The following is a 56,534-nucleotide window of genomic DNA, read 5'->3' as shown; positions in this document are numbered from 1 at the left end:
TTCAGAATGATTGCTCGGGCAGCTTCGCGAGCTTCGAGGAAGACCTCAACCGCTTCGCTCAATTCTCTGTCTGTTAGCAGGCGATAGTCTCCCCGATGCCAGACTTCAGCTCGCCTTTTGGTTTCTGCACCGTCGTCGGTCTTAGGAAAGAACAGAAACTCCGCCGGCGACTTTTGATAGTCGGTAAGCGAGAGAAATGCATCTTCGCAGATTGTTACCAACAGTCGGCGTTGGTGCTCGTTGAGTTTAACTTCGCTCCAACCACATACGAAAAGTGGAAGAAATTGTCCCCGCTCCCGAATTATAGAGAGTGGGGCAACTGGCACCGCGATATCCCGCGATATTCTGAACACTTCTCTCTCGAACTCCACCGCGTTGCGGGCGGCATATCCCCGAGCCTGATCGTGCTCGAAGAAGGACATGACAAGCTCTTCGTTCTGCTTTCGGCCCGCCGGTGGACCAACGCGCTGAACCGCCTTCAATGCAGTGCCCATCTCAATGCCGAGTTGGAGGCGGTCTTTAATGGCCGCGTAGCCGGGCGCATACGTGAAAGGCGGAGCACCTTTGACGAATGAGACGATAGATTTCGTTGTCCGAACAACGTCATCGTGAACAAACCGAACCCAATTTGGTCCAGAAGGCGGTCTATCGATTTTGGCGAGGAGTTTTGCGTAATCAACTGCCATTAGTGCTTAACCGCCTTTCCATACCAATCCTTTATCAATTCGTCGGATATTCGCATCGAGGCATTCGTCACCGTCTCATGGTTCCAAGTTTGATCCCAAGGACCACCTTGAACGTGAGATTGCGCGACTAACGCGCTTGGTGTCATGGATATGTACCGTTTAGTCAGTTGAGTTAAAAACGCTTCCTCTTCCCGGCTGAAGTTGTAGAGAGCTTTCCGCTTTTGCCCGCTTGCTGGATCGAGATAGCTTGCTCTGCCCGCAATTCCAGAACTACCGTACTCCTTAAATTCCCTGTAAAGCTCACGGAACACTGGTCCGTGTGTCCAAGCCTCAATTTTCGCGCTCACGAGGGGCCGCGAAAACGCGACGAGAAAATCGGCGTGCAGGAAGTACACGATCTTATTTATGTGCAGATTGGAGACCTCGCGGTGCTCTGCTTCCGCAATATCTAAAACGAAATTGGCGACTGCACGAACATCATACGACATCTAGGGCAAATACCATTTTCTCGTTTTGTTCGCAACGCGCCTCAGGCGTTATCCCCCAACAGCCGCATTGTCTGAGCCCGGAGCTTAATCTGTATAAGACGTTCTGCCTGAGTTGAAGCGATCATGTCATCCCAATATGGTGGCGGCAGCGATAGCCCGAACGGTCCAAGCAGGTGCCCCGGGGTTTTGTGACGCGGAACAGCCATGAGGACGCCCCGGTGGATGATGAGCTTGAAGTAGTATTCGGTTCCAGCGCGCAAGGTGAGCGCGAAACCCGCCTTCGAGAAGCGCTGGTCAACGCGGGATTACATGGGCACCTGTATTTCTCCTACCCTGTTTACGAGGCAGTGGATGACATCACTCGGTCCGACGCACTGTTGACGTGCCGAGAACACGGAGTGGTAATGTTTGACCTTACTGCACCGCCATATGATGCTCAGAATGTTGAGGAGTGGCTGGCGACCATCGCAGCGCGGCAGGATGAGCTGTATCGTAACCTTAGTGCAAAGATGCTTTCCAATAAGGACCTGATGGCGGGCCGTGCGCTAGGCTTTCCAATCAATGTCGTGACCTTTCTTCCTCAGGTTCCTGACATAGCGACGCCGGAGGAAGTCTATCTGGCGGACGGAGAAACCCTGATTGGCGTCCTAGAAACGTTCCCTGAACTACCGTTGAAGTTCGAGCGCCCAATCAATGCTACAATTCAGCGCGTTTCCACCATCAAACCAACGCGCAGGCGGGAAAACGTTACGTCGGCGCACTCATACGGCGGCAAGCTCCGAACCATTGAAGCAAATGTTGCAAATTTGGACGCATGGCAAAAGAAGGGGGCCATCGCTTACCCGGAAGGCCCACAGCGCATACGCGGGCTTGCCGGATCAGGCAAGACTATCGTTCTCGCCCTCAAGGCGGCTTACCTGCACGCGCTCCATCCCGAATGGGACATTGTCGTCACGTATTACAGCCGGTCACTTCGGCAGCAGTTTAAGGATCTTATCCGCAGGTTCATGTTTGAGCATAAGAAGGATGAACCAAACTGGGAAAAGTTAAAGATAATGCACTCCTGGGGCGGCAAGTCAGAGGAGGGCGTCTACAGCGAACTAGCCCGTGCAACTGGGATAGAGCCGGTCACTTGGGGCGAAGCAAATCGACGCTATGGTGACCTGTCATTCAAGGGTGTCTGCGATGAGGTTGAGAGCGCAATTACAGCAAGACAAGTTGATAGTCCGCTCTATGATGCCGTTCTGATAGATGAAGCACAGGATCTACCGGTTTCGTTCTTCCGTATCGTTTATGCGTTCACGCGTGCACCAAAACGGGTAATCTGGGCCTACGACGAACTCCAAAATCTCGGCGAATACAGCATGCCGAACGTGTCCGAATTGTTCGGTGTGGATGCTCACGGACACCCTCGTGTGCAACTGGAAAACGTTCCTAATCGACCACCACACGACATTATTTTGCCCGTGTGCTACCGAAACACGCCTTGGGCACTCAGCACAGCGCATGGGCTGGGTTTCGGAGTGTATCGACGCGTAAGCCCGAACGAACCAACACCACTTGTGCAGATGTTCGACGATCCGGCCCTCTGGAACGAGATCGGATACGAGGTCACGAATGGACATACTCAGCCCGGCGAACAAGTAACATTGAGGCGCCGGCCCGAGTGCTCACCCGACTTTTTTGCAGACCCCGCGAAGCGGCTCATAGAGCCAGAGGATGCTGTACAATTTTTGGTCTTCGACGACATTCCGCGTCAGGCTGAGTGGGTGGCCGCGGAGATAGCGCGGGATCTGGCAGAGCGAGAGCTGCAACACCGCGATATTCTGATTATTTTGCCGAACGCTTGGACGGCAAAGTCAAATGCGGGTGTTCTGACTTCCGCTCTGCGAGTGCACAACATCCCGGCTCATTTGGCGGGGGTGACGTCGAGCCAAGATGAAATGTTCGTAGATCGCAGTATCGCCATCACACATATTTTCCGAGCCAAAGGAAACGAAGCGGCGATGGTGTATGTCGTGAACTCTCACGAGTGCTATACCGGTTTTCAGCTGGCGAAGAAACGCAACACGCTTTTCACGGCGATGACCCGTTCTCGTGCGTGGGTTCGGGTTTGTGGTGTAGGCTCTGCGATGGTCGCTTTGCGTGAGGAGTTTCAAGCAGTCGTGGCCGCAAACTATGGCCTGTCCTTCCGCTATCCCACCGCCGAGCAAATTTCTAGACTTATGCGAATTCATCGTGATCGTTCCCCGAACGAACAAAAGAAACTTACTCAGGGCATTGATGGTTTTTCAGAGATCCTCGATATGATTGACCGCGGAGAGCTAGCTCCCGACCAACTTCCCCCTGACTTGTTAGACAAACTCAGGAATATTCTCGGACAGGGCCCTTCAAACGCATGAGCGCGGTAAATTTTCACAGAGAGCTTTCCGAGCTCGTGGAATTATTATCGGCGAACGATCTCGTCCTGGCCCCCAATTCTCACAAGATCGTGGACATGGCAGATGGGCTACGCTTGGTCACATGGAACTCAGTGCAGAGCGAGTGGTCGCCAGCGCGATATGGCGAGACGAGCCTGTCGGAGTATCTTGAAATCATTCGCGGCAGGGAATTTTCAGCCCTGCTCATCGATGGCGCCATTCTACAAGTTAGCTACGTCTTCCAAGGCGCTCATGTCCGGCGGCATCGTGCCACTTACATCCCCTGCCCAATTCATTTCGAAGCGGACGAGCTTCGAACCTCGGATGGCGACTTTCTTCCGGTTGAGGACTTTATAGACATCTTAGGTGAGACGGAATTGCGGACGAGGACGAGAACGCGGCCAACATTTCGCTTTGAGTATGACCCAGAGAATGCAGGCGAGAACCACCCATCAAGTCACCTACACATGGGGAAATCACGATGCCGTGTTCCTGTAAAGGCTCCGCTAAAGCTCGCGCAGTTCTCTCGGTTTGTTTTCAAGAATTTATATCCTGAGGAGTTCGCTTCGATAGCCGATTGGCAGGTGCCGCCGCCGGCAGCGTTTGAAGCAACAATCTCGGAGCTAGAACGAAGCGAGCTTCACATCGCCTTTTAACATCCCGCGCTGTCTTAGTAAGTATTGCCCCAGCGAGAACTCTGGCGGCTTGTTGGCCATTGTACTGTGATCTGGCACCTTTTGCACCGATCTACCATTCAGCTTCTAACGTTGCTGCAAAAGGCTCGTTACGTCACAATTCGCGGTCTACTCAAAAATCTTCGCAGCGCTCAACTGCTCCTTAACGATCTGCGCTGCTCTTGCCATCCATGCTGTATCGCCGAGTTTGTCGGCTACGCTGGACATGCTTGTAGCACTTTCGACCGCCAGTGCTAGCAGCGAGACCATGACAATATTTGAGATCACTTTTGACGTTTTGTCGGATGTTCGAGAAATCGTTTGATCCAAGAAGTTGCTGCCGTAGTCGAAGATCTTCGAAACGAGGTTCTCAATCGTTCGGATCAGAGCATAAGCGGCTCGCTTTGATGTGTTGCGCGGGTTTGAGACGAGGGCTTGCAGCATTGCAATGGTTCTTGGCACTTCCGGATCAACAGCTTCAGGCGAGGCGGAGAGATGTAGGATAATGTTTTCCGCTGTAGCAGACGCATTTCTAACGTCGTCCTCGTTCAACTCCACCAAGGCTGCATTCTCAGTAAACTGAGCCCATTCCGGAAACTGTGCTACATATAAGCTAATATTGGTGGAGTGTGCCTGGAGCATCCCTAATATAGCATCGGGGAGTTCATCGGAAAACTGATTAAAAACGGCTTCACAGCCAATATTCATAATTCCGAGTTGTATAATATCGTTTTGATCTGCCAATTTCGATTGCAACGCCTCCATGGTTTCGAGAAGGCGATGGTCGCAATTCGTGGCGCCAAGATGCTGAATAAGCTTTCTGCCACGTTCAATCATAATCTCTCGGGCTGAGTTTACATTATTCAGATCCCGTGCTCTGGATTGTGCATTTTGATGGGCGATTTGTAGGCGCCCGTCGGCCACTTCAAACTGCACGGGCGCTATCTTCTGGCGGGGAACGATGCTGCGAAGCTGCGCGGCCGCTTGCTTCACTTCCCCGCTCATTTTATCAACGAGATCGGGTTCGCTTGCCTCCACTATAATCCTGATGAAGGCTCGCAATGCATCAGATACAGTTGCGTCATCGTTGTCAGTAATTTCTGGAACATAGAGCGAAGGGCGTGCAGGCCCAGTAGGGACCATACGAAACTTTACTGAAGCAAGGTATTTCTGAAATTCAATGCTATCTTGCAATGCGACTGCTTCATGCATGAGGCGTTGCGCATATAAAGAGGAAAGTTCCGCCGACAGCCGTTGTCTTCTCGCCGGCAGACGGAACTGATTGAGGATATATCGGAGACCTTCAACGCGCATCGAAATGCTTTGCATTGCATCAAAATCGTCCGATTTCCGCACGTCTAGGCGCCGGTCTATCGTCTGCCTGATAGAAATGATTATATCAAGCAAATCGCGCCTAGTTTCCGAAAAATCGCCCGCCATCTCTTCTCCCCAAAAATGCACTCAGCGTCTTGTGAATGAAACAAGGGAAAATCGCAAGCCGCTGTGATCTTGCAACTCGCCTTTGTAGGAAACTTGAACCTGCGAAGTCGGGTTATTCTCGCCTGTAGGAATTGGTCTACTTAGTGTGTGCCGTAACTGCACCGCCTCAGCGCTGGTTCACTATTATCCTTTGACTATTCAAAATAAGCCGCCATTATGTGAACCACGTAAAGTGAACCATGGGGCAATTGATGCTTGTACGAGCCTACCTTCGCGCTTCAACGAACGAACAAGATGCCAGTCGCGCCCGTGCGCAGCTTGAGGCCTTCGCCGAAAAGCGAGGCTTGATCATCGCCGCGACCTATGTTGAGAACGAGAGCGGTGCGAAGCTGGCTCGACCTGAACTATTCCGCCTGCTTGCAGATGCTCGCCCCGGCGACATCCTCCTAATCGAGCAGGTTGACCGCCTTTCCCGTCTGACCGCTGAGGATTGGCAGAAATTGAGACGCGAGCTCGATGCTCGGCAAGTTCGTGTCGTGGCGCTGGATCTACCGACGTCTTGGATGCTCGCTTCCTCCACCGACGACTTCACGGCGAGGATGTTCAGCGCAGTTAATTCGATGATGCTCGACGTGCTCGCCGCCGTTGCCCGTAAGGACTACGAGGATCGCCGCCGCCGACAGGCGCAGGGTCAAGCTATAGCAAAGGCGGAAGGGCGTTATCGCGGCCGCGCCGAGGACGTGACGCGGAACGCTGGCATCGCCTCGATGCTAAAAGCCGGAATGTCGTGGTCGCAAATACAGCATGCTACCGGGGCGTCCCGTGCAACAGTTGCAAAAATCTCCAAGCGTCAAGCTGCTGCACAGCCTCACCCGTCTGAACACCGCTGATGCGACGGCAGTCTCCCGAACGAAGCTCTCGGGATAGCTGATTTGCGCTGTCTCGCAAATCTCGATGATACCTCTTCCCTACGTTTGTAAGCCTTTGACATCTTGGCGATCTCGCGTCAAATAGATGGTGGAGTGGTACGTGTCGCTCTCGGGGGTAGTAGCCCGTCACAACTAGGATCGGTGTCCTGAAAGACACGCGCGGCATCGCCCCCAGCATCGAATGGTTGGCGGCCAACATTCGTTCCTCGATGCCCGTCGTGTTCACGGCAGGGAACCATGAATACTATGGAGCCTCCGTGCAGGAGAGCATCCGCGACGCGCGCTTGCTGCGTGATCGCTATCCCAACGTCCACTGGCTCGAAAACGAGGCGGTGGATATCGGTGACGTCAGGTTTGTTGGGGCAGCCCTGTGGACCGACTTCCGCATCAACCGCGGCGATCCCGAACTTGCGATGGCGGCCGCCCAGAGCGGAATGAACGATTACCGGAAGATCAAGTTTTCCAGGCTGCCCTATCGGAAGTTCAAGCCGATCCATGCCTATCGAATGCATCATGAGTCTAGGGCGTTTCTCAAATCCGCACTGGCGGTGTCCTCGGCTGGGAAGACGGTGGTCCTAAGCCATCACGCTCCATCTACCCGGTCGATGTCACCCGAGTTCCACGGCGATCCGCTGTGCGCCTGCTATGCCTCCGATCTGGAAGAGGTCATCGTCGAAGGACGGCCGGCGTTGTGGGTGCATGGTCACGTCCATCAGAAGGTCGACTACCGGGTCGGTGAAAGCAGGATCGTCGCTAATCCGCGCGGATATCCGGGAGAGGGGACGGCCTTCGATCCGCGGCTCGTCATCGAAATCCAGGACGGCCCGCCCAACGATCGACCGCGGCTCCGCGCGACGGTGCATGAGCAGACCAAAGGTGTGGCTTGGCCAGAGGTTTGTAACTTTTCGGCTTTCCGTGCGTTCTGTCCGGCGACCACGACGACCGGAGGCATTCATGTCGAAGCGCGAACTCATCGATACCGGGACCGACAAGCGCTACGTGCGGCGCGACGAAAGCGGGAAGTTCAAAGAGTCGGTGGATGTCGGCCGCTCCCTGTCCTCAGACAAGAAACAGAAGGCGAAGCACGATGCCAAGCCCGGCCAGGGCGACATGGGCGATCGCAAGAAATAGGTCCGTGAAGATCGCCACCTACAACGTCAACGGGGTGAATGGCCGTCTGGATGTCCTGTTGCGGTGGCTGGAGGAGGCGTCGCCTGATGTCGTCTGCCTTCAGGAACTGAAGGCACCAGACCCGAAGTTCCCCGTCAAAGCTATCGAGGCTGCCGGATACGGAGCGATTTGGCACGGCCAGAAGAGTTGGAACGGCGTGGCGATCCTCGCCAGAGACAGGGAGCCGACGCTGACGCGCAAGGGCCTTCCCGGTGATCCGGACGATACCCACAGCCGCTATATAGAGGCAGCGATCGATGGCATGGTGATCGGCTGCCTCTATCTGCCCAACGGGAATCCCTATCCGGGACCGAAGTTCGAATACAAGCTGGCATGGTTCGAGAGGATGACGGCTTACGCGGCAAAGCTGCTGGAACTCCACGTGCCGGGGATCCTCGCTGGCGACTACAACGTCATGCCGACGGAACTCGACGTCTACAAACCGGAGCGTTGGGTGAACGACGCGCTGTTCCGCGTCGAGGTCAGAGACGCTTATCATCGCCTGCTTGAACAGGGCTGGACGGATGCCCTCCGCCAACTTCATCCTGGCGAGCGCATCTATACCTTTTGGGACTACTTCCGAAATGCTTTCGTCAGGGATGCCGGCCTTCGCATCGACCATTTCCTGCTCAGCCCGGATGTCGCCCAGAGGCTTTCGGATTCAGGAGTCGACAAGCATGTCCGCGGATGGGAGCACGCAAGCGATCACGCGCCGACTTGGATCGAACTTTCAGATGACCTACGGAGGACGACCGATGACGAAGGATGACTGGCGCGCCGACCTGCGCCTCGGGCTCGAAAAACTGGTCGACGCCGCCGTCGTTGTCGGCGCGCGCCAACCGGATGTCTTCACCGCCATTCTTGACGAGGTTGGACACCTTCGGACCGCCTACGAACGAGACCCTGATCCCGCCGAAGACGTCGGCGAACAAGTCATCGAAGAACCGTCCAACAATTGGCCCGCCGCCGACAAAGACTGAGTGAAATTCGAGAATGATCCAGCACGGACCCATACTGGGCGTCGCCGGTCAGAACGGGATTATAGAGCCGCGCCGGGCTGGAAACCGAAGAGGCAGATGGCGGCAGCGACGGCCAACTCGAAGGAGTTTGATGCTTCACGCCAGTGAGGGCGCGAGTGACTTCCTCGTCTTCGGCACGGTCCCCTGCGCATCGTTCTCCGCCGTGTCACTTCTTCACAGCTCGGTTTCCCGCCATCCAAGACACGGGCGTTCGGGATTTCGTGGTGGGCGTCTTCCACCGGGAGAACTGGACCGTCGGGGGAGCATCGGATGAACTTGATGGGTATGAGCCGCATGATCTCGTGGACTCCGGGCCGCGCTGCACACCGGGAGTGACGTCCTATGCCTTCACGAACGCATATCCGCTCCCGCGACGCTCCGCATACCCGATGCCTGGATACGCCCAGTGGTAGCCGAGCATCCGCAACTTCTCGGACGCAGCCCGATCCAAGAGCATTTGCCTGCTTTTGAGCGCGGTCTCCGCATCGCTGTCGAAGCCGAAATACCATGAAGGATGCTCGAAGAAGATGACATCATTGGTGCAGGCGTCCCCTGTGACTAGGAGGTTCCCGTCGCCGGCGAGTTCGATTGAGATGTGACCTGGCGTATGGCCTGGGGTGTCAACGACCAGCATGCCAGGTACGATCTCCTCGCCCGGTTTGACGAGTGTAAGTCGATCCCGCACGGCGAACAGGTCGCGCTGGGCCCCCTGCGCGAAACCGTGCAGGACTTGAGGCATCTTGGCTTCGAAGTTCTTGTCGGTCCAGAAATCCCATTCGGCCCGGCTGACGAAGTAATGGGCATTGGGATACAGAACCTTGGCGTCGGAGGTGGTCGTCGCGCCCGCGTGATCGGGATGGGCATGGGTGAAGACGACCTTCGTTATGTCCTCCGGTTCGATACCGAGGGTCTTGAGGTTGGCGGCCAGTTTCCCGGCGCTTGCCTGGAAGTTCGTTCCTGAGCCGTTGTCCACCAGCATCAGGTCGTCTCCGTGGCGGATGAGTGGAATGTTGGCCTGAACAGGCGCGCCTTGGTCGTCGCCGCCGAGCCTCGGCAGTATCACCTGCCGCTCCTCGGGCGTGGCGTCCGGCAGGAGTATTTCGGCCGGCAGTGTAATGAAACCGTCACTGACGACGGTGATGTCGAACGCGCCATGCTTGAACCGATGGAAATCGGAGGCGTACGCGGTTGGCGGAAGCATTGCGGCCGCGGCCGCCGCGGCGCTGGCTGAGAGTAGGTCGCGACGCGTCAGAAACACTGCTCTTGGTTCGCTCATCTCGTCTCTCCTCCCGGCCGATACCGCGCAGCCGCATGTTTCAGTGAGAGGTGCGGCCCGAGGTCTCGTCTTGTCCTTTCATGCTGCTCCCAGAGTTCGCTGTCGGCGAGCGAAGGGATCGTCACCAACTCCCCACGATCGAAGCCAGCTAGGGCCGCATCCACCATCTCGCCCGCATCCATCATCATGCCCGCGGGGATCGCGCTGATGTCGATGCCGGCTCTGTCGAATATTTCGGTGCGCGTGAAGCCGGGAAGCACGGCTTGCATTCGGACGCCGTGCGGCTCGAGTTCTGCGGAAATCGCCTGTGTGAGAGCAAGAACGAACGCCTTTGTCGCGACGTAGGTCGCGTTGAAACGCTCGGGCATCAGCGCCACAACGGAAGCTATGTTTACGATCGCTCCATTGCGGCGGCGCGCAAAGGTGTGCGCCGCCGTCGCGGTCAGGGAATGCAGGACGTCGACGTTGAGCTGGACCATTTTGCTGAGTCCGTTGGGGTCCGATCCCAGCAAAGCGCCGCTCGGGCCGATGCCGGCACAGTTCACCAGCAGGGAAATCCCGGCGTCCTCGCGAAGCTTCGCTAGGACCCGTTCCAGATCGGCCGCGCTGGTGAGGTCTGCCATCAGAGGAGTGACGACCACGCCGTGTTCGCCCGACAGACGGTTGGCTAGTGATTTCAGGCGGTCGAAGTCGCGGGCGACGAGAATGAGATCGTGACCCCGGCGAGCCAGACGTTCGGCGTAAACCGCGCCGATGCCCGATGAGGCTCCGGTGATAAGTGCTGTTCCTTGTGTCATTTTGCTTTCCTGTTCGCTTGAGTAGCGTTGAGAGCGGTCATGTCACAGCCGCCACGATGAGGAGAGCGCCGCCGATCGCCACGGCATCCTCGATCAGGGCTGCCGGAGTGTCGCGTTGGAACGCTTTGGCGAGTTTTCCTCGGGCGGCAGCGCCCCCAAGCGTCCCGGCAATCGCACCGAAGGTTCCGGCGAGTAAGCCGCCGGCGAGCGACCCTCCAGCCGCGCCCACGGTTGCCGCGGCGAGTGCCCCCATGAGAATGCGAGCGCCGAATTGCATCGGCACTTTGCGGGAGGGGGTGTTCGGGAGCTGGTCGGTGACGAGCTCGACGAGCGCCAGCGCCGTGAAAATCCAGGACGTCCACCTGTATCCCATGAAGGCGAGCGGCGTCCCGGAGAGATCGAACCAGCCGAGGTGGGCCGCCCAGGCGGCGGCCGCCGGGGCTGTCATTGCACGAAGGCCTGCGATGATGCCGATGAGCAGTGCGAGAACGGTTGTCACCCGTAGCCCCTTTCTCGATGCGTCTTTATTGCCTTATCAGCCAAACAGGATCGGAGCCGCATTGAAACGATGGTCGCGGTGCGGCTCTCCTCGCGAAGGCGGCGAGTCAGTCGCGGATGAAGTCCAGCAGGTCCGCGTTGATGATCTCGGGGTGGGTGGTGCACATGCCGTGAGGCAGGCCTTCGTAGGTCTTGAGGGTGCCGTTCTTCAGGAGCTTGACCGAAAGCGGAGCGGAGTCGGCATAGGGGACGATCTGGTCGTCGTCGCCGTGCATGACCAGCGTCGGCACCGTTATCCGCTCGAGGTCTGCGGTGAAGTCCGTCTCCGAGAAGGCCTTGATGCAGTCGTAATGGGCCTTCGCGCCACCCATCATGCCCTGACGCCACCAGTTGTCGATGACGCCCTGGCTGACTTTCGCGCCGGGACGGTTGAAGCCGTAGAACGGCCCGGCAGGAACGTCGAGGAAGAACTGGGCGCGGTTGGCGACGAGCGCGGCGCGGAAACCGTCGAAAACCTCGATCGGCAGGCCGCCGGGGTTCTTGTCCGACTTCACCATGACCGGCGGAACCGCGCCGATCAGCACGGCTTTCGCCACGCGTCCGGGCTTCGACCTGGCGACATAATGCGCGACCTCGCCGCCGCCCGTCGAGTGGCCGACATGGACCGCATCCCTGAGATCAAGCGCATCCGTCAGCGTCGCGACATCGGCCGCGTAGGTGTCCATCTCGTTACCGGACCACGTCTGCGTGGAACGGCCGTGGCCGCGGCGGTCATGCGCGATGACACGATAACCCTTGTCCAGGAAGAACATCATCTGCGCGTCCCAATCGTCGGCGCTCAACGGCCACCCGTGATGGAAGACGATTGGCTGGGCGTCACGGCGTCCCCAGTCCTTGTAGAAGATTTCCGTTCCGTCCGCGGTCCTGATAAACGACATGTCCTCACTCCTCTTCTCGGTTGAAGTCGCTGGAGGGGCGGCCGACGTTTCGCCGGGCAATACCATTGCGGCGAGGGCGAAACCTCCCGCAAGCAGCACGTTCCGCCGTGTGGCCTCCGCCGTGAATGCGGCTGATTGTTCATCCATTTGCATCTTCCTTGCGGTCCCTGCTTGAACGACTACAACCTTCTCCAGAAAGGGCGTTTTCGCGAGTTAAGCGTCGTAAATCCGTGCAAATAGCCGATGAGGTAGGGGCTACGCTGATGTGGGACGATGAGGGCGGCCCTGCGACACGCTCTGCCTGCGAAGTTCGATCACGTTGAGGAGTGCATGTGCCGCAAGCGCCGCAGACTGCCCACTGTCACCGACGACCAGCAAGCCGCTCCCCGCGCCTTCGGCAGCGATGTCGAGGCCTCGGCCGGGGATAATCGCCACGGGTTTCATGTCTCCGAGGAAGGCCCGGACCATGGGCGCGACGCCCAGGCCGTCCGCCCCCCAGATCGAGCCTGAAAATCCGAAGCAGAACGCTGCGTCGAAATCGTCAATGACGATCTGATCGAGGCTCAGAGTATCGGCAAAGTCATCTCTCGCGTCGCGATCCGAGAGGAAGCGTTGAACGCATGGCTCCTCGCTTGGGAACTGGCGCAGATCGGGGGCAAGCGCGGCATACCCGCCCGTCGGCGTGGCGAGAACGACGTCCGCCTCAACGTCCTTGAACATGTAGTAGACGGGTGCAATTCGCTCGATGCGTATTTCATCGTTCGAGGACTCTCCGACCATATCCGCCGACAGAATGACCAATAGGCGAATGGGTGTGGCATGGTCCATTTGCACTCTCCTCTTCGTGGCATTTGTGCACGGATCGGGGAGGGCGGACGAGTTGAGAGTTGTAAATCGGTGTAAACGGAACGCTCTAACCGCATCTCACGAAGGTACGGAAGGATCGCTCGCGGGACTGATTGGCGGTGCGTGCATCCCCCCATCACCTGGCCGCTCGATGATAAACTCGTCGGGTTGGGCAGCGGCCAGCGCAGCGCGACACTGGGCGATGTCCTCCACGATGAGACGTTTCCATCCCTCCGCCTTGTCGACGAGCGCGCTTTCGAGAGCGGTTTCGGACGCGGCCAGTGCCGACGGTCCACCGCCCGCCGTCTGGGCTACTATCTGCCCCTTGACTCGATGAAGCTCGGGCAGGCACCAGCGCTCACCAGAAGAGGCGCAGCGGCCGAGCGCGGCATTTATTACCTCCAGCGCCTCTTCCAGGCAGCCTGAGGCGGCAAGAGCCTTGGCCTCCGTCGTCTGGAAGATCGTCTGGAAGAGCGTGAAGCCTGCTCCGACGAGCACGCCCATGCTCGCGCGTATCTGAGTCAGGCACTCGCCCGGTTTTCCCGCTCTGAGCTGAAGTTCCGCCTCGAAGCAGTCCGCATAGGTGTTCCAGACATCGAGTGACAGCGCCTTCGTATGTTCGCGCAAAAGCTGGATGTATTCTGCTGCGAGGTCGTTGCGGCCGGCAAGCAAAGCTATGGGGCATGCCGCCTCCGCCAGGACGTTGCTGAGCGAAAGGTGGTGGCGGATGTCCCGCGCGTGACTGATGGTCTCTGCTATCTCACGGAGGGCGGCGTCCTCTTCCCCCAGGACCCAAAGGCACCGCGCCAGAATGATCCTCGCGGTCACTCGCTGGTCGAACTGGAAACGGACGGAATGCCGCCCGTCGGGAACGGTCTCGTATTCGGCCAGCATCATCCGGAGCTCGTCCGCCGCTTCCGCGTGTCGGCCGAGCCAGTGCAGCGTTGCTCCATGCATCCGGCGTCCGATGATAACGTCCGCCCGGTCGGGCGAGGATGGCGCGACCGCCAGATAACGATCGACCAGCTCGAGGGCGGGTCTCGGCTCCCCTCGGTTTATGGCGTCTACCCACAGCGCCCATATGGAGCGCAGCTGATAGTCGACATCGCCCAGCTTTTCCGCGATGTGCAAGGCGGTCGTCCATGCGCCTATGCCATGCTTCGACGCATCGGTGGATCGCATCTGCGGCCAGCCAAGCGCAGCATACAGCTTCATCCTGCTCCGCTCATCGAGGTCGGGTCGCGCGTCGAGATGGCCGAGTGCCTTGGTTACGGGGACCAGACATTCGTCGAGTAGGGAGAGGCGGAAGAGGAGGGGCAGAGCGGCCACGGTCAATCGTACCGCTCGGAGGATGTCGCCCGATTTGCCGAAGCCCCAGTCGAGCGCTGCGCGAATGCTGGGCACCTGTTGCGCAAAATCCTGTGACCACTCATCCATGGAGACGGAATAAATCTCCGCTTCCGCCGACTCGAGCAAGGCGATGAGGTGCTCGGAAAAACTGGACATGACAACGGAGAGCTCACCGGCGTCGGCCAGTTTCTCCGAAGCGTAAAGGCGGGTGGTGTCGAGCAGGCGGTAGACCGGCTCACCGTAATGGGTGTCCGCGACCAGCAGCGATTTCGAGACGAGTGCCGCAAGAAGATCGTCGGCTTCGGTGCTGGAGATGACTGCGCGCGCGGCTCCTCCCGTGAAGCCGCCTGGCAGGACCGAAAGTTCTTTCAGGGCCTGCTGCTCGGGCGGCGGGAGACGCAGATAGCTCCAGTCGATCGTGGCACGAAGCGTCTGATGCCGGGGAAGCGCCGTCCTGCGGCCGCGCGACAGGACGCGGAAGCAATCGGAGAGGGACCGTGACAGTGCGGCTACGCCAAGAGACTCAAGGCGGCCCGCGGCAAGCTCGATTGCCAGCGCGATGCCGTCGAGCCTCGAGCAGATTTCCGCGACGTGAGGCGCGTCGGCATCCGAAAGTTCGTACCCTCCGAGACAGGCGTCGGCACGATCTACGAACAGCTGGACCGCAGGGGAAATCAGAGCGGCCGCGGCGGTGGCGGCAGATGGAGGAAGACCCAAGGGCTGCAGGCGGTAGACGCGTTCGCCGCGTGCGCGGAGAGGTTCGCGGCTCGTTGTGAGTACTCGCGGGGATATTGTCTGATCCAGCAGCGCTTCTGCGAATTCGGCGGCGTGCTCCACAACGTGCTCACAGCTGTCCAGGACGACCACCACATTGCGCAAATCGAGATGTGCGCTTATGTCCCTCACAATGTTGTCGGTGCGGATCAGGATGCCCAGCTCCGACGCGACCACGGTGGGGACCAGACCTCCATTTGCGACTTCCGAGAGGTCGATCCAGACAGCGTCAAGGTCTGCCGCACACCTCGACAAGACGGCTTTCGCGACGGTTGACTTGCCAATGCCGCCCGGTCCGCAGATCGTTACCAGCCGCTCCTTGGCCAGTTGGCCCGCGATTCCGGCGATGCTTTCCTCCCGGCCGAAAATGCGCGCGGGAAAGCGTCCCGAGTGCGAATTCGCAAGCGGAGCGACACGTGGGGAAGCTGCCTGGTTGTCCCGTTCCAGAGGGGCGATGAACGCATATCCGCGTCCCGGAACGTTGCTTATGTACCGCGGAGAGCGCTGGCTATCCCCAAGAGCCTTCCTAAGCGCCGAGAGATGCACCCTGAGGTTCGCCTCGTCGACGAACGTATTGGGCCAGACCTGCTTGACGATCTCGTCGTTGGTCTTCAACTCGCCGGGATACGATGCGAGGAATGATAGGATGTCGAGCGCCCGGCTTCCCAGCGGCACCGATGCTCCCTCCTTCAACAGGCTGCGCCTGGAGGGGATCAAGCGGAATGGTCCGAAGCGTATTTCCTCTTCCAAAGCGCCGTCCTCTTGGAACTACCGAAGATTGAGCCGGCGACGCGTTTGTTGTCAATGAACCGTGAAAAGACGCGGGTTGCGTCTCACTTCCCGGAAGGGTCGAGCGCCTCTCCAGGGACGACGCGGGTGCTCAACAGGGGTGCTGGCGAGTGCAGCGGCTTTCGCTCGAGCTCCGCATTGTTGGCCAGTTAAAATCTTCGCCTTTTAGCGGCTTTTCTCTGCAAGTAAGTCTCGAATCCACGACGGCGGCGACCAATCTAGCGCTCTGCGGTCCCACGCTCGTCTAACGCCACGTTTTTTGAGATAGTGAGTATTCAGCAGATCACCCGATCTGGCCAATCATCGAGGGAGGATGTTATGCCACTGTTCATAACCACAGGGTGCTATACAGCCACGTCAGCGAAGGGAATGATTGACAATCCATCGAACCGAGAAGAGGCGGCCCGTAGCATCATGGAAGCAGCGGGCGGGAAACTGCACTCTTTCTACGTTACGACCGGCGAAACCGACTGGATGGCAATCACGGAATTCGACGATGGTGCTGACCTGATCCCCGCACTTCTCGTCGCCGGCGCATCGGGAGCCGTATCGAACGTCAAAACCGTGCGAGCCTACACGGGCGCGGAATTCAAGGCTGCGCAAGACAAGGCGGGCAAAATCGCATCTTCCTACAACCCCCCGTCAAATAAGCAGGCCACTGGTTGAAACATCGCTGGCAGCGGATCGAACCTCCGCTGCCAGCGCGCAATGGGGCCGCATTCGAGCGCGCGGTGAGGCCACCGCCCTCACCAGTGCCGAAATCCGTCCATCTGAATTCACTGCACCTGCGAGAACATGAAAGCGCGGTCGCCGTGGTACCAGATAAACTCGTTTTCTTTGGCGCTCAGCCCTCCAGGGTTTCGCAGCACCATGCCGCACAGGTTCGCGGTCTTGCGCCACAGAAAACAAACCTCGAGGAAGGCCTTGGCGGACATCGATCCGCCAAGGCATGAGCACATCCTGCCGCAGGCGAACTGGTCGCGATGAAATTCAGCGACCAGCTGGCACCTCCGCGGCGTTGAGCGAATCCCAATGCGATTGCCGCCGAAACCACGATCCCTGTTGAAGGCCGAACTGGTGCGGCGTACCCTCCTCCAATGCCGGACGACGACGAACAAAACCTGGCTTCTGCCGGACCGCAAAGGAAACTGGCAGTCATTCTTGCGGCTGACGTCGCAGGCTACAGCCGCTTGATGGAAGCCGATGAGGACGGCACCCATAAGCGGTTGCAACGGCTGCTGCGAGAGGTCGTCCGGCCAGCGGTCGAAGCACACCGGGGGCGCATCTTCAAGACCGCCGGCGACGGCTTCCTGGTGGAGTTCGCGAGCGCCATTGAAGCGGTGCGCTGCGCCGTCGACCTCCAGCGAGTGACGGCCGAGCGGAACAAGGAGGTTGCCCAAGCTCGTCGACTGGTTTTCCGCATGGGCATCAACCTCGGGGACGTGCTGGCTGACCAGGAAGACGTGTTCGGAGACGGCGTCAATGTCGCCGCGCGGCTGGAGGCCATGGCCGAACCAGGCGGCGTGCTAATAACCCACAGCGTTCACGAGCAGGTCGATCGGAAGCTCCCGGTACAGTTCATCGACCAGGGCGAATGCACGCTGAAGAACATTGCCCGCCCCATTCGCGTTTTCCAGGCAACGTGGGAAACCGTGGACGCCGCTTCGACTGTACAGGCGCATGGCGGCCCTGATGCCGAGCCGGCCCTGCCGCAGGTTGCGTCGATTGCCGTGCTGCCGTTTGCCACCCTGGGCAGCGATGCTGAACAGGACTATTTCGCCGAAGGCCTCGCGGAAGATCTCATCACCGATCTTTCCAAGGTGGATGGCCTCCTGGTGATCGCCCGTCATTCGAGTTTCGCCTACAGGGATCGCGCGCTGGACTTGCGCGCGATCGCCAGGGAACTGGGGGTTCGCTATCTTATCGAGGGAAGCGTGCGGCGGGCGTCCGCACGGGTACGGATCAATGCTCAACTCATCGACGCGTCCAGTGCCAGCTGTCTTTGGGCCGAACGCCTGGACCGCGACCTCGCGGATATCTTCGCCCTGCAGGACGAAGTTGTCGGCAAGGTGATCAACGCCCTTGCGCACGCCCTGCCATCGGCGAAACCTCCTCCGAGCCGTCGGGTCACCAATCTCGAGGCCTACGACCTGTTCGTTCGGGGGCGCGCGCTGGCGACGCAATCGCTCCGGGAGACGAGGGCGGCTCGCCCGCTCCTGGCCAAGGCAATCGAGATCGATCCGGGCTTCGCCGGCGCGCATGCCTGGCTTGCCATGAGCCACCATTTCGATGCGCTATATTATGGCGAGCCTGTCGACGAGCATCGCGCTGCCGCCCGCACCGCCGCCGCGAAAGCTGTGGAAATCGATCCGGAAAATGCCGACGCCCATATCGTGCTTGGCTACCTGCGTGCCTACGAGGGCGAGTTCGAAGCGGGAGTGGCGGAGTTTGAGCAGGGGCTTCGCCTCAACCCCAATCACTCTGCGGGGTGGGCCCACCTTGCCGATCTCCGGGTGTTCGAGGGGCGAGCAACTGAGGCCGTCGAGTGCGCCGAGAATAGTTTTCGCCTTAATCCCTATCCTCCAGGCGACCACTATTCGTTTCTCGGCTGGGCCCAGTATGCCGCTGGTCGGTATCGGGATGCTATCGAAACGCTCCGTCATCCACAGGCGGGTGGGCCTGGCTCAAAACGCAATCTCGCCGCCGCGCTCGCCCGATTGGGGCGTACCGCGGAAGCGCGCGAGGTGGGAAGGGAATTCCTATCGGAGTTTCCGAATTTTTCGGCACGGCAGTGGGGACGGACTCAGCCCTTCCGCAACGATGCCGATCGTCAGCACGTCATCGAGGGCTATATCAAGGCAGGTCTGCCGGAATGAGGGACCGCGAACGGCCCCCAATTTGAGGACGTGGGAGGGATCGCGGCGCGCGAGGAATTGCGGGTACTTTCTCCGGGATGAGCCGTCGCCGGACGCGAGAGTGGGCAACTCATGGCAAAACCGTCCACTTGATTTTTACGACGAAGCAGCCATTTCGGCGATCAGCAACATCGCGTCGGAGAAAGTGGACGCCGCTGCTCTCGGGGCAATCGGGGATGGGAGATTTGGCGATCTGAAAGGGCAGGGCGCGCATCGTTATGCGGTCCGCCCACGGGAGGGCACGCAGCACGAGATCAGCCCGCGTCAGGCCGAAATGATCGCCCACAGCTGCATCACCCCCATCGCAAGGACGAGGATGAAGTTTATTCAACCCACTTTGATGGGTTGAATAACTAAAGGAAATGCATTAATTGATCCATTGAAAGGGTCAATTAATGCGCCTAACGCTCCAAGCCCATTTTGATGGGGAGTGGCATCACGCCGCGACGCTAGAACTCAAGGACGACGCAGCCGGGTTTCAGGGTGCCTCCATCGTCGATTACGATCTCGACTATTTCGTCTCCGTGGCATCGGCGGAGTTTGCGAGTGGCCAGATGGTCAGCGACCATCGCGCGTTGTCCGTCCGTTATGCCGTTGACCTCGAAAACCGATATAGCCGCAGCTGGCCGCCCTTCCTTTTGGATCTCATGCCCCAAGGGCATGCAAGGCGAAAGCTTGCCGACCACCTCGGCCTTGCTGAAGGCTCGCGCGCCGCTGATTTCCCACTGCTGCTGCGATCAGCGACAGGGGGCATAGGCAATATCCGGATCAAGGAAGCGGCAAAAGCCGAAACGGAACGGCTGCGCGGTGTCGAGCGCCTGGGGGTTACAGAAGCGGAAATCCTTGAGCGGTCGGATCGCTTCATGGAAGTCGCCGATCGTTTCGGATTGCTCGCCTCCGGCTCGAGCGGCCTGCAAGGCGAATGGCCGAAGGTCGCGATGACCCAGGCTAATGACGGGCTCTATTATCCCGACAGCTTCGTGACCGATGATGAAGCCGTGCGCCACGTCATCGTCAAGCTGGTACGCAGCAACGAACCTGTGGACCGCCTGATCCTCGAAGGCGAAGCCCTCTATTCAAGGATTGCTCAAGAGATTGGTCTAAATGTCAGCGAACCCTCGAGCTATGCCGAAGGTGTCCTAGTCATTCCCCGTTTCGATCGGAAGAAGAAAGAAGACGGCGGAACCGTCCGACTAGGCCAAGAAAGCCTGGTCTCTGCTATCGGGGTTGCCGACTTCGGCCATATCGGCACGCACGAGGCCTACATCGACATTCTGCGGCAATATTCGGCCGATCCCTTCACGGACATCGTCGAATACCTGAAACGGGATATCGCAAACCTGGCGCTCGGCAACCCCGATAATCACGGCCGCAACTCGGCACTGAGCAAGCACCAGGACGGTACGATCCGCCTGTCTCCGCTCTTTGATTTCGCGCCAATGCGGCTTGCGAAGGAGGGTATCGTTCGCTCCACCCGATGGGCAATGATGCGTGACGGTGGTCGCGACCATCTTCCCAATTGGAATCGGATTTGTGCCGAACTGATGCCCCATCCCGATGAGCAGAAAGCTCTTGCGGCTGCGCTTTCCGAGTTTGCCGAACATCTGCGCCAGGCTCCGGCTATCGCGAAAGAATTGGGGGCGTCTCCGGACATTCCGGACCGGGCGATGGGACGTTGCATTGAAATCGCGGACAGCGTTCTGGAGGCGTGCCAGTGATGCCGAAGGACAGCTAAATGGCTCGATGGAAGAAACCCACGAAAGAAGAGATTCTACAAAACCGGCGAACGCTGGCGGAGCGTGCCCGAGCCGGCGACTTAAGACTGCCTGAAGCGGTTGCTGAAATCCGTAGAGGGCTTGGTTTGACACAGAATGAATTCGCCAAGATCCTATCGCTCACCAGGCGCCAAATTGCTGAGATCGAAGCCGGGAGCGCGAACCCAACGCTTGAAACTTTAGTGAAAATTGGCCGGTTGTTTGGATTTGCGGTGGGATTTGTTCCAAAGGCGCAATGATGGCTGAATTTGCAGTTTGCTGCATCGATTAAAAGTTGTGCTTTAATCCACCGAATGCGGTGTTGATGGCTCCATGGCAGCCGCACCCGGGCAAGGAGCTGCATAGACCCTGCAACCGTTCTTTTGTCCACCTATGTGAGGACTTCAAAGATTTGAATGCGCATCGACCTCGGCGGTCTTCACTGCAACTTTACGGCGCGTTGTGCTCGTGCTAGTTGTGGACGTAGACGGTGCGGGGGCTGAAAGCATGGCAGATTGGTACTATGCGGCAGGAGAGGATCAGAAGGGCCCTGTTGAAGAAGACGAACTTCGCAGTCTTGTCAAAGGCGGGCAGATCAACAGCGAGACATATGTGCGGCAGGAAGGAATGGAAGCCTGGCAACGGGCTGGCGATCATCCCGTCCTCGCGAATGCTTTTGTAACGCCGCCCCCTCAGCCGGCCACTCAACCACCAGGACTACCCCCGCCTGCCTTTGCGCCACCCGCACCCGAAGCAGGCGGCGTCGTGAGCTCGCGACCATGGCCTCGCTTATGGGCGAGATTAATCGACAATCTCATATTCGGACCGCTCCTCGGGTTCTGTATCGGTCTATGGACCCTCCTGTATGCACCGGATGTCTACTTCCAGATCGTCACCATGAATTCCGCTTTATTCGGCGTCCTTCTGCTTCCCCTCGTCACCGTGTTCCTCGCCATGTCCATGATGGCGACCGGTTTTACGCCTGGGAAGGCCATCGTCGGCGTGCGCGTACCCGTTCCTTCGGGCCGGAGCCGCTTCAGCTTTTTCTTGGGCAGGGAGCTCAAGGTGTGGGTCGCCGGCCTTGGTCTCGGCATCCCCGTCGTCGCCCTCTTTACGCAAATTCGCCAGTACCGTCGCCTCGCGGCAGGTAAGGCCGCAAGCTACGATGAAGGCAATCCTGCCGTGGTCGCCAAGCCGTCGAAAGTACGACTTTCGGCGGCGATGGCGGTCGTCGTAGCCTTGTTCGCGATCAACGTCATCCTGATTGCCGAGGATCAGCAGTCCGCTAGAAATCTCACCGCCACCCAGACGTGGGTCAACCCGGTCACGAAGAAGACGGCGACAATCGGAAAGACGTGGCAGGCGCAGGAAATGACTACCAACAGCGGCCGTGCTTTTTACTTCGCCTCCAATGAACTGCTCTCAGAGGTCATACTCGGCTACGAGCAGTTTCCATCCGGCGGTGTCGAGGCGGCCGTCTATGCTGACGCGATCAAGAAGGCAGTCGCTTCGGACGTCAGCATCTCCACCGAGTGGCAGCCGGTCACCGTTAGAGGCTTGCCCGCCCTGCGAGCCACCGGGAAGGCCGTCAAGTTCGATGACAGCAACGTCGAGGTGACGATTTTCGTCATCGGTCGCGACGCATGGAGGACTCTGGTGTTCACCCGAGGCAATTCGCCCGTCCAGTCGGATGAGAAGGAAAAGTTCTTGCAGGCCATGTTCGGGACGGCGAACCTTCATTGAACTGGACGGAACAGAAGGTGGTGGGCGCGTATCCACATGACCATCCTTTCAGGATGGTTGTAACGCGAGAACATATCAACCTTTACCAGTTGCTACGGCGAGGCGGGCTTCGCATGTTCGCCCTGCGGAGTCCGCATGATTCATAGTACTGCTGAAGAACTGAGGAACCTGAATGAATGAACCTTTATGGACAATTCTCCAGGCCCGAACCGCATTGAAGTCGAAGCCGCCCTCGCGGGCATAAAGGAGAGGCACCTTATGGGTTTGAACTCTAATACATGGCTGGTTCGCACCATGCGTGTCCTGATGCCTTTGGCGGCGACAATGGCCGTCGCTTCATCTGCGGCGCATGCGGAGGATGAGCACTCTATCTACTACGGCTCCCGTGCCGGCATGCATCTGACGACGGTTTCAAAATCCGGGATCGGCACCTCTAAAGCCGTCATCGTAGTCAAACACACCCCCAAGGACGCGAAAGCTTACTGTGTCGAATACGAGCAGGATTATTCGATGGCCTGCGTGAAGCGTACGATGGCCGAAATCAAGGTTGGAGACAGGGTCACCGCCAACTGCAAGAAGCGGACGTGGACAGATGTCTATGGCCAAGCCTATGCCTTCGAAGGAAAGGCGACGTCGTCCGACCTGATGGCGGATTACGTCGTTCGCAATGTGGCTTCCGGAGAAATTCTGGATGGTTCGTCCGCGTCGGGATATCGCACCGCGCTGAGCATTTTTCAGGAGCTCTGCCCGGGAATCGCAAAATGATGCTTCGTCCTTTGACCCTCTGCGCCGCAATGATCTCGGCACTCACCCTTGCGTCGATGACCCACGCCGCGGAAGTTGTGTTCGAGGGGATCAAGGACGGACAGATTGGAGCCGAGGCCAGGTTCCGGCTGGAGGGCGAAATTGTCGAGGGAGACAGCGGTCGAGTCGCAGAGGCTCTGCGCAATGCCGACGTCTCCCCTCAGCAGGACCCATGGCGGCGGATCGTCATCGCCCTGAACAGCTCAGGGGGCGAATTCCACGAGGGTATCGATCTCGCGATCACTTTTCGCCGCCTTGGTCTCGCGACAGTCGTCAGGTCAGCGGACGCCTGCTATTCGGCCTGCGCAATCGCGTTCCTCGGCGGCGTTCATCTTCCGAAAGACCCGACGCCTGTGGGAGAGAACGACCCACTGCCCAGCCAGAAGCCGTCCCGCTCGCTGGAGAAGGATGCCCGCCTCGGATTTCACGCGCCATATCTTACCGTCCCGGACGGCAAATACGAGGCGGGACTGGTTCAAGAGGCATATCGCGCCGCAGTTCTCGGAATCGCGCGGCTAGTTGCGCTCGCTGACCGTCTCTACATAGTTCCAGCTGAACTGCCCCGTTTGCTCGCACCTGGGCGAGACGAGATGTATATGGCCGACGATGTCGATGCTGTGCGGGTGCTCGGCATCGCATACACGGATTACTCGTACCAAATCGGGAAAAACTACGGCTTCACGCAATCGATGATCCTAAACGGGTGCGTCAATCGATACTACCATCTACAGCGCCGAAGCAGTGCCGATGGGTTTGAGACTGCCTTTTCTGTTCTCAACGAGTTCATCGAAGGCTCGCAGCTAATGGAGAACGGCGAGGAGGCCATAGCATTCGGTGTACGCAAGGTTACGCAGAGCACTGGCGCTACCTGGGTCGCCTACCTGCCGATTGCAAAAACACAGGATGGCGATCGGTTCGTCTGGTGCCTGTTCTCCCCGGACGTCGTGAGCCCGACAACGTTCTACAAGCCAGGCGGCACGATCGAGGAATTGTTCTCGGAACTCGAAGAGAAAAACGACCTGTGGTCATATTCATCGTCCGAGACGACTATTCGACTTTCGACAGGCGACTGGATCGACGACATGATGCGGGCCCTCGATCTGGTTCCGCCGCAAACAAAGTTAAGTGACGTCGAACGACAGCTGGAAACGTATCGAACCACCGAGACACCTGTGGCGGTTAAATAACTGCGACGGGCCGCTCCATAAAGCAATGAATATCGGAGCGGCCTAATTCTACAAACCCAGGGCATTTACAGCGGGCGTTTCGGCGCTGGACTCCATAGTTGGCATGCTCTGAAGGAGTTCAGGTCAGAAAGGGCATGATGTCGACGCCGTCTCCTGGAAACACTGTGATATGCGGGTGGTCTTCGAACAGCCGCGCCGCGGCCTCGATGTTTTCAGCCTCGACGACAATGTAGCCGCAGAAGGGGTTCACAGCATCGGCGATACCGTTCCTGGTTACGCGCGTCGTCTTGCCCACCATGCCACCACGATCAAGGATGGATGCGGCGTTTCTGTCCTCCCACGCTGTCCACTGTTCCAGGCCGACGGCATCGATTGCGTCCTGCTCTGCCTTGGGCAGGCTGCGGAATGAGGCGAGGTCTTCGGGCTTCATGGTGTACACGGCTAGAAAACGGGGCATTGGAGTTCTCTTCGTGATTGGTAGATGGGTGCCAACTTACATTCCGTGCGGGCGAAGTCACCAGCATTGCTGCTGACAATTTCGAGGCTGTCTCTGCGATTGAAGGCAGCGTCAGGTTGATCGCTCGCCGCGGAGAGCGGGACGAGGGGGCCCGGAATCAAAGCCGTCGCAACGAGTGCGGCCGACCGACTGGCGTGCCGCATCGCATTCGTCGCATCCTGCCTCCGTCGTGTGCAGGAAAACGAGCGGATCTCGCGCCAACTGGTCCGTGGCTATCCTCACGATGTCGCGGGAGCGGATCAGGCGGGCATGGGCGTGGCCAACCGGGCCTTCTCGCTGCAAGCCCTTTCGCCTGAGCCAGGTGTCGGCAAGGTCAAAGTTCTGGCAGCAGTGATCGTTCTCGCGATAGTCGATGCGGATCGGCCTGCCGCGGTCGAGGACCGTACAGTGTCTCGGTACTCGGTAGGGAACCTCTGCCATGACCTCGGCGAGATGCAATGTGGTGTCCGCGTCATGTCCGACTCCGAGGAGGAGCACTTGGCCGTCGAGTTCGTGGATACGCCCGATCGGACTTGCGGGAGCGTGCGGGGGCAGAGGCAGAGTGTCTGATGTGATCCGAGCGGCAAGCAGGCCCGCTGCTGCAAACGCGAATGGATGGTCGCTGCGCGTTACATCCTCCAGACGCCAGAATGTGCCGGCCAGTATTCCGAGATCGGATGCTGCAGGTGTCGTCGCCGGGTCGAACGGCTCGTCGTCGAGACCCGACCAGGACGGCATGACGAGCGTGCCTTCCCGACCGATGGCGGTGCGCAGGGCGGCAATCAAGCCGAGCGGCCCGCCTTCGACGGGCCGGATGCTGCGAAAGGAACAGTGAACGAGCAGAACGCCTCCTGGCTTCACTCCGAGGGCAATGAGCCGATCAACGAGTTCCGAAACCCGCCATTCATATCCTTGTGTCATGGCTTCCTGTGGATTGAAAAACCGCGTCGGCCGGTGTTGCGACGGACGCCAGCTGCAATGCGCAAGTCCTGACAGGCAAAAGCGCGCTTGTTTGGGCCAAGCGCGCTCCGGGCGAACGATCTGCAGCGAGGTGCCGGCACCCACGATCGATCCCTCTGAACATAGCATGAAAACGGCTTGTCAACAATGAGGCTGAGCTTTGCTTCCGGCATATAGGGGGCCACCGGTTGCCATGGTCCGGCATTTCGAGCATGTTCGATATCTGCTGCGTGCGTGTCGCCGCAGCGCGCCGGAATGAACAATGAGGCTGGCAGGTATGGCTCCGGGCGTCGCCGCACCACATCCAGAGGTGCAGATCGCATGCAGCGACCAGGGGTGACCGGTCTAGCCGCCGATTGCCGGGCGGCCTCGCCCGATGAATATTCCGATCGCTTGCTGAGCCCGGAAGAGACCTTCGAACGTGTCCGGCCCCTGCTTTCCGATTTCGGCATAACCCGCATCGCGAGACATACGGGACTCGACAGGATCGGAATCCCGGTCTGGTGCGCCTTCACGCCGAATGCACGATCCATCGTGATTGCGCAGGGCAAAGGGCTGACGGATGCGCAGGCGAAGGTGTCCGCTGTCATGGAGGCGCTGGAGCGCGCCATGGCGGGTCGGCCGGAAGTGGAAACAGTGGTGGGTACGGTCCGCGAGCTGCGCGCGTCCGGGCGGAGAGTGGACCCGCTTCCCGGGCTGATTGCGACCGGACAGCAGGATGTCGGAGCGGATGAAGACATGATATGGGCCGTCGGCTCCGACCTGATCTCCGGCCAGGAGGTGCTCGTACCCCTCGAGGCATCGCTGCTCGACCGGACGCGGCCTTCGCGTTTCTGGATGTCGTCGGATGGGCTCGCGTCGGGAAATGCCGCCGCGGAAGCGATATTGCACGGGCTGCTGGAGCGCATTGAACGCGATGCCCATGTCCTGTGGAGCGTGTCGGGACCAGAGAGCCGTTACCGCAACTGCATCGCTCCCGAGGGTTTCGGCGATGCAGCGCTGAACGGTCTCGTCGAGCGCATCAGGGCTGCCGGACTCGACCTTAGGCTCTTCGACATCACCAGCGACATCGGTATCCCCTGTTTTCTGGCGCTGCTCGGCGCCTCCGATATCGTGGCCAGGAACGATGGGCGCTTCATGGAGGTGACGAGCGGTTGCGGCGCGCATGTCTTTCCCGTCCGGGCGGCGATCCGTGCGGTGACCGAAGCGGCGCAGTCGCGGCTCACCTATATCGGAGGTGCCCGGGACGATGTCTTCCCCGAGACGTTCAGCAGGCCTTTGCCGGAATCGACCCGTCGGGCTTTCCTCGCGGCGCCGCGCCCGAATGCGATCGCAGCGCCGCCTGTGGGCGGCGGCCTCGAAGCGCTGCTGCGCCACACTATCGATCATCTAAGGGGTGCAGGTGTGCAATCTGCAATTGCGCTTCGTCTCTCTGGGGAAGCTCTGCCCTTCTCTGTCGTCAAGGTCTTCGTCCCCGAGCTTGAAAGTCCCGACGGCGAAAGAGCACGTCGATTCGGCCCAAGAGCACTATCCAAAGCGCTCGCATCGTGAGGCGGCGGACCTGTAACGCTTCTGGCGAAATCCGGTGCGTTACTCTACCAATGCGGGTGCAACGCTCGTGCAACGCGCGAAAATGCCGAACTCGTTTATAGTCGCCCTCAGAAAGCATGCGGAATGGGGGTTCAAAATGAGTAATCATCCTTCGTCCCTGACGGACGCCGAACAGGAACTTGCGAGCATTGCCAGAATGCTCAGCCACATTCGTGACAGCGCCCGCGCCTTGGATGCACAGGCCGTCGAATACTGCATCGAGATGGCGCTGCAGGCCGTTGCCAGCGAATTGCGGGATCGGAGGGAGCTGGTGATCGCGGCTGCGGGCCTCGAAGGCAGAACGCACTTGCTGCAGTAGCAGTCGCCGCGGTGGCTTGAGGTCGGCAATGGCGCGTTGCGGGACCACCCACGCGCTTTGCCGCTTTTCCGTCGATCCCGGAGACGCCTCGCCGGGCCTCAATGACGACGCGCCGCAGGTTACCGTGGCGTATCGCGGTTTTCAGCAGCTCAGCGATCCAGTTCCGGGTAGACCCTGTCGAGAAATCCCGGCCGCAGCTTCTCGCCTATCATGCAGTCTGCCGCAGCTTCGCCGGCGACCAGTCGGAGCGCCGGATCCGGGGCAACGCCGCTTACTTCGAGGATGAGCTTCTGGCGGATCGCGATCGCGAAATCTTCGGGCTCGTGCACGGGCAGGACGAAGGAGCCGGGCCCACCGATGACGCATTCCGCGTAATACTGGTCGAGCGGCCCCGTCGAGACCGACGGGCGGATGAGGATTGCAAGTCCGTTGATGATGATCCCGCGCGATACGGCATCGTTGCGGGCGGGAGTGACCGGCGGTCCTGTGTTGTTCGGCCCGTCACCGGAGACGTCGAGGACTCGTCGCCCACCCGAAAAGGCGTTCGATTCGATGAGGCTTGTGCCGAACAGGATTGCATTCGAAATGGAGGTGCCGCGCCGCGTCCCGATCGGCCGCGCCTCCAGCTTGGCGGCGAAGGCTTCGGCATCGGCCGCATTTTCGATCACCTGCCAGTTTACGACGGAGGCCTCGTTTACGAGCCCTGCCCATTCGAAATAGCCGATGGCGATCCGCCCGAGGAGCCCGCCCTGGACCGCGTTGATGAAATCCGGGTGCCGCAGCGCCTGCAGATAGCCGGAGCGCTGCACGCGCGCCTCCTCCATGTCCATCGAGCCGGACATATCGACGGCCAGCAGCAGCTCCACGTCCACGTCCGCGGCCATGGCTGCCGACTGTATCGGGCTGCCGCTCAGAGCCAGGATCAATGCTATCGTGCCTAACATCGCATCAGCCAATCATCGTGGATCACGCGTCGGGCGTTCTGCCCCTCTATCCCGGGCACCGCGATTGCCGTAAAACCGGCCTCGGCCTTCGGGCCGAGGTCATCCGATGAATGTACCACAGGATTGGAAATCGGCGACTGCTGGCGCGACGCGGGCCTACAATATTCGGTGATCGCAGCAAGGGCTGCGCTACCCGCCGCGATGTCGCCAACACCGTCTAAGAATAGACCACTATGTTTCACTCCAGGCGGAACTCGGATATCGCGTGCGTCGACCGGCTGCAGCGCGCGGCGTTCGGCTACTTTCTTCGACACTCCGACACGGCAACCGGTCTGGTGGCCGACACGTCTCGGAAGGGTTCTCCGTCGAGCATCGCCGCCACGGGCTTCGGACTTGCAGCCTATCCGGTCGCGGTCGAGCGCGGCTGGATCGCTCGGACGGAGGCCGCCCGGCGTGTGCTGACCACTCTCGCATTCTTCGCGGCGAGCCGGCAAGAGAGCGACGTGCGGGCAACCGGCTATCGCGGCTTCTATTATCATTTCCTCGATATGCGGTCGGGAGAGCGTGCCTGGCGAAGCGAACTTTCCACGATCGACACTGCGTTGCTCCTGGCCGGTGCCTTGGCCGCGGCGGCCTATTTTTCCGGCTCCGGCGGGCAGGAGAGGGAGATCAGGAGCCTCGCGGCGTTTCTTTACGAGAGGGCAGACTGGAACTGGACGCTCAATGGCGGCGATACCGTTACAATGGGTTGGCGGCCTCCCGGACGCTTCCTGAAGCACCGGTGGCGGGGCTACAGCGAGGCGCTGCTCCTTTATGTCCTGGCACTCGGATCGCCGACAAAACCGATCGTGCCGCAGAACTACGACGCCTATACCGCGGCGCATGAGTGGCTCACGCTCGATGGGGTGACGCATCTCCATGCCGGTGCGCTCTTCGTCCACCTGTTTCCGCAGGCCTGGATCGATCTTCGTGGCGTTCACGACCGGCCGATGCGCGAAAGGGACAGCGACTATTTCGAAAACTCCCGCCGGGCCATCAGGTTGCAGCGCGCCCATGCCGAGGAAAATCCTCATGGCTTCGCCGGTTACTGCAGCGACCTCTGGGGCTTCAGCGCCTGCCACGCGCCGAAAGGCTGGCTCCGGCTCCGCGACGGGCGGCGGCAGAAACTGCTCGGCTACGAGGCACGCGGCGCACCATTCGGCGCAGATGACGGCACGCTCGTCCCGTGGGCGCCGTTGGCCGGTCTGCCTTTCGAGCCGGACGCGTGTCTCGGCAGCCTTTCCCACCTGCTGTCGCATTATCCCGCGCTCGTGAGCGAGGGATGCCTTCCCGGCGGCTTCAATCCCAGCCTGCCGGGCGACGGTGCCGAAGGCTGGGTGGACGACAGAATTGTCGGACTTGACCAAGGCCTCGTGGTCATGATGATCGAGAACTGGAGAAGCGGCCTGGTTTGGGAACTGACGCGCAGCATTGCGGCTTTCCGCCATGGGCTGGGCAAGGCCGGTTTTGCGGGCGGTTGGCTTTCGTCGGCGCTGCCTCAAGTCTGAAACGAGGGAAACGACCCGAAGCGGCTTCGTTCCCGTCTGGAGTGCTGCGATGGTTGCCCTTGTTCCTGCGATGGCTTTTGCCGCCGCGATCGGATCCGGTCTGATGGCCGGGCTCTTCTTCGTTTTCTCGGTCTGCATAATGCAGGCGCTGTCGCGGCTCCCGCCGGATCAGGGGGTCGCCGCGATGAACGCCATCAACGTGGTGATTCAGAATCCGCTGTTCCTCGCCGCCTTCATGGGTACGGCGCTGCTTGGCCTGATCCTCCTCGTCATGGCGTTCATCTGGGGCGGGCAGGGGAGTTATCTGCTGGCAGCCGGCGGGCTCGTCTATCTCCTCGGCACGCTCGCGGTGACGGTCGCGATCAATGTTCCGCTGAACGACGCGCTTGCGGCCGCCCCTGCCGGCCACGCAGCCGCCGAGCTGTGGCAGCAGCGCTACCTGACCGACTGGGTCCGCTGGAACCACGTGCGCACCTTCGCTTCGACAGGCGCGCTCGCCCTTTTCGTTCTCGGCTTCGCGCGGATCTAGAGCACTCCTGGAGAAGTGACGAGCGGTTTTCCGTTCGGAACCGGACTTTTTAAAGAACCGGATCAGCGCCCGGCATAGCGTGGCTCTCGCCGCCCTTTCCAGGCGGCAAGCCCTTCCTTGAGATCATGGCTCGGAACCATCCGTGCGAATTGCTCGCTTTCGCAAAGCAGGCCTTCTCCGATCGCCATGTTGAGACCGCGTGTCACGGCCGTAATGATGGCGGCGGTGGCAAGAGGGGAATGGCGGATGATGCGATCGGCAAGCGCTCGGGCCGAGGCGATCAGTTGCTCATGCGGCACGACGGCATTGACGAGGCCGATGTCCAGCGCGCGCTGGGGCGAGAACGCATCCCCGGTCAGAAGCAGCTCGAGCGCACGCTTTCGCCCTGCCAGGCGAGGCAGTCTCTGCGTCCCGCCGAATGTCGGCGGCATGGCGAGCTTGATTTCCGGTTTGGCAAAGCGCGCCCCCTCGCTCGCGATCGCGAGATGCACCGCTTCGGTCATCTCGCAGCCGCCACCATAGGCGAGGCCGTTGACGGCGGCGATCACAGGCTTCGGAAAGGACTCCAGTCGGTGCGTGAGCTCTTGCCCACGCCGGACGAAGTCGCGGGTGGCAGCGTTCACGCCCTTGGCCACGCTGCCGGAAAATTCGTGAATGTCGCCGCCTGCGGAGAAGGCGCGATCGCCGGCGCCGGTGAGGATGACTGCCTGCACCGTCTCGTCGATCTCGACACGGTCGAGAAGAGCTAAGAGCCGATCGATCAGTTCGTAGTTGAGCGCATTCAGCTTTTCGGGCCGGTTGAGGATCAGGAGGGCGATGCCGCCCGAAATTTCGATAAGAACCGTATCGGACATGAATTGTCTCCCATCGTGTATTGACGAGCGGAGGCTAAGTCGGCGACACAGGAATGTATATTCACTAGTCGGTATACATGGTCATGACGACGGCACCGAACACACGCGAACGCATCGTTTCCGCCGCTTCCAAGCTGTTCTATGCCGAAGGGATCCGCGCCGTCGGCGTGGATGCAGTCGCCGAAGCGGCCGGGGTGACGAAGCGAACGCTCTATTATCACTTCAAAAGCAAGGACGAACTGATTGCCGCCTATCTCCAGGGGCGCGATCAGCCGAACCTCAAGCTCTTCCAGAAATGGTTCAGCGAAACCGAGGGCGACGTGGCACCGAAGGTCGAGGGCATCTTTCTCAATCTTGCCCGCGTCGCCCGACATCCGAAATGGAAGGGCTGCGGCTTCCTGCGCACCTCCGCCGAGCTCGCCAGCATGCCGGGGCACCCGGCGATCCGTATCGGCGCCGCGCATAAGAAAAAATTCGAGGACTGGCTCCGGCAGGCGTTCGAGGCAGAAGGGATCGTAAGGGCTGAAGCGCTCGCGCGGCAGGTCCTGTTGCTCCTCGACGGCAGCTTCGCCGTGGTTTTGCTCCACCGTGATCCGAGCTATATGGAGACGGCGGGGGCGGCCGCAGCCTCGCTCGTCAAGCTGGCGCTATCGGAGCGGAAAATCGGGAGGGTCGAATGACGGTACGGCGCATCGTTCCGAATCTTCAGGTAACCGATCCGCTTCAGGCGCATCGGTTCTATGCGGACCTGCTCGGTCTCGAGGTGGTGATGGATCACGGCTGGATCGTCACATTTGCGGCGGTAGGTCGCTCCGCCATGCCGCAGGTGAGCTTCGCCACCGAAGGCGGGTCCGGAACGCCGGTCCCGGCGCTCTCGATCGAGGTGGATGACGTAGATGCAACCTATCACCGCGCCGAGGCTGCCGGCGTGGAGATCGTCTACGATATCACCGACGAAAGCTGGGGCGTGCGGCGATTCTTTCTGCGCGATCCGTTCGGCAATATCGTCAACGTCCTTTCGCACCGGGAGAGGGCTTGATTCCGGTCGTCTCCGAAAACCAATAGATCGGAACCATAATGAACAGGACGGCGATCGTCGCGCTGAGCACGATGTGGTAGACGCTCCAAACCGGGCGACCTCGGGCCGGGTTTCCGCGGCGGCTGACCGCGGTCAGCGACAACAGGCCCGACGTTTCCAGCAGCGGACTCAGATCATCGTCAGCGCGTTTGCGACGTCGGCGACGAGATCGTCCGGGTGCTCGATGCCGATCGACAGGCGGATCGTGGATTCGAGCACGCCGATGCGGGCGCGCACCTCGATCGGCACGCCGGAATGCGTCATCGCCGCCGGGTGGCTCGCGAGCGATTCCGTGCCTCCGAGGCTGACGGCGAGCTTGAAGATCTGAAGCGCGTTGAGGAACCGGAAGGCCGCCTCCTGGCCGCCGGCGATATCGAAGGAGAAGGTCGATCCCGCGCCGCTGCATTGCGCCGCGAAGACACGGCCGACCGGCGCGTCCGCGTCGTGGAACGGCAGATAATGGATACGCTCGACCTTGGGGTGGTCGCGCAGGAATTCGGCGACGATGCGGGCGTTGTCGTTGGCCTTTTCCATGCGCACCGACAGGGTTTCGAGCGAGCGGCCGATCATCCAGCAGGAATGCGGGTCGAGTTGCGTGCCGATCGAGCCGCGCAGCGCCTTCACCTGTCTGATCAGGGCCTTGGAGCCGAGGACGGCGCCGGCGATCAGGTCGGAATGACCGCCGACATATTTGGTCAGCGAATAAAGAGAAAGATCGGCGCCGTGTTCGATCGGGTGCTGAAAGACAGGGCCGAGCAGCGTGTTGTCGCAGGCGACGACCGGCCGATGCGTCTGTCTCTCCCCGATCCTGTCGGCAACGCGGCGGATCATCGCGACATCGACAAGGCTGTTGGTGGGATTGGCGGGCGTTTCTATGAGGATCACGGAGACCCGTCCCCTGCTCATGGCCTCCTCGGCTGCGGCATTGACGGCCGCTTCATCGATGCCATCGGCAAATCCGACGGCGGAGACGCCCAGATTGAGGAAGGTTTTGGCCAGCAACGTCTCGGTGCCGCCGTAAAGCGGCTGCGAATGCAGGATGGAGTCGCCGGGCCGCACGAAGGCGAGAAGCGTCGTGGCGATCGCCGACATGCCGGAGGAAAAGAGCGCACCGGCCTCCGCCCGTTCGAAGATGGCGAGCCGGTCTTCGACGATTTCGCTGTTCGGGTGGTTGAAGCGGGAATAGACGAGCCCGGCGCCCACGCCGGCGGGCGGCTCGCGCCGGCCGGAGACGAAATCGAAGAAATCGCGGCCTTCCTCGGCGGAATGAAAGACGAAAGTCGAGGTCAGGAACACCGGCGGCTTGACCGCTCCCTCCGAAAGTTCGGGGTCGTAACCATAATTCAGCATCAACGTTTCGGGATGCAGTTTGTGGTTGCCGATATGGGTCTTCGAGGGGTGCGGCGCGGTCATGGTTTTTTCTCCTTGGCGCAGGCAGACTCTATTGCCGGCTTAAATATATCAAACGTCTGCGTCCGGTCCTTGCTATTTGCGATCACTTCGTTTTGATGACTTCAATCTCTCGCCGGTGCAAAGACCCTCGACGGCGCCGCGCATCGTCTCCGACGCGCAAGGCGCGCCGTAGCGCTTTGATCTGCTGCACGTTTTGTCCTTTGCAGCAGGTTCACGGGAATTGACTGCGCGCCGCCGGAAAGCGACATTGCCGCCAGCGCGCGAAGTGGAGTCCGCCATGGAACACGTTCAGCAGACGGACCTGCCCAGACCGATGCACCGCCGCATCTCCCGCTTCCTGCGTTCGTTCTCCACAAGCGGGCTCCTCGTCGGCATTCTGTTCTTTGCGGTATCGCTGACGCCAAGTCTGATACCGCGGCCCTATCTGATTCAGGCCGTGATCTCCGGCTTCTCCCTTGCAGCCGGCTACGCGGCCGGCGTGTTTCTCCGCTGGCTCTGGTCGTTCTTCGAACTCCCCGAGCCGACGGTGCGGCGCGCGCGCACATTGAAGATCGCCGCTGCGATCGTTTCGATAGCGGCCGCTGCCGTGTTCCTGTGGCAGGCGGCGCACTGGCAGAACACCGTTCGCCACATCATGGGCCTCGAACCCATCGAAAGCGCCGAGCCTGTCAGGCTCGGCCTGACAGCCGTCCTCATTTTCATCGCGCTGGTCCTCATGGCGCGGCTGTTCCGGCTGACCTTTCGCGTTCTTTCCCGATGGCTGCAATATTTTCTCACGCGGCCGATCGCCAACGCTCTCGGCGGGCTCGTGGCGCTCGCGCTGTTCTGGTCCGCGGCGAATGGCGTGATCTTCAAGTTCGCGCTTCGTGCTGCGGACAGTTCCTTCCAGCAACTCGATGCACTAATGGATCCCGAGATCGCGCCACCTGCCGAGCCCGCCAGGACGGGAAGCGGTGCGTCGCTGGTACGCTGGGACGAGCTTGGACGGCAGGGGCGGCAGTTCATCGCGTCCGCACCGGCCGGCGCCGACATCGGCGCCTTCTTCGCGGCTGCGGTCCCCGATCCCGTGCGGGTCTATGTCGGGCTGAATTCCGCCGAGACCGCGCGGGAGCGGGCGAAGCTGGCCCTGGAGGAGCTGAAGCGTGCCGGGGGCTTCGAGCGCAAGTCGTTGATTATCGTCGTGCCGACCGGCACCGGCTGGATCGATCCCGCAGCGCTCGACACGGTCGAATATCTGCTTCGCGGGGACGTCGCGAGCGTGGCGGTGCAATATTCCTATCTCACCAGCTGGCTGTCCCTGCTGGTCGAACCGGGCTACGGCGCCGACGCCGCCGATGCCCTCTTCGACGAGGTCTATGGTTACTGGACGACGCTGCCCAAGGACCGGCGCCCGAAGCTCTACCTGCACGGCCTGAGCCTCGGGGCAATGAATTCGCAAGGATCGGTCGATCTCTTCGACGTCATCAGCGATCCCTTCCAGGGCGCGCTTTGGAGCGGCCCCCCGTTTCCCAGCGCCCTCTGGCGTTCGGTGACGGCCGACCGCATCGCCGGCTCGACCGCCTGGCTGCCGCGCTATCGCGACAGCTCCGCCATCCGCTTCACCAGCCAGGAAAATGCGCTCGACATTCCCGGCGCGCATTGGGGCGCGATGCGGATCGTCTATCTGCAATATGCCAGCGACCCGGTAACCTTTTTCGACCCTCATGCTTTCTATCGGGAGCCGGACTGGATGAAGCCCCCGCGTGGGCCGGACGTTTCGCCGGCGCTGAGCTGGTTTCCCGTGGTCACCGGGCTGCAGCTGCTTGCCGACATGGCGTTGGCGACGACCTCGCCGATGGGCTACGGCCATGTCTACGCGCCGGAACATTACATCGACGCCTGGATGGCGGTCACCGATCCGCCAGGGATTACGGCAGAGGACATCAAACGGTTGAAGGCGCAATTCTCCGGCCGGTGAGGTTGCGCCAGCCCCTCTCTGCTCCTCCCCGTTGCCAAAAAGGGTTCGTCCAGGGACTTACAAGCCGACCAGCAGTCCCTCCATTGCGCCGATTATCTTGCGATGCTGATGGGCATGGCGGGTGCGCAGACTCGTTGCCGCATAGACGGTCTGCGGAATGACCGGCGCATCGGTCACGACCGCGACGCGGTCGCAGAGCCGATCGGCGGTCGCCCGCGTCACGTAGGCTGCGCCGCCGAGCGTGCGCAACAGGTCCGTGACGGCCATGTTCTGGCCGGCGGCGAGCGATGTGCCCGAAAGGTGCGGTAGCGCCAGCCGGTGGGCGCGGTCGAAGGCGGGAGAGTAGCTTGAACGGATATAGGTTTCGGGCTTGACCCCGGCCATGTCGCGAGCATCGGTGCTGACCAGCACGTAATGCAGTTCGCCGATCCGTTCATAATGAAGATCGGGCAGGAAGTGTGGCGTATAGAGGACCGCAAGGTCGAGTTCCCCGGCGGCGAGATCGCGATTCATCTGGTTCGAGTAGTCCGCCTCCATATAGATCTCGGTGGTCGGCAGGTCGCGGCGGATCGCCGCCACCCAGCGGCCGGCAATGGTCTCCGCCAGGTCGTGCTGAATTCCGAGCCGCATCGAGCGCTCCAGAGCACCTGCGCTCGCTACTGCGCGGGTCGCTTCATGCCACTGATTTTGAAGAGCTTTCGCATAATCGAGAAAGCGCAGTCCCGCGGCGGTCGGCAGGGTTCCGCCCTTGTTGCGGGTGAACAGCTTCCGGCCGAACTGCGTCTCCAGGGCCTTCACCCGATGGGAAACCGTGGATTGCGTGATGTTGAGGCGCTCCGCCGTTCGGTTGAAGCTGCGCGTTTCCATCAGGTCCAGAAAGGTCTCGATCAGATCAACCTGCATTTGTGCGACTCCTTGCCCCCGAGGGAAATCTAATCGAATTACTCGATTAATAAAGCCGCATCGCGGCGCTTGATGGGATTCGGCTTCCTCGTCAAAAATCGACGTAAAAGAGGGAGTCAGCATGTCGAGTTTGCCGTCTCACGCACGTGTCGTGATCATTGGCGGGGGAGCCGTCGGCGCCTCCTCGCTCTACCATCTTGCCAAGGCCGGCTGGACCGATTGCGTGCTTCTTGAAAAGAACGAGCTCACGGCCGGCTCAACCTGGCACGCAGCCGGCAACGTACCGACCTTTTCCTCTTCCTGGTCGATCATGAACATGCAGCGCTATTCGGCTTCGCTCTATCGCGACCTGGGCGCGCTCGTCGATTACCCGATGAATTATCATGTGACGGGATCCATCCGCCTCGGCCATTCGAAGGAGCGGCTGCAGGAGTTCAAGCGCGTCGTCGGCATGGGCCGCTACCAGGGCATGGACCTCGATATTCTGACGCCGGAGGAAATGCGCAGCCGCTATCCCTTCCTCGAAACGCATGAGCTGACGGGCGCGCTTTACGATCCCTATGACGGCGACATCGATCCGGCGCAGCTGACCCAGGCGCTCGCCAAGGGCGCCCGCGACTTAGGCGCGAAGATCATCCGCTTCTGTCCCGTGAGCGGTGCCCGGCGCGAGAAGGACGAATGGGTGGTCGAGACGGCGCAGGGGGAAATCCGCTGCGAATACGTCGTCAACGCCGCTGGCTACTACGCCCGCGAAGTCGGCAAGATGTTCGGCCGCGACGTGCCGATGATGGTGATGAGCCATCAGTATATTCTTTTCGACGAGATCCCGGAGCTTGCCGCCTGGTCGAAGGAGGCCGGGCATAAGCTGCCGCTCCTTCGCGACGTCGACTCCTCCTATTATCTCCGGCAGGAGAAATACGGCATGAATCTCGGGCCATACGAGAAGAACTGCCGCGCTCACTGGGCAACGCCGGATGACCCTATGCCGGAGGACTTCTCTTTCCAGCTCTTCCCGGACGACCTCGAAAGACTGGAATGGTATCTGAACGATGCGGTCGAGCGCGTGCCGATCCTGGGAACGGCAGGTCTTTCGCGCGTCATCAACGGACCGATCCCCTATGCGCCTGACGGCAATCCGCTGATCGGGCCCATGCCCGGCGTGCCGAACGCCTTCGAGGCCTGCGTCTTCACCTTCGGCATCTGCCAGGCCGGCGGGGCGGGCAAGGTGCTCGCCGAATGGATAACCCAGGGCCGGACCGAATGGGACATGTGGTCCTGCGACCCGCGCCGCTACACCGACTATACCGACCAGGACTATTGCATCGCCAAGGGCATGGAGATCTACGGCCACGAATATGCGATGCATTTCCCGAAGCACTACTGGCCGGCCGGGCGCGGCAGGAAGCTCTCGCCGATCCATGATCGCATTGCGGCGCTCGGCGCGCAGTTCAAGCCCTATAACGGCTGGGAACGCGCCATGTGGTACGCGAAACCAGGCGACGACACGTCAGAGGAGTCGACGCAGACCTGGGGCAGGGAAGGCCCTTGGGCGAAGCGGATCGAGGAGGAGTGTCTCGCCGTGCGCGATGCTGCCGGCATTCTGGACCTGCCGGGCTTTTCGCGCTTCCGGCTGAAGGGGGAGGGCGCGCGCGAGTGGCTCTCCGGCCTCATCACCGGCCGCGTACCGAAACCCGGCCGCATCGGGCTCGCCTATTTCGCCGACGACAAGGGCCGCATCCTCACCGAAATGTCTGTTATGGCGATCGAGGAGGATTTCTTCTTCCTGATCACCGCGGCGACGGCGCAGTGGCATGATTTCGAGTGGCTGCAGAAGCATCGCCCGGCGGACGCCACCTTCGCCCTGGATGACGTGACGGCCAATTTCTCATGCCAGATCCTGACGGGGCCGAAATCGCGCGCGATCCTGGCCCGGATTTCGGATGCCGACCTTTCAAAGGGCTGGCTGACGCATCAGACGACGCAGATTGCCGGCCGCTATTGCCAGCTCGTGCGGGTCTCCTTCGCCGGCGAGCTCGGCTGGGAAATCCACACCAAGGTGGAGGATACCGCCGCGATCTTCGATGCCGTCTGGGAAGCCGGGCAGCAGCATGGCCTCAAGCCTTTCGGCATGGAAGCGCTGGACAGTCTGCGCATCGAGAAGGGCTACCGCGCCTGGAAGGGCGATCTTTCGACGGATTACACGATCCTGCAGGGCGGCCTGGAACGCTTCGTCGACTGGGCGAAGCCGGGCTTTACGGGCAAGGCGGCGCTGGAGCGCGAGAAGCAACAAGGGCTTGCAAAACGCTTCGTGACACTGACGGTCGAGGCTGGCGAGTGCGACGCGCCCTATATGTCGACACTCTGGTCGAATGGGGAGGTCGTCGGCGAGACGACGTCCGGAAACTGGGGCTACCGCACCGGCAAGTCGATCGCACTCGGCATGCTGCGCGCCGATCTGGCCGTGCCTGGACAGGAGGTCGAAGTCGAGATTTTCGGCGACCGCTTCAAGGCCATCGTCCAGCCGGACCAGCCGCTCTGGGACCCCTCCAATGAAAGACTGAAGGCATGACGAAGCCCATTCCCGCAAAAGCGCGTGTGGTGATTATCGGTGGTGGCGTTTCCGGCTGCTCGGTCGCCTATCACCTGGCGAAGCTCGGCTGGACCGATGTGGTGCTGCTCGAGCGCAAGCAATTGACCTGCGGCACCACCTGGCATGCGGCCGGCCTCATCGGTCAGCTGCGCGCTTCGCAGAACATGACGCGCCTCGCGAAATACTCCGCCGATCTTTACGTGAAGCTCGAGGCGGAAACCGGTATTGCGACGGGCATGCGCCAGAACGGCTCGATCACCGTGGCGCTGACGGAAGAGCGCAGGGAAGAGATCTACCGGCAGGCTTCGCTGGCGCGCGCTTTCAATGTGGATGTGCGCGAGGTCACGCCCGACGAGGTCCGGGAGCTTTATCCTCACCTCAACGTTTCCGACGTGAAGGCGGCGGTACACCTGCCGCTCGACGGTCAATGCGACCCGGCCAATATCGCCATGGCGCTTGCCAAGGGTGCGCGGCAGAACGGCGCCTCGGTCATCGAGGGCGTGAAAGTCACCTCGGTCCTGAAGAAGGACGGCTGTGTCGCCGGCGTCACCTGCGAGCAGAACGGCGAGAGCTTCACGATCGAGACGGAAAATGTCGTCAACTGCGCCGGCATGTGGGGCAGGGAGCTTGCCCGGCAATCAGGCGTCACGGTGCCGCTGCACGCCTGCGAGCACTTCTATATCGTCACCGAAGCCATACCTGATCTCAGCCGCCTGCCGGTGCTGCGCGTGCCGGACGAGTGCACCTATTACAAGGAAGATGCCGGCAAGATGCTGATCGGCGCCTTCGAGCTCAAGGCGAAGCCCTGGGGCATGGAAGGCATCCGCGAGGATTTCTGTTTCGACCAGTTGCCGGAGGACTTCGACCATTTCGCCCCGATCCTCGAAATGGCGGTCAACCGCATGCCGATGCTTGAGACGGCGGGCATCCACACCTTCTTCAACGGCCCGGAAAGCTTCACGCCCGACGACCGCTACTATCTCGGCGAGGCGCCGGAGCTCAAAGGCTATTGGGTGGCAGCCGGCTACAATTCGATCGGGATCGTCTCCTCGGGGGGCGCCGGCATGGCTCTGGCGCAGTGGATGAACGACGGCGAACCGCCCTTCGACCTCTGGGAGGTCGATATCCGCCGGGCGCAGCCCTTCCAGAAGAACCGTTCCTACCTGAAGGAACGGGTCAGCGAGACGCTGGGCCTGCTTTACGCGGATCATTTCCCCTATCGCCAGATGGCGACCGCCCGCGGCGTTCGCCGCTCGCCTGTCCACGAACATCTGAAGGCGTGCGGAGCCGTTTTCGGTGAGGTTGCAGGATGGGAGCGGGCAAACTGGTTCGCAAGGGATGGCCAGGAGCGCGAGTACCGCTATTCGTGGAAACGGCAGAACTGGTTCGAAAACCAGCGGGAGGAGCATCTCGCCGTCCGCAATGGGGTCGGCCTTTTCGACATGACCTCCTTCGGGAAGATCCGCGTCGAAGGGCGCGATGCGCTCCCCTTCCTGCAGCGGCTTTGCGCCAACGACATGAATGTCGAGCCCGGCCGTGTCGTCTATACGCAGATGCTTAACCCCCGGGGCGGCATCGAGAGCGACCTGACCGTCACGCGGCTTTCGCAGACGGCATTCTTTCTCGTCGTTCCGGGCGCAACCCTCCAACGGGATCTCGCCTGGCTGCGAAAGCATGTGCGCGACGAGTTCGTGGTGATCACCGACGTCACCGCTGCCGAAAGCGTACTCTGCGTGATGGGCCCGAGGGCGCGCGAGCTCATGCAGAAGGTGAGCCCGAACGATTTCTCCAACGAGGCGCACCCCTTCGCCACCGCTCGCGAAATCGAGATCGGCATGGGCCTCGCTCGCGCCCACCGCGTCACCTATGTCGGCGAACTCGGATGGGAGCTTTACGTCTCCACCGACCAGGCGGCGCATGTGTTCGAGACGCTGGACCTGGCGGGAGCCGAGGTCGGGCTGAAGCTTTGCGGTCTCCACTCCCTGGACAGTTGCCGTATCGAAAAGGCGTTCCGGCATTTCGGCCACGACATCACCGACGAGGACCATGTGCTGGAAGCGGGGCTTGGCTTTGCGGTGAAGCCCGGCAAGGGCGAGTTCATCGGACGTGAGGCCGTGCTTGCGAAGCGTGACCACGGGCTTTCGCGCCGGCTGGTGCAGTTCCGGCTTTGCGATCCGGAGCCGCTGCTTTTCCATAACGAGGCAATCGTCCGCGACGGCGAAATCGTCGGCACGATCACTTCGGGTAATTACGGCCACAACCTGGGTGGCGCGATCGGGCTCGGCTATGTGGCCTGCCATGGTGAAAGCGAGGCCGACGTGCTGGCTTCGGCTTACGAGATCGAAGTCGCCGGAACGCGGGTCAAGGCCGAGGCATCGCTGAAGCCGATGTACGATCCGAAGGCGGAGCGGGTGCGGATGTAGGCGCGGTCCAAATCAGGCAGACCACGAAAAGCGATGGCCCTCATCCGCCTTCGGCGCCTTCTCCCTTTTTGACGGGGAGAAGCCAGGGTGAGGGCAAAGAACAAGACGGCGGCAGCGCCATTGGGAGATGAATGATGGCTGAGGAATGCGCAGTTGCGGTTTCGAGACGCTCCGGCGGACGGGCGGCGCGCGTTGCGCTTCGCTCGGCGCCTCTGGCGGAAAACATCCGCCCCGTCCGTCCGGGCCTTTCCGGCGGGCAGTACAAGCCGCTGACGGATGCAGACGTCACACGCATTCACGGAGCGGCGCTCGATGCGTTGGAACAGATCGGGCTCGCCAATGCGCCGAAATCCGGCGTCGAGATCATGACCGGCGCCGGGGCCATCCTCGGTGAGGACGGGCGCCTCAGGTTCCCGCGCGCACTGGTCGAGGATATGCTCGCCATCGCCGCGCGCGACATCACGCTTTACGCGCGTGATCCGAAACAGGACCTCGAGCTGACCGGCACGCGCGTCTATTACGGCACTGCGGGAGCGGCGGTGCACGTGGTCGACGTCGAGAAGCGCGAATACCGCGAATCGACCGCCAAGGACCTCCTGAACGCGGCGCAGCTCGTCCACCACCTGGACAATGTCCATTTCTTCCAGCGGGCCATGGTCTGCCGGGATGTCGCGGACAATTTCCTGATGGACATCAACACGCTCTATGCCTGCTGCGCCGGAACGACGAAGCATGTCGGCACGAGCTTCTCCGATCCGTCGCATGTGGAGGGCTGCTTTGATCTCATCCACATGATCGCGGACGGCGAGGACAAGTGGCGGGCGCGTCCCTTCGTTTCGAACTCGAACTGCTTCGTCGTGCCGCCGATGAAATTCGCCGAGGAAAGCTGCATTACCATGGAGAAGTGCATCCGCGGCGGCATGCCGGTCCTGCTGCTTTCCGCCGGACAGGCGGGGGCGACTGCCCCGGCGCCGCTCGCGACCGCCATCGTGCAGGCGGTCGCCGAGTGTCTTGCCGGCGTCGTCTACGTCAATGCGCTTTCGCCCGGTCACCCGGCCGTTTTCGGCACTTGGCCGTTCGTCTCCGATCTGAGGACGGGCGCTATGTCCGGCGGCTCCGGAGAGCAGGCGCTGCTGACGGCCGGTTGCGCGCAGATGCACCAGTTCTACCGTCTGCCGGGCGGCGCTGCCGCGGGTATCGCGGACGCGAAGCTTCCGGACATGCAGGCCGGCTGGGAGCAGGCGATTTCCAACGTGATGGCAGGGCTTTCGGGGCTCAACATGGTCTACGAGGCCGTCGGCATGCATGCCTCCCTGCTCGGCTTCTGCATGGAATCGCTGGTGCTTGGAGACGACATGCTGGGCCAGGTGCAGCGCTGCATCCGCGGCATCGATGTCACCGAGGATTCGGTTTCGCTCGAAACCATGCGCTCGGTCTGCCTCGACGGTCCAGGCCACTATCTCGGCCATCCCCAGACGCTCGGGCTGATGCAGACGGAATATATCTATCCGGCGGTCGCCGATAGAACGAGCCCCAAGGAATGGGTCGAGATCGGCCGGCCGGATCTCGTGGCGCGTGCGATCGAGAGGAAAAACCGCATTCTCGCCGACGCAGCTCCGTCGCTGATCGCGGCGGAGGTCGACCGGGCGATACGGAAGCGGTTCGGGATTTTTTGCTGAGGCCGTCGGCTCGGTCAGCGCCGAGCCGACCCTTTGACCTCGCTCACCCTGTAACTCCATTTCGGCGCGGTCGGTGCTTCATCTGGTCTGAAGGGAAAGGTGAGGACGGTCTCGAAGGGGCGGCTTTGGCCGCCCGGCACCCTGAGAAGGATGAGCGCGGTGTCGTCGCCGATGCGTCTGCAGGCACCTTGCGGGCAATCCTCGAGCGTCACGGTGAGCCGGAAATATTCGAGCGTCGCCTCCGCTGCATTGGCGGCGGTGCCGCGAACGCGATAGGTGCGCTCGGACTGGTTGGGCTCGAACGTCATGTCCTGGAGCATGACGTCGGCGACGGTCAGCCCGCTGGCGGATTGGCTTGGAGCAGGCGCCGGCACGTCCTCGGGCGTAGTCTCGTTCAGCCAGACGAGGAAAGCGGCGCTGAGGCCGAGCGCGACCGCAATCGACAGAACCGGCTCGATCCAGCTTCGGAAGCGGCCGTATCGAGCCGCGAGATACACGATCGCCAAGCCCAACGGTAACGCAATCAACCACGCCATGAAGATTCTCCTGCGAGAACCTTATATAGGGCGGCGCGGCGCTGGCAATCGGTCCCATCTGCCTCGATGATGGTACACTTCTGCGTTGCCGTGGTCGCAATGTTCAGCCGGCGCTCATTTCTTCAAGCTTATCCAGTAGGAACCTTCGAAAGGCACCGCCGCGAAACGCCGGTTGATCTCGGTGAGCGTGGCGGCCGGATCGACATCGGGAAAGAGATCGGGGCGCAGCCACGAAGCGAAGGCCTCCGCCGCGACGATGTTCAGCGGGATGGCGTTGAAGAAGTTCCACAGGCCGTGCACGCGCCCGTTGCGCACCGCCGCGATGCTTGCCATCACCGGCTTGCCCACGGATTCGGCCAGGGTCGTTTCCGCCTCTTCGGCCGTGACGCCGGGGCCGATCGAGAAGCCGCTATACTTGCCGCCGGGCGAAGAGGTGGCGATATAGACATCCGGATTCTCGGCCATCACCGCTTCCGCATTCATCATGCCGCCCGGACGCGGCAATGCGCCCTCGGCTATGTTGCGGCTCCCGGTGATGGCGATGAACTCGCCGAGGCCGCCGACGCCATAGGCCCAGCAGCAACGGTCGGGCGCGGGGAACGCTTCCATGAGAACTTTCGGTCCCGGCCCGGAACTCCTGGCAACGCGCTCGCGAATGCGGGCAAGACGCTCCTCGTAGAAACGGGCGAAGTCTTCCGCCTGTTCTTCTCTCTCGAGGACCCTGCCGAGGAGGCGCATGTTGTCCGGTGTGTTTTTCAGCGCTTCATTGTTGAAATCGACGACGATGACCGGCACGCCGGTGCTTTCGAGATATTCCATCGCGCGCTGGCCCGCCTCCGTATCCGCCTGCCAGTTGGCGAGAACGGCAAGATCGGCCTTGAGCGTCAGGATGGTCTCGAAGGAAAGCCCGGGTCCGCTGCCGTCGTCGATCAGCGGCACTTCGGCGAGCTTCGGAAACTTGCGAAGGAAGCTTTCGTAGATTTCCGGATTGTCGCCCTTCATGTCGCCGGACCACCCGGCGAGGAGGCTTACCGGGTCCGGATGAATGAGCGAAAGGGCGACGAGATTGAAGCCGGTGCCGAGCAGTAGCGCTTTGGGCGGTGCGGGTACCGTAACCTGTCGTCCGACTGCGTCGGTGACCGTCATCGGCCATTGTGCCTGCGCCAGCGCGCAGAGCGGCGAGAGGGCGAAGCACAGGAATGCGAGGGCCTGAACGAGGCGCCGGCGCCAGGGGAGCAGAAGAGACAATGCTATTGTTTCCTTTGGCTTGGAAGGGCGCAGAGGCTACCGCAGCTCGGGACGCCGGGGAGGAGATATCTCAGGCAGCAGATCTTGCGCCGGCAGACGCGCGTCCCGTCCTCTTCCTCCTGACGCAGGCAGTCGAAGAAGGGGTTGGGAGCGCCGTTGGGCATCAGACGGCGGCCGACCATCGCATCGGCCTGGTCGCTCATGGGGTCGGTCCCGGCGGTCCGAAGCGCATAGTCGATGTAAACGGCGGCATTGTTCCAGGCGAGCCTCGGCGATATGCCGCCAACCGCCTTGAAATGCGGGACCACCTTGGCAAGGTGCTCGTCCATGAGCGCGCCGATCAGCGCGAAGACGTCGCCGGCGTCGTCCTCGCGCCATTCACCTGTCGTCGCGACCCCGAAGGCGCGCGGCAGCCCGTCGGCCGAAAGCGCCACCGTCATCTTGTCGAATTCCGCCGGCAGCGCCTGGTGGTCCAGCACCCGGGCGACGACATAGGGTATGGTCAGGGCGGAGAAATAATAGAGCGACCACATGGAGGCGACGGCGCGGCGGTCCGTGCCGCCGGAGGCCTCGGCATAGTGCGAGAGGGTCCGGTCGAAGGCGCCGCAGGCGAAGAAGTCGGAAAGCGGAACGCCATCGGAGAGGTTCTCCGACAGCATCATCTTCTCGTTGCACCAGGCATGCGGGCCGGCAAAGGCCGCCGACAGACCTTTCGGCTCGTCGACTACCGCCATGTTTTCATGCCCCGCAGTTGCCATGGCGCTTACCAGTTGTAACGCAATGAGCCGATGACGGTGCGGCCCTGGTCGCGATGGCAGTATCCCGCAGTGCATACGGCTTCGCGCCGGTCAAAGAGATTGGTGGCATTTACCTGCAGCTGCAGTCCCTCATATTTCCGGTCGATCGCTGCGAAGTCATAGCCGACGGAAGCATCGAAGAGCACGCGCGAACTATTCTTGAAGGTATTCTCGTCATTGCCGTAGCTCGATCCGACGAAACGCGCACCGCCTCCCAGGCTGAGCCCGGTAAAATGACCGTCTTCGGGCAGCGTATAGTGGGCCCATATCGATGCCATGTGCTGTGGAGCGGAAGAAACATAGTTGCCGATCGTGCCTTCGGGGCCCTGAATGATCTTCACGTCGGTATAGGCGTAAGAGGCGATCAGGGAAAGGCCATTGTCGAGGCTGGTGTTCGCTTCGATCTCAAAGCCGCGCGAACGAAGTTTACCGCGCTGGACCTGAATATTGCTGACGCCATCCGCTTCGAAATAGAGGCCATTCTTCTGGTCGATGTTGAAAAGGGCGGCGGTGATCAGCGTGTTGCTGTCCGGCAGGAGGTACTTGACGCCGATTTCCTGCTGCTCGCTCTCGGTCGGCTTGAAGGGCTGGTTTGTTTCCCTGTTCAAACCGGCATTGGGCATGAACGCCGTCGAGTAGCTGATATAGGGGGCAAGGCCGAAGTCGGTCTGGTATGTGAGCCCTATGCGGCCGGAGAATTCCTTGTCCTTTTGCGACACCGTCGTCAGCGTGCCGGTGGCGAGATCCGTCGTATCCGTATCGGTCGAGACCCAGTCGTATCGTCCGCCCACCGTCAGCGTCCAGGCGTCGTAGCGGATCTGGTCCTGCAGATATGTGCCCAGCTGCCATTGGTCCTGGACCGTGCGCGTGTTGAAATCAATAGCATCGACCGGGCGGCCCTGCGTCGGATTCTTGGTGTCGAGCGGAGGCGACATGCCGCGCCCGTCGAGCGCGCGGAAACGCAGCTTCGTATAGTCGAGACCGGCAAGAAGCGTGTGCTCGATTGCGCCGGTGTCGAATTTGGCTTCCAGCTGGTTATCGATGACGAACGCCGTCAGCCGCTCGTCATAGGTGCCTGCGGTGCTGTCGAGCAAAGTCGGGTCGTCAGCATTCGGCGCATAGGCGAAATCCCAGTCAGCGTCGATGTTCAAGGTGGATACGCGTGCGTTCTGGCGGAATACGAAGGTGTCGTTGAGGCGGTGCTCGAATTCGTAGCCGATGCGTCCCTGCTTCTGTATCGAGTCGTTGAAATCGGGATTGCCTGCGAAGATGTCCGTGACCTCGCCGGTGAACGGATCGTTGTAATAGGTCGCGGTTCCCCCGCTCTTGGTGCGCGAATACTCACCGAGAACGGTCAGTTTGGTGTCTTCGTCCGGCTTCCAGGTAAAGGCCGGAGCGATATAGGTGCGGTCGTCCGCAACGCCGACCTGCTCGGTGTCGGCATCGCGCAACAAGCCGGTCAGGCGGTAATAGACAGGGTCCGTCTCGTTCACGGGGCCCGAGAAGTCGAATTGGCCCTGATAGCGGTCATGACTGCCGTATTGGACCTGCACCTCCCTCAGTGCGTCTTCCGTCGGCCGCTTGGTGATGAGGTTGTAAAGGCCCCCGGCACCGGTTGCGCCGTATAGGGCCGAGGAGGGCCCGCGCAGGATCGAAACGCCTTCGAGGCCGTAGGGCTCGTTCTTGAAGACCGAGTCGACGGCCGCCGGCTGGCGGAGATTGTCCCGGAAGATGCCGGTAAAGGTCACGTCGAAGCCGCGGACGAAGAATGCATCGAAGCGGGGATCGAAACCATAGGCGCCGACGCGCGTGCCCGGCGTATAGGCGAGCGTCTCCAGCAGCGTCTGCGGGTTGCGGTCCTTCAATTGCTGTTCGGTCACCGTGGAAATCGATTGCGGCGTCTCGAGGAACGGCGTGTCGATCTTGGCGCCCGTGGCGCTGCTGATGCCGACATAGCCCTCGGCCGTAATGACCCCGCCGCTGCCGTTGACGACCAATGTTTCCAGAGCGGTGGAGTCACCATTGGCTACGGTTTCCTGCTGCGCTTCCTGCGCCTGGGCGGTGGCGACGAGGGCGAGGGCGGATGTGCCGGCGAGCGCAGCTCGGACGAGCGGCAGGAGGGGGGCGGATTTCGAGGGCATGCGACGCAACCTTATAGAGATATAAGTTATGTTCTATAAGGTGAGCTATTCACTCATGATTATTGCGGACGCAAGCCGATTTCATGACTTTTCAAGTCATGTTCAGGATGTTTGTGGGAAATGTGCAACAGAAGCGGGGGGCCATGCGGACCTGGCGGTTCGAGGGAAGGCCAAGCATCGGATTGCCCCTCATCCGCCGGCCGGCGGATGAGGGGCCCGCCTCTAGCCGTGATTGATCATGATGTGGCGGACGGCGGTGTAGTCTTCCAGCGCATAGACCGACATGTCCTTACCGTAGCCGGACTGCTTCACGCCGCCATGTGGCATTTCGTTGGTCAGCATGAAATGCGTATTGATCCATGTGCAGCCATATTGCAGGCGGGACGCGGCCTTCATCGCCTTGCTGATGTCCTTCGTCCAGACTGAGGAGGCGAGGCCGTAATCGCTGTCGTTCGCCCAGGCGACGGCATCGTCCTTGCCGGTGAAGCGCGTGACGGAGACGACCGGGCCGAAAACTTCGCGGCGGACGATCTCGTCCTCCTGAGTGGCGCCGGCGACGACCGTCGGCTGGAAGAAGAAGCCCTGGTCGCTGCCGGTGCGGCCGCCGGTGGTGATCTCGATGTGTTTCTGGTCGGCGGCTCTTTCGACGAAGCTTGCCACCCGGTCGCGCTGGCGCCTGGAGATCAGTGGACCGATCTCGTTTTCCGTGTCGTCGTCCAGATTGTAGCGGATGGTGGAGACGGCCGATGTGAGGTCGGCGACGAGTTTCTCGTAGATGCCGGCTTCGGCATAGACGCGACAGGCGGCGGTGCAGTCCTGTCCGGCATTGTAGTAGCCGAAGGTGCGGATACCGTCGACCACGGCTTCAAGGTCGGCGTCGTCATAGACGATGACCGGCGCCTTGCCGCCGAGTTCGAGGTGGGTTCGCTTCACCGTTTTGGCGGCGGCGGCGAGCACCTTCTTGCCGGTGGCGATGTCCCCGGTGATCGATACCATGCCGACCTTCGGATGGTTGATCAGCGCGTTGCCGACGGTTTCGCCGCGGCCGGTGATGACGTTGACGACCCCTTCGGGGAGAATGTCGGCGATGAGCCGCGCAAGTTTCAGCGCTGTCAGCGGCGTCTGTTCGGATGGCTTGAAGACGACCGTGTTGCCGCCGCCGATCGCCGGCGCCAGTTTCCAGGCCATCATCATCAAAGGATAGTTCCAGGGCGCGATGGAGCCTACGATCCCGATCGGATCGCGGCGGATCATCGACGTATGGCCCGGCAGATATTCGCCCGCCGCCGGCGCATGCAGATTGCGCACCGCGCCGGCGAAGAAGCGCCAGCAATCGATGATCGCAGGCAACTCGTCGTTCTTCACCGCATTGATCGGCTTGCCGCAGTTCAGCGCCTCGAGCGCGGCGAAATCGTCGGCCTCGCTCTCGATCGCATCGGCGATCTTCAAAAGGGCGTTGGAGCGTTCGGCCGGCGTCGTCTGCGACCAGCCGACGAAGGCGCGCTCGGCAGCGTCGACCGCGGCGTCGATCTGCGCATGGGAGGCCTCGGCGAGGTCGATGATCCCGGCGCCCGTCCTCGGATTCAGGATGTGTTCCTCGGCCTCGGTCCCGGCTTCGAAGCGCGATCCGATCAAGAGCTCGGTGTCCATGTCTGTTCTCCCTTCAGGTGCGAGGTCATTTGCCGGCGCCAGCGACCTGGTCGCCGTCGCGGGTCAGGTAATAGGCGCCGAGGATCGGCAGGAAGGTCACCATCACGACCACCATGGCGACGACGTTGGTCACCGGACGCTGGCGCGGGCGGATCAGTTCTTCCAGCATCCAGATCGGCAGGGTCGATTGCTGTCCGGCGGTGAAGGTCGTGACGATCACCTCGTCGAAGGAAAGCGCGAAGGCGAGCATGCCGCCGGCAAGCAGGGCCGTGCCGATGTTCGGCAGGATCACGTAGCGGAAGGTCTGAAAGCCGTCGGCGCCGAGATCCATGGAGGCCTCGATCAGCGAGCCGGAAATCCGGCGGAAACGGGCGACCGCATTGTTGTAGACGACGACGATGCAGAAGGTCGCGTGGCCGAGCACGATCGTCCAGAAGGAGAAGGGGATATCGGCCATGGAGAAGGCCGAGCGCAACGCGATGCCGGTGATGATGCCGGGAAGCGCGATCGGCAGGATGACAAGGAGCGAGATCGTCTCGCGGCCGAAGAAGCGGGTCTGGCTGACGGCAGCGGCGCAGAGCGTGCCGAGAACGAGCGCGACCGCGGTCGCGATCGAAGCGACCTTCACGGAGAGCGTCAGCGCCGCCCAGACGTCCGGCCGGTTCCAGGCGACGGCGAACCATTGGGTGGTGAGCCCCGGCGGCGGGAACTGATAGCTCTTCTCTTCCGTCGTGAAGGCATAGAGAAAGATCAGCAGGATCGGCACATGCATGAAGGCGAGGCCGGCGGCGGCAGCGATCTTCAGACCCAATGGAGCGGAGTTCGCTTTCTCAGAGCGCATCGAAGGCCCCCATGCGTTTGGCCATCCAGAGATAGGCGCCCATGATGACAATCGGCACGACCGTGAAGGCGGCGGCGAGCGGGATATTCCCGGCGGTGCCCTGCTGCGCATAGACGGCCTGACCGATGAAGAGCCGCGAGGAGCCGACGATCTGCGGAATGATGTAATCGCCGAGCGTCAGCGAGAAGGTGAAGATGGATCCGGCGACGATGCCCGGCAGCGCCAGCGGAAAGAGCACGTGGCGGAAGGTCTGCGCGGGCGTTCCGCCGAGGTCCGACGAGGCTTCGATCAGATTGGCAGGCACGCGTTCGAGTGCCGCCTGGATCGGGAGGATCATGAACGGCATCCAGACATAGACGAAGACCACGAAGGTGCCCGTGTAGCTGACCGACAATGAATTGCCGCCGACGACCGGCAGGGAAAGCCAGGCATCGATCAGCCAGAGGAGGTTCAGCTTTTCGAAGAACCAGGTGAGGATGCCTTCCTTGGCGAGGATCAGCTTCCAGGCATAGATCTTGACGAGATAGCTCGACCAGAGCGGCAGCATGACGGCGAGATAGAAAAGCGCCTTCCATTTCCCGCGCGCGTAGCGAGCGGCGTAATAGGCGATCGGAAAGGCAATGAGCGCCGAGACGAGCGTCACCAGCGCGGCCATCGAGACGGTGCGGATGATGATGTCGAGATTGGCTCCGCTCAGGAGCTGCCGATAGGTGGCGAGCGTGAACTCGTATTTGATGAGGCCGGAGAAATCGTCGATCGAGAAGAAGCTCTGCATAAGCAGCGCAAAGAGCGAGCCGAGATAGACGATCCCGAGCCAGAGGAGCGGCGGACCGAGAAAGATCGCCAGCAGCACATGCGGGTGCCGCCAGAAGAAATCCGAGACGCGGCCGGCCGTGCTGCGGCGTTGCGGAAGAATGACGCTTTCGACGACGATCGTCATGCGTCCTCCATCGGGTGGAGGTCGTGCGCCGCGAAGCTGATCGTGACCGGACTTCCGACGGCTGGAAAACCATGCGCCGCCGGACTCGCTACCGCGATTCGGGCGCCCTCGACATCGACCACGATGCGGTTTGTGGCGCCCAGGAAGCTCTGCGAGGCGACGGTGCCGGCGAGGCTCAGCGCTCCGTCGCCCGGCGGTGCGATCGCCACAGCCTCCGGGCGGAGGCTCGCGAAGGAAGCCTTCAGTCCCAATCTGCGGCAGAGGTCTTCCGAAAGCACGTTGGAGGAACCGACGAAATCGGCGACGAAGCGCGTCTGCGGACGGTTATAGACCTCTTCCGGGCTTCCGAGCTGCTGAATGCGGCCCTCGTTGAAAACGGCGATCCGGTCGGCCATCGAGAGCGCTTCGCTCTGATCATGGGTGACGAAGACGAAGGTGATGCCCAACGACTTCTGCAGCGTTTTCAATTCCTCCTGCATCTGTTCGCGCAGCTTCAGATCGAGCGCGCCCAAGGGCTCGTCGAGAAGCAGAACCTTGGGCTTGTTGACCAGCGCGCGGGCGAGCGCCACGCGCTGGCGCTGGCCGCCGGAAAGCTGCCCCGGCCGGCGCGTGCCGTAGCCCGGAAGTTTCACCATGGCGAGCGCATCCTCGGCCGCCTTGCGGCGTTCCTCCCGTCCGACGCCCTTTACCATCAGACCGTAGGCGACATTGTCGAGAATGGAGAGATGCGGGAAGAGGGCATAATCCTGGAAGACGGTGTTGACGCTGCGCCGGTAGGGCGGCACGCCTTCGGCGGTTTCGCCGAAGATCTCGATATGGCCTCCGGTCGGCTGCTCGAAGCCTGCCATCAGCCTCAGGCATGTGGTCTTGCCCGAGCCGGACGGGCCGAGCATTGCGAAGAACTCGCCCTCGGCGATCGCGAGGTTCACGCGATCGACGGCACGGACGGCGCCGAAATAGCGGGAAACATTGTCGAAGAGGACGGCGGTCATAGGGATACTCCCAGGAGGTCTCTGCCCCTCATTTCGCTGCCGCGACCTTCTCCCCGCGCGCGGGGAGAGGGTTGGTCCTCGGGTTAGACCCGAGGAGAGGGGCGAACGCTTGCGCTGAAGGCAGGGCTTACCGCCCGCCGATGACGCCGATATAGTCGGAGACCCAGCGATGATAGGGCACGCATTCGCCCTGGCTTTCGCATTTCGTTACCGGCGTCTTCCAGAACTTGACCTTCTCGAAGTCGTCGTAGCCGTTGGTCTTGCAACCCTCGTCGGTCAGCAACTCGTTGCCCTTGCAGGCCGCTCCGACGGAGGGATTGGCGCCGAACCAGGCGGATACATCTCCCTGGACCTTGGGAGAGAGCGAATGTTCCATCCACATATAGGCGCAGTTCGGATGTTCGCTGTCGACATGCAGCATCGTCGTATCGGCCCAGCCGGTCACTCCTTCTTCGGGGACGACGGAGGCGATCGGCTGCTTCTCGGCCTGCATCAGGTTGACCTGGAAGGGCCAGGAGCCGGAGGCGACGACGCCTTCGTTCTTGAAGTCGTCGATCTGGATCATCGCGTCGTGCCAGTAGCGGCCGACGAGCGTGCGCTGGGTGCGCAACAGGTCGAGTGCGGCCTTGTACTGTTCTTCGTTGAGCTCGTAGGGATCCTTGATGCCGAGGTCGGGCTTGTGCGCCATCAGGTAGTTGGCGGCGTCGGCGACATGGATCGGTCCGTCATAGGCCTGAACGCGGCCCTTGTTGGACTTGCCGTCGGGCAGCGTCATCTCCTCGAAGACGACATTCCAGCTCTTCGGCGGCTGATCCTTGAAGACCTCGGTATTGTACATCAGCACATTCGGGCCCCAGACATAGGGCGTGCCGTAATGCACGCCGCCGACCGTATGCCATGGAGCATTCCGCATGCGCTCGTCGATCGTCTTCCAGCTCGGGATCAGATCCGTGTTTATCGGCTGAACGCGCTTTCCGGCGACGAGACGCAGCGACGCGTCGCCGGAAGCCGTCACGAGATCAAAGCCGCCTTCGTTCATCAGGGCGACCATTTCGTCGGAGGTCGCCGCCGTCTTGACGCTGACCTTGCAGCCCGTCTTCTCTTCGAAGGCGCTGACCCAGTCGTAGTTCTTGTCGGTCTCGCCGCGCTCAATATAGCCGGCCCAGGCGACGATCGAAAGGGCGCCTTCGCCCGGTCCCAGCTCCTTCAGCGGCTCCTGCGCGAGGGCAGGGGCGGCGAGGCCCAGCGACAGGGTAAGCGCAGTGCAGGATTTCAAGATCTGCTTCATCGGAAGTCTCCCCGGTTTCACGCCGTTTGCGGCTTTGTTCCCGGAATGAAGCGTGCCTTGGTTTTACCGTATTCGCAAATTCATTAATCAGAATGCCGATATCGGCATTTCCGATAGCAGCCGAACCTCGGGATCCGAACACTTACCGTGGGCGGGCGCTGCGCAAGGCCTCGGCAACGCCGACGAAATCGCGCGCGGACTGTGGCAGGCTCGACCCCTTGCGCCAGACCATGCCGACCTGCACGACGGGCAGCGCCCCGGAAACGTCGCGGCTTTCGATCCGGTCGCCTTCGAGCGACCAGGGGCGGTAGACGAGATCAGGCAAAAGGGCGATGCCGGCACCGGTCGCAACCAGGCTTCTGACCGCCTCCACCGAGCGGGTGCGGAAGGCGACATGGGGGCGCGCGCCGAGCGCCGTCAGGAGTTTGCCGGTATTCTCCTCGATCTCGTCCACGGTCAGCATGATCAGCGGCTCCCGGGCGATATCCTCGACCGAGATGATGTCGGCGCTGACGAGCGGGTGGCCGATCGGCAGCCAGAGGCGATAGGGAGAGGTTTCGAGGATTTCCGCCTGCAGCGCCATACGGTCGCGCAGGTTCGAGATGACCATCACGGCGACGTCGAGTTCGCCGCCGATCAGGAGGTGCTCGAGATAGGAACCATTGTCCTCTATGGCACTCACCTCGACGCCGGGGCAGGCGCGGCGGTAGCGCGCGAGCAGGTCGGAGAGCACGTAGCCCGCGACGAGGGAGGTGACGCCGAGATTGAGCCTGCCGCCGCGTTCCTCGCGGCTGTCGGAAAAGCTGCGCCGCGCATCGGAAACATCGGCGAGGATCTTGGTCGCGTGGCGCAGGAACTGATGGCCGTTATGGGTGATCGAGAGGCCGCGCGGATGCCGGTCGAAGAGTTCGACGCCGAGATCGGTTTCGAGCTCCTTGATTGCCTCGGTGATCGACGATTGAGAGATGGAGAGGTTCTGCGCCGCGCGGGTGACCGAGCCCTGCTCGGCGACGGCGACGAAATATTGCAACTGCCGGAGTGTGAATGCCATGGACGAATTAACACCGCTTGCCGAGGCGAAAGCAAGCAAGGTGTTGGACTGCGGCAGGTGCTGGCGCATTTCGTCGTGCGCGCCGGCGCAACGATGTTATGGTGCGATCAGGGGGAGCAGGATGGATTCGAAACCGACAAAGCCAATACCGACGGAAGACGGGATTCTCGCCTTCCGAGACCGTTGCGAGGCGTTCTATCCCGCCGATGCCGTCAATGCCTCCGTCGAGCAGCAGCGGCAATGGTACGATGCGCTCTGCGCCGAATTCGATGCGCCGTCTCCCGAAGGGCTCGATCGGCGGGACGAGCGGGTGGCGGGGAAAATTCCGGTGCGGCACTACCGTCCGTCGAAGATCGCGAGTGAGACGCGGGTCTTCTACATCCATGGCGGCGGATTCGTCGTCGGTTCGCTCGAGAGCCACGATGCGATCTGCGCCGAGCTTGCCCATGGCGCGCGGGTGGAACTGGTGTCCGTGGACTATCGCCTTGCGCCCGAACATGTGTGGCCCGCAGCCTTCGAAGACTGCCGCGAAGTGCTGGAAGTGCTTCTTGCCGAGGGTCGTCCGCTCATCGTTGCAGGCGACAGCGCGGGCGGAAATCTTGCTGCAGGCATGGCGCTCGAAGCAAGGGCGAGAGGTCTCGCCGGCATCGTCGGTCAGGTCCTGGTCTATCCCGGCCTCGGGGGCGACCTGACGCGCGGCTCCTATATCGAGATGGCCGAGGCGCCGCTGCTTTCCACCAGCGATGTCGGCTATTACCGCGAGATGCTGAAAGCACCGGCGGATGAACCGCTAGCACACCCGTTGAGGGCCGCGGACCTGTCCGGACTTCCCCCGGCCTATATTTCCGGCGCCTATTTCGATCCGCTGCGCGATGATGCGCGCGCCTATGCCGCCCGGCTTGTCCAGGCAGGCGTGGACGTCACCTATCGGGAAGAGCCGCAGATGGTCCATTCCTGGCTCCGGGCGCGCCACATGAGCTCCGGTGCGCAGGAAGGCTTCGGCCGTCTCGTGCAGGCTGTGGCGAGATTGGCCGGTACGGCTTGAGGTTTGGTTGCCCCTTTCCTCGGGTGTAACCCGAGGACTAATCCTCTCCCCGCAAGCGGGGCGAGGGGACGAGTAGGCCGTGCTCGCCCGTTCGAAATGAAGCGCTGAAGGGCGCCGCGAGTCCCTTCTCCCCGCAAGCGGGGAGAAGGTGCCGGCAGGCGGATGAGGGGCGGATCCGTTTCGATACCTTCACATGAAATCCCGCCGGATCCGCTTCTCGAAGGTC

Annotated in this window: 52 protein-coding genes and 1 pseudogene (2 of these 53 only partly in view); 25 read left to right on the top strand and 28 right to left on the bottom strand. The window is 61.3% G+C overall.

What is annotated here, in order from left to right; translation table 11 throughout:
* A protein-coding gene (locus tag SINAR_RS01000000133775) for a hypothetical protein (RefSeq protein WP_050577537.1) crosses the window boundary here: on the bottom strand, positions 1 to 686 show its 5' portion. Its footprint begins 94 nt before the window's first position; only the first 686 of its 780 coding nucleotides appear in the window; it begins with the start codon at positions 684 to 686; its stop codon lies off the left edge, out of view.
* Positions 686 to 1,174: a Panacea domain-containing protein gene (locus SINAR_RS0122115; RefSeq protein ID WP_028001100.1), complete on the bottom strand. Its 489-nt coding sequence runs from the start codon at positions 1,172 to 1,174 to the stop codon at positions 686 to 688. Before SINAR_RS0122115 ends, SINAR_RS01000000133775 begins: the two co-directional genes overlap by 1 nt.
* A 218-nt stretch (positions 1,175 to 1,392) precedes the next feature.
* On the opposite strand from SINAR_RS0122115, the gene SINAR_RS01000000133770 reads away from it, so the two are divergent.
* Positions 1,393 to 3,576, top strand: coding sequence for a DEAD/DEAH box helicase (locus SINAR_RS01000000133770; protein WP_033057538.1), 2,184 nt, complete (start codon positions 1,393 to 1,395; stop codon positions 3,574 to 3,576).
* Positions 3,573 to 4,250 carry a DUF2290 domain-containing protein gene (locus SINAR_RS0122105; protein ID WP_028001099.1) on the top strand — a complete coding sequence of 226 codons (678 nt, stop codon included), beginning with the start codon at positions 3,573 to 3,575 and terminating at the stop codon, positions 4,248 to 4,250. The genes SINAR_RS01000000133770 and SINAR_RS0122105 overlap by 4 nt, the downstream gene beginning before the upstream one ends.
* Before the next feature lie 147 nt (positions 4,251 to 4,397).
* Here the strand turns inward: SINAR_RS0122105 and SINAR_RS0122100 are convergent, their stop codons facing one another.
* The gene (locus tag SINAR_RS0122100; RefSeq protein ID WP_028001098.1) at positions 4,398 to 5,708 is read right to left on the bottom strand and encodes a hypothetical protein; all 1,311 of its coding nucleotides are present in this window, start codon (positions 5,706 to 5,708) and stop codon (positions 4,398 to 4,400) included.
* Positions 5,709 to 5,959: 251 nt separating this feature from the next.
* Here SINAR_RS0122100 and SINAR_RS0122095 point away from each other — a divergent pair, with 251 nt between their 5' ends.
* Both SINAR_RS0122095 and SINAR_RS1000000135675 read left to right on the top strand, forming a co-directional pair.
* Entirely contained in the window at positions 5,960 to 6,598 is a 639-nt protein-coding gene (locus SINAR_RS0122095) for a recombinase family protein (protein WP_028001097.1), read from the top strand.
* Positions 6,599 to 6,822: 224 nt separating this feature from the next.
* A pseudogene (locus SINAR_RS1000000135675) lies at positions 6,823 to 7,341 on the top strand (metallophosphoesterase family protein); the annotation flags it as partial.
* Here the strand turns inward: SINAR_RS1000000135675 and SINAR_RS1000000137885 are convergent.
* Complete coding sequence (locus SINAR_RS1000000137885) at positions 7,246 to 7,500, bottom strand: hypothetical protein (RefSeq protein WP_050577536.1); 255 nt, start codon at positions 7,498 to 7,500, stop codon at positions 7,246 to 7,248. The pseudogene SINAR_RS1000000135675 and the gene SINAR_RS1000000137885 overlap by 96 nt on opposite strands.
* Positions 7,501 to 7,772: 272 nt before the next feature.
* Between SINAR_RS1000000137885 and xth the strand changes: the two genes are divergently transcribed.
* Positions 7,773 to 8,576 (top strand): exodeoxyribonuclease III, encoded by an 804-nt coding sequence (gene xth / locus SINAR_RS0122085; RefSeq protein WP_028001096.1) that lies wholly within the window; start codon positions 7,773 to 7,775, stop codon positions 8,574 to 8,576.
* The gene (locus SINAR_RS0122080) at positions 8,563 to 8,787 is read left to right on the top strand and encodes a hypothetical protein (protein WP_028001095.1); all 225 of its coding nucleotides are present in this window, start codon (positions 8,563 to 8,565) and stop codon (positions 8,785 to 8,787) included. Before xth ends, SINAR_RS0122080 begins: the two co-directional genes overlap by 14 nt.
* Positions 8,788 to 9,166: 379 nt before the next feature.
* Here SINAR_RS0122080 and SINAR_RS0122075 read toward each other — a convergent pair whose 3' ends face one another.
* From SINAR_RS0122075 to SINAR_RS0122050, 6 genes are all read right to left on the bottom strand, one after another.
* Positions 9,167 to 10,102 (bottom strand): MBL fold metallo-hydrolase, encoded by a 936-nt coding sequence (locus SINAR_RS0122075; protein WP_028001094.1) that lies wholly within the window; start codon positions 10,100 to 10,102, stop codon positions 9,167 to 9,169.
* Entirely contained in the window at positions 10,099 to 10,899 is an 801-nt protein-coding gene (locus tag SINAR_RS0122070; RefSeq protein WP_028001093.1) for an SDR family NAD(P)-dependent oxidoreductase, read from the bottom strand. Before SINAR_RS0122070 ends, SINAR_RS0122075 begins: the two co-directional genes overlap by 4 nt.
* A 37-nt stretch (positions 10,900 to 10,936) precedes the next feature.
* A complete protein-coding gene (locus SINAR_RS0122065; protein WP_028001092.1) occupies positions 10,937 to 11,398 on the bottom strand; it encodes a DUF4126 family protein in 462 nt (153 codons plus the stop codon).
* A 106-nt stretch (positions 11,399 to 11,504) separates the two neighbouring features.
* Positions 11,505 to 12,335 carry an alpha/beta fold hydrolase gene (locus tag SINAR_RS0122060; protein ID WP_033057824.1) on the bottom strand — a complete coding sequence of 277 codons (831 nt, stop codon included), beginning with the start codon at positions 12,333 to 12,335 and terminating at the stop codon, positions 11,505 to 11,507.
* A 255-nt stretch (positions 12,336 to 12,590) separates the two neighbouring features.
* A complete protein-coding gene (locus SINAR_RS0122055; RefSeq protein ID WP_028001090.1) occupies positions 12,591 to 13,163 on the bottom strand; it encodes a type 1 glutamine amidotransferase family protein in 573 nt (190 codons plus the stop codon).
* A gap of 96 nt (positions 13,164 to 13,259) precedes the next feature.
* A complete protein-coding gene (locus SINAR_RS0122050; RefSeq protein ID WP_028001089.1) occupies positions 13,260 to 16,055 on the bottom strand; it encodes a winged helix-turn-helix domain-containing protein in 2,796 nt (931 codons plus the stop codon).
* A 357-nt stretch (positions 16,056 to 16,412) separates the two neighbouring features.
* Between SINAR_RS0122050 and SINAR_RS0122045 the strand changes: the two genes are divergently transcribed.
* Entirely contained in the window at positions 16,413 to 16,760 is a 348-nt protein-coding gene (locus SINAR_RS0122045) for a GYD domain-containing protein (RefSeq protein WP_028001088.1), read from the top strand.
* A 110-nt stretch (positions 16,761 to 16,870) separates the two neighbouring features.
* Here the strand turns inward: SINAR_RS0122045 and SINAR_RS1000000137880 are convergent, their stop codons facing one another.
* On the bottom strand, positions 16,871 to 17,212 hold the full coding sequence (locus SINAR_RS1000000137880; RefSeq protein ID WP_234710628.1) for a hypothetical protein: 342 nt from the start codon (positions 17,210 to 17,212) through the stop codon (positions 16,871 to 16,873).
* On the opposite strand from SINAR_RS1000000137880, the gene SINAR_RS0122035 reads away from it, so the two are divergent.
* From SINAR_RS0122035 to SINAR_RS0122005, 7 genes are all read left to right on the top strand, one after another.
* The gene (locus tag SINAR_RS0122035; protein ID WP_050577534.1) at positions 17,192 to 18,970 is read left to right on the top strand and encodes an adenylate/guanylate cyclase domain-containing protein; all 1,779 of its coding nucleotides are present in this window, start codon (positions 17,192 to 17,194) and stop codon (positions 18,968 to 18,970) included. The two genes, SINAR_RS1000000137880 and SINAR_RS0122035, sit on opposite strands and share 21 nt — an antisense overlap.
* Before the next feature lie 100 nt (positions 18,971 to 19,070).
* On the top strand, positions 19,071 to 19,358 hold the full coding sequence (locus SINAR_RS0122030; RefSeq protein ID WP_150824034.1) for a hypothetical protein: 288 nt from the start codon (positions 19,071 to 19,073) through the stop codon (positions 19,356 to 19,358).
* A gap of 46 nt (positions 19,359 to 19,404) precedes the next feature.
* Positions 19,405 to 20,727 carry a type II toxin-antitoxin system HipA family toxin gene (locus SINAR_RS0122025; protein WP_028001085.1) on the top strand — a complete coding sequence of 441 codons (1,323 nt, stop codon included), beginning with the start codon at positions 19,405 to 19,407 and terminating at the stop codon, positions 20,725 to 20,727.
* A gap of 17 nt (positions 20,728 to 20,744) precedes the next feature.
* On the top strand, positions 20,745 to 21,023 hold the full coding sequence (locus SINAR_RS0122020) for a helix-turn-helix transcriptional regulator (protein WP_028001084.1): 279 nt from the start codon (positions 20,745 to 20,747) through the stop codon (positions 21,021 to 21,023).
* 217 nt (positions 21,024 to 21,240) lie between these two features.
* On the top strand, positions 21,241 to 22,506 hold the full coding sequence (locus tag SINAR_RS0122015) for an RDD family protein (RefSeq protein ID WP_234710627.1): 1,266 nt from the start codon (positions 21,241 to 21,243) through the stop codon (positions 22,504 to 22,506).
* Between the two features lie 258 nt (positions 22,507 to 22,764).
* Entirely contained in the window at positions 22,765 to 23,271 is a 507-nt protein-coding gene (locus tag SINAR_RS0122010; RefSeq protein WP_050577576.1) for a hypothetical protein, read from the top strand.
* Positions 23,268 to 24,497, top strand: coding sequence for a COG3904 family protein (locus tag SINAR_RS0122005; RefSeq protein ID WP_028001081.1), 1,230 nt, complete (start codon positions 23,268 to 23,270; stop codon positions 24,495 to 24,497). Before SINAR_RS0122010 ends, SINAR_RS0122005 begins: the two co-directional genes overlap by 4 nt.
* A gap of 118 nt (positions 24,498 to 24,615) precedes the next feature.
* On the opposite strand, the gene SINAR_RS0122000 is transcribed toward SINAR_RS0122005, so the two are convergent.
* Both SINAR_RS0122000 and aac(3)-IV read right to left on the bottom strand, forming a co-directional pair.
* On the bottom strand, positions 24,616 to 24,954 hold the full coding sequence (locus tag SINAR_RS0122000; RefSeq protein WP_028001080.1) for a hypothetical protein: 339 nt from the start codon (positions 24,952 to 24,954) through the stop codon (positions 24,616 to 24,618).
* Between the two features lie 111 nt (positions 24,955 to 25,065).
* The gene (gene aac(3)-IV, locus SINAR_RS01000000133760) at positions 25,066 to 25,914 is read right to left on the bottom strand and encodes an AAC(3)-IV family aminoglycoside N-acetyltransferase (protein WP_050577533.1); all 849 of its coding nucleotides are present in this window, start codon (positions 25,912 to 25,914) and stop codon (positions 25,066 to 25,068) included.
* Between the two features lie 360 nt (positions 25,915 to 26,274).
* Here aac(3)-IV and SINAR_RS0121990 point away from each other — a divergent pair, with 360 nt between their 5' ends.
* Together SINAR_RS0121990 and SINAR_RS0121985 are read left to right on the top strand one after the other, a co-directional pair.
* Complete coding sequence (locus SINAR_RS0121990) at positions 26,275 to 27,504, top strand: YcaO-like family protein (RefSeq protein WP_050577532.1); 1,230 nt, start codon at positions 26,275 to 26,277, stop codon at positions 27,502 to 27,504.
* Between the two features lie 136 nt (positions 27,505 to 27,640).
* A complete protein-coding gene (locus SINAR_RS0121985) occupies positions 27,641 to 27,862 on the top strand; it encodes a hypothetical protein (RefSeq protein WP_028001078.1) in 222 nt (73 codons plus the stop codon).
* 149 nt (positions 27,863 to 28,011) lie between these two features.
* On the opposite strand, the gene SINAR_RS0121980 is transcribed toward SINAR_RS0121985, so the two are convergent.
* On the bottom strand, positions 28,012 to 28,806 hold the full coding sequence (locus SINAR_RS0121980) for a DUF1194 domain-containing protein (RefSeq protein ID WP_028001077.1): 795 nt from the start codon (positions 28,804 to 28,806) through the stop codon (positions 28,012 to 28,014).
* Positions 28,807 to 29,039: 233 nt separating this feature from the next.
* On the opposite strand from SINAR_RS0121980, the gene SINAR_RS0121975 reads away from it, so the two are divergent.
* Both SINAR_RS0121975 and SINAR_RS0121970 read left to right on the top strand, forming a co-directional pair.
* Entirely contained in the window at positions 29,040 to 30,353 is a 1,314-nt protein-coding gene (locus SINAR_RS0121975; RefSeq protein WP_028001076.1) for a glucoamylase family protein, read from the top strand.
* Positions 30,354 to 30,402: 49 nt separating this feature from the next.
* A complete protein-coding gene (locus SINAR_RS0121970; RefSeq protein WP_028001075.1) occupies positions 30,403 to 30,882 on the top strand; it encodes an anthrone oxygenase family protein in 480 nt (159 codons plus the stop codon).
* A 62-nt stretch (positions 30,883 to 30,944) separates the two neighbouring features.
* Here SINAR_RS0121970 and SINAR_RS0121965 read toward each other — a convergent pair whose 3' ends face one another.
* A complete protein-coding gene (locus SINAR_RS0121965) occupies positions 30,945 to 31,736 on the bottom strand; it encodes a crotonase/enoyl-CoA hydratase family protein (RefSeq protein ID WP_028001074.1) in 792 nt (263 codons plus the stop codon).
* Positions 31,737 to 31,819: 83 nt separating this feature from the next.
* Between SINAR_RS0121965 and SINAR_RS0121960 the strand changes: the two genes are divergently transcribed.
* Both SINAR_RS0121960 and SINAR_RS0121955 read left to right on the top strand, forming a co-directional pair.
* Positions 31,820 to 32,416 (top strand): TetR/AcrR family transcriptional regulator, encoded by a 597-nt coding sequence (locus SINAR_RS0121960; RefSeq protein ID WP_028001073.1) that lies wholly within the window; start codon positions 31,820 to 31,822, stop codon positions 32,414 to 32,416.
* The gene (locus SINAR_RS0121955) at positions 32,413 to 32,775 is read left to right on the top strand and encodes a glyoxalase superfamily protein (RefSeq protein ID WP_028001072.1); all 363 of its coding nucleotides are present in this window, start codon (positions 32,413 to 32,415) and stop codon (positions 32,773 to 32,775) included. The genes SINAR_RS0121960 and SINAR_RS0121955 overlap by 4 nt, the downstream gene beginning before the upstream one ends.
* A 168-nt stretch (positions 32,776 to 32,943) precedes the next feature.
* Here the strand turns inward: SINAR_RS0121955 and SINAR_RS0121945 are convergent, their stop codons facing one another.
* Entirely contained in the window at positions 32,944 to 34,227 is a 1,284-nt protein-coding gene (locus SINAR_RS0121945) for a cystathionine gamma-synthase family protein (protein WP_028001071.1), read from the bottom strand.
* A gap of 277 nt (positions 34,228 to 34,504) precedes the next feature.
* On the opposite strand from SINAR_RS0121945, the gene SINAR_RS0121940 reads away from it, so the two are divergent.
* Positions 34,505 to 36,184, top strand: coding sequence for an alpha/beta hydrolase (locus SINAR_RS0121940; RefSeq protein ID WP_028001070.1), 1,680 nt, complete (start codon positions 34,505 to 34,507; stop codon positions 36,182 to 36,184).
* 57 nt (positions 36,185 to 36,241) lie between these two features.
* Here the strand turns inward: SINAR_RS0121940 and SINAR_RS0121935 are convergent, their stop codons facing one another.
* Positions 36,242 to 37,087, bottom strand: a complete 846-nt coding sequence (locus tag SINAR_RS0121935; RefSeq protein ID WP_028001069.1) for a LysR family transcriptional regulator — start codon at positions 37,085 to 37,087, stop codon at positions 36,242 to 36,244.
* 121 nt (positions 37,088 to 37,208) lie between these two features.
* Here SINAR_RS0121935 and SINAR_RS0121930 point away from each other — a divergent pair, with 121 nt between their 5' ends.
* From SINAR_RS0121930 to SINAR_RS0121920, 3 genes are all read left to right on the top strand, one after another.
* Positions 37,209 to 39,656 (top strand): GcvT family protein, encoded by a 2,448-nt coding sequence (locus tag SINAR_RS0121930; RefSeq protein WP_028001068.1) that lies wholly within the window; start codon positions 37,209 to 37,211, stop codon positions 39,654 to 39,656.
* Positions 39,653 to 42,100: a GcvT family protein gene (locus SINAR_RS0121925; RefSeq protein WP_028001067.1), complete on the top strand. Its 2,448-nt coding sequence runs from the start codon at positions 39,653 to 39,655 to the stop codon at positions 42,098 to 42,100. The genes SINAR_RS0121930 and SINAR_RS0121925 overlap by 4 nt, the downstream gene beginning before the upstream one ends.
* Before the next feature lie 134 nt (positions 42,101 to 42,234).
* Positions 42,235 to 43,779 (top strand): trimethylamine methyltransferase family protein, encoded by a 1,545-nt coding sequence (locus SINAR_RS0121920; protein ID WP_028001066.1) that lies wholly within the window; start codon positions 42,235 to 42,237, stop codon positions 43,777 to 43,779.
* Between the two features lie 14 nt (positions 43,780 to 43,793).
* Here the strand turns inward: SINAR_RS0121920 and SINAR_RS0121915 are convergent, their stop codons facing one another.
* The 10 genes from SINAR_RS0121915 to SINAR_RS0121870 form a co-directional block, all read right to left on the bottom strand.
* Positions 43,794 to 44,315: a hypothetical protein gene (locus tag SINAR_RS0121915; RefSeq protein WP_028001065.1), complete on the bottom strand. Its 522-nt coding sequence runs from the start codon at positions 44,313 to 44,315 to the stop codon at positions 43,794 to 43,796.
* A 114-nt stretch (positions 44,316 to 44,429) separates the two neighbouring features.
* Positions 44,430 to 45,563 carry an ABC transporter substrate-binding protein gene (locus SINAR_RS0121910; RefSeq protein ID WP_028001064.1) on the bottom strand — a complete coding sequence of 378 codons (1,134 nt, stop codon included), beginning with the start codon at positions 45,561 to 45,563 and terminating at the stop codon, positions 44,430 to 44,432.
* A gap of 2 nt (positions 45,564 to 45,565) precedes the next feature.
* The gene (fhuF, locus tag SINAR_RS0121905) at positions 45,566 to 46,297 is read right to left on the bottom strand and encodes a siderophore-iron reductase FhuF (protein WP_028001063.1); all 732 of its coding nucleotides are present in this window, start codon (positions 46,295 to 46,297) and stop codon (positions 45,566 to 45,568) included.
* Positions 46,298 to 46,326: 29 nt separating this feature from the next.
* Positions 46,327 to 48,501 (bottom strand): TonB-dependent siderophore receptor, encoded by a 2,175-nt coding sequence (locus SINAR_RS0121900; protein WP_028001062.1) that lies wholly within the window; start codon positions 48,499 to 48,501, stop codon positions 46,327 to 46,329.
* Between the two features lie 222 nt (positions 48,502 to 48,723).
* Entirely contained in the window at positions 48,724 to 50,151 is a 1,428-nt protein-coding gene (locus SINAR_RS0121895; RefSeq protein ID WP_028001061.1) for a gamma-aminobutyraldehyde dehydrogenase, read from the bottom strand.
* Between the two features lie 25 nt (positions 50,152 to 50,176).
* The gene (locus SINAR_RS0121890) at positions 50,177 to 50,992 is read right to left on the bottom strand and encodes an ABC transporter permease (RefSeq protein ID WP_028001060.1); all 816 of its coding nucleotides are present in this window, start codon (positions 50,990 to 50,992) and stop codon (positions 50,177 to 50,179) included.
* The gene (locus SINAR_RS0121885; RefSeq protein WP_028001059.1) at positions 50,982 to 51,932 is read right to left on the bottom strand and encodes an ABC transporter permease; all 951 of its coding nucleotides are present in this window, start codon (positions 51,930 to 51,932) and stop codon (positions 50,982 to 50,984) included. Before SINAR_RS0121885 ends, SINAR_RS0121890 begins: the two co-directional genes overlap by 11 nt.
* Entirely contained in the window at positions 51,929 to 52,924 is a 996-nt protein-coding gene (locus tag SINAR_RS0121880; RefSeq protein ID WP_028001058.1) for an ABC transporter ATP-binding protein, read from the bottom strand. The genes SINAR_RS0121885 and SINAR_RS0121880 overlap by 4 nt, the downstream gene beginning before the upstream one ends.
* Positions 52,925 to 53,051: 127 nt before the next feature.
* Positions 53,052 to 54,212 (bottom strand): ABC transporter substrate-binding protein, encoded by a 1,161-nt coding sequence (locus tag SINAR_RS0121875; RefSeq protein ID WP_028001057.1) that lies wholly within the window; start codon positions 54,210 to 54,212, stop codon positions 53,052 to 53,054.
* A 142-nt stretch (positions 54,213 to 54,354) separates the two neighbouring features.
* Positions 54,355 to 55,263, bottom strand: coding sequence for a LysR family transcriptional regulator (locus SINAR_RS0121870; RefSeq protein ID WP_028001056.1), 909 nt, complete (start codon positions 55,261 to 55,263; stop codon positions 54,355 to 54,357).
* A gap of 121 nt (positions 55,264 to 55,384) precedes the next feature.
* Here SINAR_RS0121870 and SINAR_RS0121865 point away from each other — a divergent pair, with 121 nt between their 5' ends.
* Positions 55,385 to 56,308, top strand: coding sequence for an alpha/beta hydrolase (locus SINAR_RS0121865; protein ID WP_028001055.1), 924 nt, complete (start codon positions 55,385 to 55,387; stop codon positions 56,306 to 56,308).
* Between the two features lie 189 nt (positions 56,309 to 56,497).
* On the opposite strand, the gene SINAR_RS0121860 is transcribed toward SINAR_RS0121865, so the two are convergent.
* Positions 56,498 to 56,534 carry the 3' end of a CocE/NonD family hydrolase gene (locus tag SINAR_RS0121860; RefSeq protein ID WP_028001054.1) on the bottom strand. The gene runs 1,961 nt beyond the window's last position, so only the last 37 of its 1,998 coding nucleotides appear in the window; the start codon falls outside the window, past its right edge; it ends in the stop codon at positions 56,498 to 56,500.

Source organism: Sinorhizobium arboris LMG 14919 (genome assembly GCF_000427465.1).
Taxonomy (GTDB): domain Bacteria; phylum Pseudomonadota; class Alphaproteobacteria; order Rhizobiales; family Rhizobiaceae; genus Sinorhizobium; species Sinorhizobium arboris.
The sequence above is the reverse complement of the archived record's forward strand: the minus strand, read 5'-3'. Positions and strand labels throughout refer to the sequence as shown.

Excerpts from the sequence above, each read along its gene's own strand:
- SINAR_RS0121900 (WP_028001062.1), bottom strand. The coding sequence starts at position 48,501 with ATGCCCTCGAAATCCGCCCCCCTCCTGCCGCTCGTCCGAGCTGCGCTC.
- SINAR_RS0121965 (WP_028001074.1), bottom strand. The coding sequence starts at position 31,736 with ATGTCCGATACGGTTCTTATCGAAATTTCGGGCGGCATCGCCCTCCTG.
- SINAR_RS0122070 (WP_028001093.1), bottom strand. The coding sequence starts at position 10,899 with ATGACACAAGGAACAGCACTTATCACCGGAGCCTCATCGGGCATCGGC.
- SINAR_RS0122100 (WP_028001098.1), bottom strand. The coding sequence starts at position 5,708 with ATGGCGGGCGATTTTTCGGAAACTAGGCGCGATTTGCTTGATATAATC.
- SINAR_RS0122105 (WP_028001099.1), top strand. The coding sequence starts at position 3,573 with ATGAGCGCGGTAAATTTTCACAGAGAGCTTTCCGAGCTCGTGGAATTA.
- SINAR_RS0122080 (WP_028001095.1), top strand. The coding sequence starts at position 8,563 with ATGACGAAGGATGACTGGCGCGCCGACCTGCGCCTCGGGCTCGAAAAA.
- SINAR_RS0122020 (WP_028001084.1), top strand. The coding sequence starts at position 20,745 with ATGGCTCGATGGAAGAAACCCACGAAAGAAGAGATTCTACAAAACCGG.
- SINAR_RS0121955 (WP_028001072.1), top strand. The coding sequence starts at position 32,413 with ATGACGGTACGGCGCATCGTTCCGAATCTTCAGGTAACCGATCCGCTT.
- SINAR_RS0121875 (WP_028001057.1), bottom strand. The coding sequence starts at position 54,212 with ATGAAGCAGATCTTGAAATCCTGCACTGCGCTTACCCTGTCGCTGGGC.
- SINAR_RS0121870 (WP_028001056.1), bottom strand. The coding sequence starts at position 55,263 with ATGGCATTCACACTCCGGCAGTTGCAATATTTCGTCGCCGTCGCCGAG.
- SINAR_RS0121945 (WP_028001071.1), bottom strand. The coding sequence starts at position 34,227 with ATGACCGCGCCGCACCCCTCGAAGACCCATATCGGCAACCACAAACTG.
- SINAR_RS0121895 (WP_028001061.1), bottom strand. The coding sequence starts at position 50,151 with ATGGACACCGAGCTCTTGATCGGATCGCGCTTCGAAGCCGGGACCGAG.
- SINAR_RS0121890 (WP_028001060.1), bottom strand. The coding sequence starts at position 50,992 with ATGCGCTCTGAGAAAGCGAACTCCGCTCCATTGGGTCTGAAGATCGCT.
- SINAR_RS0121985 (WP_028001078.1), top strand. The coding sequence starts at position 27,641 with ATGAGTAATCATCCTTCGTCCCTGACGGACGCCGAACAGGAACTTGCG.
- SINAR_RS0122055 (WP_028001090.1), bottom strand. The coding sequence starts at position 13,163 with ATGGACCATGCCACACCCATTCGCCTATTGGTCATTCTGTCGGCGGAT.
- SINAR_RS0121975 (WP_028001076.1), top strand. The coding sequence starts at position 29,040 with ATGTTTCACTCCAGGCGGAACTCGGATATCGCGTGCGTCGACCGGCTG.
- SINAR_RS0121990 (WP_050577532.1), top strand. The coding sequence starts at position 26,275 with ATGCAGCGACCAGGGGTGACCGGTCTAGCCGCCGATTGCCGGGCGGCC.
- SINAR_RS0122010 (WP_050577576.1), top strand. The coding sequence starts at position 22,765 with ATGGGTTTGAACTCTAATACATGGCTGGTTCGCACCATGCGTGTCCTG.
- SINAR_RS0122025 (WP_028001085.1), top strand. The coding sequence starts at position 19,405 with ATGCGCCTAACGCTCCAAGCCCATTTTGATGGGGAGTGGCATCACGCC.
- SINAR_RS0121960 (WP_028001073.1), top strand. The coding sequence starts at position 31,820 with ATGACGACGGCACCGAACACACGCGAACGCATCGTTTCCGCCGCTTCC.
- SINAR_RS0121935 (WP_028001069.1), bottom strand. The coding sequence starts at position 37,087 with ATGCAGGTTGATCTGATCGAGACCTTTCTGGACCTGATGGAAACGCGC.
- SINAR_RS0122035 (WP_050577534.1), top strand. The coding sequence starts at position 17,192 with ATGCCGGACGACGACGAACAAAACCTGGCTTCTGCCGGACCGCAAAGG.
- SINAR_RS0122095 (WP_028001097.1), top strand. The coding sequence starts at position 5,960 with ATGCTTGTACGAGCCTACCTTCGCGCTTCAACGAACGAACAAGATGCC.
- SINAR_RS1000000137885 (WP_050577536.1), bottom strand. The coding sequence starts at position 7,500 with ATGCACCGTCGCGCGGAGCCGCGGTCGATCGTTGGGCGGGCCGTCCTG.
- SINAR_RS0121980 (WP_028001077.1), bottom strand. The coding sequence starts at position 28,806 with ATGTTAGGCACGATAGCATTGATCCTGGCTCTGAGCGGCAGCCCGATA.
- SINAR_RS0122115 (WP_028001100.1), bottom strand. The coding sequence starts at position 1,174 with ATGTCGTATGATGTTCGTGCAGTCGCCAATTTCGTTTTAGATATTGCG.
- SINAR_RS0122000 (WP_028001080.1), bottom strand. The coding sequence starts at position 24,954 with ATGCCCCGTTTTCTAGCCGTGTACACCATGAAGCCCGAAGACCTCGCC.
- SINAR_RS0122075 (WP_028001094.1), bottom strand. The coding sequence starts at position 10,102 with ATGAGCGAACCAAGAGCAGTGTTTCTGACGCGTCGCGACCTACTCTCA.
- SINAR_RS0121940 (WP_028001070.1), top strand. The coding sequence starts at position 34,505 with ATGGAACACGTTCAGCAGACGGACCTGCCCAGACCGATGCACCGCCGC.
- SINAR_RS0121925 (WP_028001067.1), top strand. The coding sequence starts at position 39,653 with ATGACGAAGCCCATTCCCGCAAAAGCGCGTGTGGTGATTATCGGTGGT.
- fhuF (WP_028001063.1), bottom strand. The coding sequence starts at position 46,297 with ATGGCGGTAGTCGACGAGCCGAAAGGTCTGTCGGCGGCCTTTGCCGGC.
- SINAR_RS0122045 (WP_028001088.1), top strand. The coding sequence starts at position 16,413 with ATGCCACTGTTCATAACCACAGGGTGCTATACAGCCACGTCAGCGAAG.
- SINAR_RS0121915 (WP_028001065.1), bottom strand. The coding sequence starts at position 44,315 with ATGGCGTGGTTGATTGCGTTACCGTTGGGCTTGGCGATCGTGTATCTC.
- SINAR_RS0121920 (WP_028001066.1), top strand. The coding sequence starts at position 42,235 with ATGGCTGAGGAATGCGCAGTTGCGGTTTCGAGACGCTCCGGCGGACGG.
- SINAR_RS0122060 (WP_033057824.1), bottom strand. The coding sequence starts at position 12,335 with ATGTCGTTTATCAGGACCGCGGACGGAACGGAAATCTTCTACAAGGAC.
- SINAR_RS0121865 (WP_028001055.1), top strand. The coding sequence starts at position 55,385 with ATGGATTCGAAACCGACAAAGCCAATACCGACGGAAGACGGGATTCTC.
- SINAR_RS0121880 (WP_028001058.1), bottom strand. The coding sequence starts at position 52,924 with ATGACCGCCGTCCTCTTCGACAATGTTTCCCGCTATTTCGGCGCCGTC.
- SINAR_RS0122005 (WP_028001081.1), top strand. The coding sequence starts at position 23,268 with ATGATGCTTCGTCCTTTGACCCTCTGCGCCGCAATGATCTCGGCACTC.
- SINAR_RS0121885 (WP_028001059.1), bottom strand. The coding sequence starts at position 51,932 with ATGACGATCGTCGTCGAAAGCGTCATTCTTCCGCAACGCCGCAGCACG.
- SINAR_RS0121970 (WP_028001075.1), top strand. The coding sequence starts at position 30,403 with ATGGTTGCCCTTGTTCCTGCGATGGCTTTTGCCGCCGCGATCGGATCC.
- SINAR_RS0121930 (WP_028001068.1), top strand. The coding sequence starts at position 37,209 with ATGTCGAGTTTGCCGTCTCACGCACGTGTCGTGATCATTGGCGGGGGA.